Genomic DNA, 57,671 nt, shown 5'->3' with positions numbered 1-57,671 from the left:
GTTGAGTTGAAAAATATTTGTTCATTTTTTAAATTTACGTTGTAGGCAGATTGATTAACCAAATTTGGATAGGTAAAAGCGCGATTAAGCCCTTACCAAACTAATTAATTAAAAATCATCGCTTATAATTGGCTATAACACAACAACAAATTGATTGTGTATAAAGTACACAATTGTAATTATTATAATTAAATAATCAAAGTATTTTTGTAGAATAGCAAAAATGTTGACCAGAGAAGAACTTATTGAGTATAGCGACGAGGCCCGTAAAAACTACCTTGAGCATATTTCTATTGATTGTGTTGTTTTTGGCTTTCACGAAGGCCAGATGAAAGTACTGTTGCTAAAAAATATTGGCGAAGAAAAATGGTACCTACCGGGCGGCTTTGTGCTTAAGCGCGAACCTATTGAAATGGCTGCCAACCGGATATTAAAAGAACGTACCGGTCTCGACCAGATATTTCTGCAACAATTTCACGTTTTTGGCGATCCCGACAGGTCAAAAGTTCATAATGATATGTACGATGGGATGTTGCCCCCTGAAAAAAACTGGTTCTCGGGTCGTTTTTTAACAATAGGTTATTACGCGCTTGTCGATTTTTTTGAAGTAACACCACAGGCCGATCGCTTCTCGGAATTATGCGGCTGGCGGGATATGGATGATATGCCCAAACTTGAACTTGACCACGAACTGATATTTAAAACCGCTTTAGATACCCTGCGTTTGCAATTAAACTATCAGCCTATTGGTTATAACCTGATGCCAAAGGAGTTTACCATGCCCGAGCTGCAAAAACTATACGAAACCATCCTTGATAAAAAGCTGGACCGCCGCAACTTTCAGCGCCGGATTTTGGGCTTTGGTATCCTTAACCGTGCCGAACAGCCCCGTAAGGGAGGTGCCCATAAAGCACCCTACCTATATTCGTTTGATTTAGAAGGTTATAAACACGCGCTTACAGAGGGCTTTAAAGGCGGATGGTAAGTTTTAATTATTGAATTATTGAACTATTGAACTATTGATTTAGTGAATTGTACCTTAAGGAAGAACCTATTCGTAGTCATGCTGAGTGGTAAAATCCGGATACTGTGGAGGAGAGATGGCATTCAAAAATAAAAGACTTTCATCCTTAGTGGTAAAATTTCGCGAAATTCTGAAGGGGGAAATGACAACGACTTAACCCAATGTCATGCCGAACTTGTTTCGGCACCCCACATGCTGAGTGTACTTCATGTGGGGCACCTCTCCTGTGGGATCCCGAAACAAGTTCGGGATGACTTCCGTTTTTTAACTGGGCATGGGTAGGTACGAAGGATGACAGTGAAATTGGAATTGTAAGTTTTTGAAACAAGTTTAACCTCTTGCCGCAATTCGCCCAACAACCTACTCCGCCAGGTACTCCATTTTCACCTGTACATTCAGGCTTTCGTTCATTTTGGCAAACTGGCCCGAGTTACGCGTAAAATCAGGATCAGTATCCATGTACATGTTGGTAATTTTTACAATTTCGGGGTGCTTATCGGTGCCTATATTATAGGTAAGGCCTTCGCCGCTTTCCAAACTTTGTTTTAGCGCCAGGTATTGCTTCCCTGTTATGATAATCATTTTTTCTGCGGTCATGTGTTTATTATAATTGGTACTACTTAAACGGGTGCAAATGGTTTTAAGTTATCTGATATTTATACCTTAAAGCTGCTGCGCCAACCGGTTTATATTCCTGTTTATTATATTTACGTCAAATATAGATATAAACTACCTTCATGATCAACCTCAAAAAATTACTTCCGGTTGCTTTGCTTCTTGGTAGCGCAATGGCATCGGCACAAATAACCTTACCTATCAATACTACGCTGCAAAAAACATACACTAAAGGCACACGTACCCGGAGCGGCGCACCCGGCAAAAATTACTGGCAAAACACAGCCAACTACAGCATAAAAGTAAACTTCGACCCTAAAAGCCTGGAACTTAGCGGCACTGTTGGTATCGAATATATCAACAACAGTCCTGATACGCTTAAAAAACTTGGCTTTAAACTGTACCCCAACCTGTATCAAAAAGGAGCCCAGCGGGATGCTCCCATATCAGCAAATGATGTAAGTGATGGTGTTAAAATAACATCGATCAGTTTGGATAATCAGCCGGTTGATAGCACAAAACTTAACATCAGGGGTACCAATATGTCGTTACGGGTTAAAGCCATCAACCCGAAACAAAAAGTACATTTGGATATTGCTTATGCATTCATGCTCAACAAAACATCGCATATCCGCGGCGGGCAGGTTGATCCGGGAGCGTTTTTTATTGCTTACTTTTTTCCACGGGTGGCTGTTTATGATGATATAGACGGTTGGAATGAATTTCCGTACACTGGTTCGCAGGAGTTTTATAACGATTTTTGCCACTTTAACGCCGAAATTACCGTTCCCGGCGATTACCAGGTATGGGCAACCGGCAATCTGAAAAATGCAGATGAAGTTTACAACCCCAAATATGTAAAACTGATAGCCGCCGCAGCAGCCGCCGATAAAGTGACAGATATTGTTACCGAAGCTGATATAGCCGCAGGCGATATCACCAAAAAGAATGCTACCAACACCTGGAAATTTGAAGCCGACAGTGTTACCGACCTGGCCTTTGCTACCAGTAACCACTATATATGGAAAGCCAGCAGCCTGGTAGTCGATCCGAAAACAAACAGGCGCACACGTGTAGATGCTGTATTTAACCCGGCACATAAGGATTACTTCGCGGTGGTAGATTACGCCCGCAAAACGGTGGAATCCATGAGCTATAAATTCCCGAAATGGCCTTTCCCCTACCCGCACGAAACCGTTTTTGATGGCCTTGCCCAAATGGAGTACCCCATGATGGTGAATGACAACCCGCTGGAAAATAGCGAAGACGCGATAGAATTAACCGACCATGAAATTTTCCATACCATGTTCCCTTTTTACATGGGTATAAACGAAACCAAGTATGCTTTTATGGACGAAGGCTGGGCCACCATTGGCGAATGGCTTATCAGCCCCGATATCGACCCTAAAATAACCGATCTGTATGGCATCACAGCCGTCGAAAACTCGGCAGGCAGCGAGCAGGATGTACCTATCATGACGCTTACCCCGGCGCTTACAGGCATTGCAGGCTTCACCGATAACTACCCTAAACCTGGCTTTGGCTACCTGTACGTAAAGGAAATGCTTGGCGATGCACTTTTTACCAAAGCGCTGCACAACTATATTAACCTGTGGCATGGCAAGCACCCCATGCCTTATGATTTTTTTAATTGCATGAACACCGGCGCGGGCATTAACATGAACTGGTTTTGGAAAAACTGGTTCTTTGATAACGGCATCCCCGACCTGGCCATTAGCAAAGTAGCGCATGTAGCAAAAAAATATACGGTTACCATTACCAGCATCGGGAATAAGGCGGTGCCGGTACACTTAACTATATTTTACACAGACGGCAGCAAACAGGCAGTGGGAACCAGCATAGCCGCATGGGCAAAGGGCAATAAAACAACAACACTTAATTTTATAGCCAAAGGCCCTATAACACAAATTACTTTAGGAACTACCTATGATGTAGATTCGGATAAGAGTAATAATGTTTGGAAACCGTGAGGAAGAGTCAAGAGTTAAGAATCAAGAGTTAAGATTTTTTGATCGTCGATACGAATTGTAAAATACGAAAATGCAGCTATCTTGATTCTTGACTCTTAATTCTTGATTCTAACAAAAAACGATGCGAAAAAAACTACCTATAGATAAAATTACCGAGCCGGCAAGTAAGTTCATACACCAGGAGCATACCAGCGGTATTGTGCTTTTTATAGGTGTTTTGGTAGCTATAATCTGGGTAAACTCGCCGTTTGCTCATTCGTACCATCAACTTTGGGATATTAAAGTATCATTGGGTTTTGGCAATCACGCACTTAATCACCCGCTGCACTTGTGGATTAATGATGGGCTAATGGCCGTGTTCTTTTTTGTGATTGGCCTGGAGTTGAAACGCGAGTTTATGGCCGGCGAGTTATCGACCATAAAAAAAGCTTCCCTGCCCATGGTAGCCGCTTTGGGCGGAATGGTAGTGCCCGCCCTGATATACTTTTTCATCAACAAAGGCTCAGCATCCGAACATGGCTGGGGCATCCCTATGGCTACGGATATAGCGTTCGCGCTGGCATTGTTATCTGTTGCAGGCAAACATATTCCATCATCGGTTAAGGTGTTTTTATCTGCATTGGCAGTGGCCGATGATTTGGGCGCTGTATTGGTGATAGCCATTTTTTACAGCTCGCATATCGATTTTGCACCCTTAACTATTGGTGTATGCCTGTTAACCATACTGCTTATCGGCAATAAGCTGGGTATCCGCAGTATTATATTTTACCTGGTGATAGGTTTTGCGGTATGGGTAGCCTTTTTGCTTTCGGGTGTGCATGCTACCATTGCAGGTGTAATGGTGGCGTTTACCATCCCCGCCCGTACGCGCATTAACGAAAAAAACTATGCTGAAAGCCTGCGCAAACTTTTGGTGGCCTTTGAGGCGCAAATTCCCAATAACAGCACACTTACCACTCCAGAGCAACATCATACCATTGAAAAAATAAAAAAAATGACTACCGATGCCGAAACCCCACTGCAAAAAGTAGAGTATGGGCTGCACCCCTGGGTAGCTTTTGTGGTGATGCCACTGTTCGCGCTGGCAAACGCGGGTATCATTATTGGGGCGGATTTCTTTTCGTCGTTACTCAATCCGGTAAGCCTGGGTGTGATGATTGGCCTGGTAGCAGGCAAATTCATAGGCGTACTATCGGCCACCTGGCTTATGGTAAAGTTTGGCGCCCAGCTCCCGGCAAACTCCACCTGGAAACAAATAACCGGCGTAGCCTTACTGGCCGGTGTTGGTTTTACCATGTCGCTTTTTATATCAGGCCTGGCATTTAGCCATGTTGAGATGGTTGATCAGGCTAAATATGGAATTTTATTGGCTTCGTTATTAGCGGGTGTTTTTGGGGCGGTAGTTTTGAAAAGATCGTAGATCTTAACACGATTTATGGTTTCTACAAGATTGGCACTTAATTTCCCTTACACCTCACTTGTATTTGAGCAACTATTTAGATAGCACGTTAGAGTTTTTCTATTTCTTCGATAGAAAGTTTAGTGATTTTTGCAATAAATTCAATGGCTAAGCCTTCTTTTTTAAGTTCACGTGCAATGGCCATAGCTTCTTCAAGTTTACCTTTTTCTATGCCTTGTGATATACCTTTTTCTATACCTTGTGCTATGCCTTTTTCCATACCTTCTTTCACGGCATAATCCAACACGTTTTTATTATCCCACTTGTATTTTAAGCTACTATCGTACATCTCTTTTTCCTCCTTTGTCAGATTAGTATATTCTGCAATACTGAATAATTTTTCAAATATGGGTTTCCGCAGGTAAGCCGGGATCTTATTCATTTGGCTAAGGTGCTTTAAAACATATAGCCATCTGTCAAGGTCGGTTTCCAGTTCGGCCTCCGTCTTTACAAAATTAATCAATTCAATATAAGTGTAGCCTAATTTATCGTAAAATATTTCACCCGTATGCCTGTTACACAGGCAAATATCATGCAGGTATTCATGTGCAGGGCTTGCTGCCAGCGTAAAATCTTCCAGCAAGGCAACCAGGTACACCTCCGTAAGGTTATAAGCCCATTCGCTGCGCTTTCCTTTGGGTGCCTGGTTGCTTATGAGCCGGCTGGTATAAAACAACGCTCTTTCTTTAAAGTAGCCTTGCCTGCCACGTTGTATTTCTATTATAAAACGCTCGCCTTTATCACCTGTACACAACAAATCGAATATGGCTGACCCTTCATCCCTTAAATCCCCGGGGTGCTCATTTTTGTTATAAACCAAGTCGACAATATGCTTGCGCCCCCTGAACACTTCATTTAAAAAAGCTATCAGCAAATCTTTATTAGGCTCGTTGCCAAATATTTTCTTAAAGGCAAAATCAACTAAAGGATCAATATATTTTCCGGTGACAGGCGGTTTATAATCAGGCATAGCCAAATATAGAGCATTGTTTTGTTTTAAAGAATCCTTTTAAGGTTTAAGCGGAAGCAAGCCATCATCCGTTATTTCTTAATTCGCCGCTACAACAAAATTAGTCAATGCCAGGCTAAAACCAATCGCAACCTGCTAACCGGGCTGATAAAATATAACGTATTACATATATACAATATAGCAATCCCGGATCCAACAATCATCTAAAACGGCGAAACCCTCGACGAAGTTAATCTGCCCATCTACAACTTCGCCAGCCTCACCACAATTACGCTATGACCTGCTAAGGTTTGCTTAAATTCCTTTTTAGTAGTTCCCATATCCTTATTCGCCCAGATATCGTGCAACTTGTATGATGCTTTTGTAAAATCTATATCGATATGATTGGCCTCGTTCTTTACAGCATGGTCATTCCAGTTATAAGTTACCTGCTTTGTAGATGCCGATCTGTTTAAAAAGCAAATAGCAACCTCATTATTAGCCAGCGGCTTTGCCCAAACCTCTAAACTATCGGCCTGGTAAATACGCGATGCGGCAATACCCAATGCATCCTGGTCAATAGCGATGGCTGCTTTATTAGTCAGGATTGACTGTGTTTGGGGCGACATTTTGCGCAGATCGTTACCGGCGGCTAAGGGGGCAGCCAGCATACACCAAAGCGAGAAATGTGCTTTATCCTCGTTAAAACTCATACCGTTGCCTACTTCCAGCATATCGGGGTCATTCCAGTGGTTGGGACCATTATATTTGGCAATGGCGGGTTGTTTATCTACTATAGACATCACGCTAAGTGCCGTCCAGGTGCCGTGGTGTTTATCCGTATCAAAACTGGCGGTAATATCACCGGTGGTACGATAAAGTTCGCCCACGCCGCCTGCCCAAAGCCATGGTTGGTGGTTGCCCCATTCGCAAAGGCTAAACGTAATTTCCCGGCCCGATGCTTTTAGCGCCTGGCTCATGGTGATATAAGCTTCGCGTGCATTCAGGCTATCGGTATTGCACCAATCGTACTTTAAAAAATCAACACCGTACGATGCATATAAACGGGCATCCTGGTATTCATGCCCGCGGCTGCCGGGGTAACCGGCGCAGGTTTTGCTGCCTGCACAATTGTAAATACCAAACTTAAGCCCCCTGGAGTGCACATAATCGGCAAAGGCTTTCATGCCGTTCGGAAACTTTTTAGGGTCGGCCACCAGGTCGCCGTTTTTATCGCGTTCCATGGTCATCCAGCCATCATCCAGCACAAAATACTTATAACCGGCATCGCGCATGCCCGATGATACGTAGGCATCAACCATGCCTTTCAGCAATGGTTCGTCAATATTAGTCTGGAAAGTGTTCCAGGTATTCCAGCCCATAGGCGGCGTTGGCGCCAAATTACCGGCTTTATTTGAGGCATCTTTTGCTATCGCGACAGGGGCCGCGGCATCGGATGTTTGGGCTATCGCGTTTCCGCAAGCTCCAATACTTAGCAGTACAACAGCCGTTAATTGTTTATATATTTTCATATGATAGTACTATGGTTAATTCGTTTAATAATCTGTATACAAGCCCGGCTATTGTGATAGGGGCATTTCCACTGGCCAACTTTATCTTCGCCGGGCATTATACCGCCATCGGCTTTTAGTCCCCAAAACCATTCGCCATTTTGATGATCGAGGATCTTATCTTTTACAAATGCCCAGTTTTTTACAACTATATCGAGGTATTTCTGATCCCGGCTTATCTGCCACGCATTAAAAAAACCTACCATCGCCTCCGCTTGTACCCACCAATGTTTTTCTTTAACCAGGCGATCTTCGGCTGGTTCATATTCGTACCATAAGCCGCCGTCTGTGTCCAAACCTTCAATGGTAGCGTCGGCTACCTGTATGCAAATTTCTTCAATATCTTCTTCCCATTCAATGTCATTTATTATTTCGGCGGCTTCCAGCAAAAGCCAGGTAGCTTCAATATCATGCCCGTATGATACAGTGGCTGATTTTTGGTTCCAGTCTTCATCAAAAAATAACACCAGGTGATTGGTTTCCGGGTTGATAAAATGATCAAAAAAATTGCCTATCAACGTTTGTATTTGAATCCTCAGCTTCTTATCCGGCCAAATGCGGTATAGGTTGGTGTAAGCTTCCAATACATGCAAATGGGTGTTCATGGTCTTTTTTTCGTTGGCATCCTTAGCGCTCAGCCGCAGGTCGGCAATGGGCTGCCAGTCGCGGGTAAAGGCCTCCATATAGCCCGTTTTGTCAGCATGATAGCTTTTTTTAACCAGTAAATGATATAGGCTGATAGCCCGATCCCTGGCTTCCTGTAAGCCCGAAGCCTTATAGTATTCAGTCAGCGCGTAAATGGTAAATGCACTGGCATACACCTGTTTTTTGGTATCCAATTTTTCGCCTTTATAATCAACCAACCAGTATACCCCGCCAAATTCAGGATCGATAAAATACCTGCAGATGTACTCATAAGCCCGGTGCGCCATTTGCAACGCTGCATCATCATGTTGCAGGTTAAAAGCCGCCGAAAAGCTCCACAGTATCCTTGCGTTTAATACGGACCCTTTGGGTGCATGGGCGGTAGCATTATTGTTGTTATCTACCCGACCTAAAAAGCCGCCGTGCGTTTCGTCGGGTGTATATTTTTGCCAGTAGGTAACTATGTTATCCAACTCGGCGATAAGCTCGGCCTGGAGAATAGGCAATAGTATTTCGGGGCCATCCCTGTATATATGTATTTTCATCGGTTGTAATCTACCGCTAAGTTACCGAGGCTAAAGCCCAGGTTTCTAAGCGATCTCTTTATTCCTATCAATAATCCCATAAATTGCATCTACCGAAGTTGACGACTTAAAGCCATCTGCCGGTGTATTCACTACATAGTCAATCAACTTATCAACCGTAGTGGTAGCCACGTGCATACGGGTATCTGACGATGCATAGTAAATATACACCGAACCATCTTCATCGGCAATCCAACCGTTGCAAAAAACCACGTTTGATACATCGCCAATACGTTCCCCACCCTCGGGTGCCAACAAATACCCTCCTGGTTTGTGCAAAACTTTGGTCAGGTCATTTAGGTCGGTCATAAACATGTACAGTACATAACGCAGGCCGGCAGCAGTGTTACGTACACCATGTGCCAGGTGCAGCCAGCCCCTGTCGGTCTTAATGGGTGTTGGGCCTTGCCCGTTTTTGGCTTCGTAAACAGTATGGTAGTTTTTATTATCGATGATGGTTTCCTGGTCTATTACAGCATTTTCCATTGTTTCGGCTAAGCCAAAGCCGATGCCGCCGCCGGTACCCGCGCTGATAAAACCATCCTGCGGACGGGTGTACAGGGCGTATTTTCCATGCACAAACTCGGGGTGCAATACCACGTTGCGTTGCTGGGGCGAGTTGGTTTTCAAATCGGGCAGGCGCTCCCAATTCAACATATCTTTGGTACGGGTTATACCGCAGGCCGCTATGGCCATTGATTGATCATAAGCCGGGGCGGCCGGGTCGCGTCTTTCGGTACAAAACAAGCCGTATATGTAGCCATCCTGGTGCAGGGTAAGGCGCATATCATACACATTGGTATCCGGCTCCCGGGTTTGTGGCAGGTTGATTGGGTAATCCCAAAAAGTAAAATTGCTGACGCCATCAGCGCTTTCGGCTACAGCAAAAAACGATTTACGGTCTGCCCCCTCTACCCTAACCACCATCAGGTATTTGTTATTGAATTTAATAGCCCCGGCATTAAACGCGGCGTTAATGCCAAAGCGCTCCATCAGGTACGGATTGGTTTCGGGATTCAAATCATACCGCCAGTTGATGGGGGTATGTGCGGCGGTAAGCACCGGGTTTTTATAGCGGTTAAAAACACCATTGCCGGTACCGGCTACCTGGTTTGGCTGGTTTATGAGTTGTTGCTGTTCTTGTTGTAGCAGGGCCAGCCTTTGTTTAAATTCAGGGGTCATAGGGGTTAGTTTATCAATATTCTTTTAGTTTATTCCACCAGGTTTTTTTCAGGATCAGCATCGTGATTGCCAGTAAGCCTATGGTAACCGCCAAAGGCAGTTTTTGGTTGAGGATAAGGTACATGGGCAATATAGTGAGGCATAGCTGGGTAATTGTACCTATAACTACGTTGAACATGTTAAGCTTAAAGTTTTTATTGGGTGCAAAACTTTCGTCATCGGCCATTACCAGTTTTTTTACCGGCTCCCAAAAACCCCAGGGACGTACGTTGCTGTAGAAGGCCTTTAACACCACTATATCTGTAGGCTCCGTTGCCAGCGATCCTATAACCGAACCGGCCAGCGAGATAAGGAACAATACCGGGAACCAGTACAATAATTCGTTATTGGATATATACAAAGAGAATACCATTGCCGACAAAATGCCTGAAAGCATTCCCCAGAAAAAGCCGCCGGCATTAAAGCGCCACCAATGCCACTTTAATACGTTTGATGCTACATAGCCCCCATATAGTGCCGAAACGATCCATTGCAGCACCGTATTTACGTTATGTGCAAAAAAGCCAAGGATAACCCCTATAGCTACCACAATGATGCCCACCAGGTAATTCATGGTGATAGTGTTTTTGTTGGATGCAGCCGGGTTAACGTATTTGAGGTATATATCGTTAACTATATATGCCTGTGCCGCGTTCATGGTGCCGCTAAAGGTGCTCATGAAGGCGCCTAATAAACCGGCCAGCAACAGGCCTACAAGACCAGCCGGTAAAAAATTATTGATAACTGCCGGTAATATCCGTTCAAAATCGATATCGCCGGTGGCATCCTTCAGGTTCATTTGGTGATAGTAGATTAAACCTAAAATGGTGAGGCTTACAATGAGCGAATACCTGATGGGCAGCAAAACAATATTGACAAAACCGCTCATTTTACTGGCATCCTCGGGCGAGCGGGTTGACAATATCTTCTGCATATCATAATTGGGTGCAGGCCCCGCCAGGGCCGCGAAAAAGCCCTTGAAGGTCATCATCATAAAAAACAACCCGAAAAGCGAGTAGCCATCGTCTTTTATCTTTTTGTTTACCTCGGTAATAATGCCCGACCAGTTCATATTCAGGTGGGTGCCAAAAAACGGACTAAACCAACCATCGGGTACATTGAGGCTATGGTCGGTCAGTTTATGGGCAGCGATGAACCCTATCCAGATACAGGCAACCGTCATCACGCCATACTTAACCATGTCGCCCAAAACAATGCTATGCATTCCGCCTAAAATGGAATAAAACATGGCAAACAACGTGAATATGATACCATAAACATGCGGTACATATTGCGGGGCCACGTTAAAGGGCACATAGCTTTTCACCAAGTCCCAGGGGATAAATATTTCGATGAATTTACCCAGCCCGATGAACCCGTAAGCCAGGAAACCAAAACAACTTAACAACGCAAAGGCGATGACTACCATTTGTGAGGCCGCCACCCAGGTGCCCGTTTTACCAAAACGGGTGGCCAGCCATTCGGCGCCGGTTGCAGCATTGGAACGGCGCAGCCAGCGCGACAGGTACATCATCAAAAACACCTGGTTAAATACGGGCCATAACCATGGTATCCAGATGCTTTTCATGCCGTATACAAAGCACAGGCTTACCATCCACATGGTGCCGCTGATATCAAACATATCCGAGGCATCGCTTAAACCCAGCTTGTACCAGGGCAGCGACTTGCCGCCAAGCATGTAACTTTCCTTGTTTTCGCGGGCTTTTTTACGGTACCATAAACCAATAAAAATGGTGCTCAGCAGGTACAGAACGATGATGGCGATATCTACTAAGTGTAGCTTCATTTTTTTGTCGGAATCAGAATTTTCAGAATTTAGGAATTTTCAGAATACTGATGATTTGAAAACCTCGATATTTTCAAATTCTATAAATTCTCAAATTCTGCAAATCCTGATCATAATTGGTGTATTCAAAAGTGGGTTTATAAAAGCTATTTTTATAATACTTTTTTAACCTATTATTTTATTTATCGCAAATAATCGTGGTTAAGCAGGCCTGTATCGAGACAGATACATCGGCCAATTGACGCGATGAAGCACAAATGCTGTTTTTCAAAAAAAAGACTATGATAAACCGGCGGAGAACAACCACCTTAGGATATATACAAATATACCAAAATTACAAAATCTATCCAAGTTACTTTCAGGACATTTTCAAATTCTCAAATTAAATAAACACCCTGTTCCCGGTATAAGTTTCCCTGAATTCTTTGGGGATGCACAGCTTTTTGCGTTTAAAAATGCGGTTAAAGTTGGAGATATTGTTGAAACCGCATTTATAAGCAATCTCGGCCACGGTAGCTGTCGAGTCGATCAGCATACGGGAGGCGTGGCCCAGGCGAATCTCGTTCAGGCTGTCAATGAAGGTTTTACCGGTGCGTTTTTTAATAAACCTGCTGAACGATGCCTCGGGCATATTGGCTATTTTAGCTACCTCGGCAAGGGTTACCTGCTTGTTGTAGTTGATGTTCATGTGCTCAAACACTTTCTCAATACGGCGGCTGTTGTAATAAAATTTATCGTTGGCAAAGCTGGGATCTGATAACATTTTCATATTACGGGAGATAGACAGATCATGCAGTATCGACATCAACTCCAGCACCGAATCAAAGCCACTCTTTTTATCAAGTCCCTGGATACGCTCACGTAAAGCAATGATGGTATCGGGCGAAAATACGATGCCCCGCTGCGACCGCTCCAACATGCTTTTTACAAAACTTAACTGGTTGCGTTTCAGTAGTTTTTCATCAAACAAATCCTTATGAAACTGGATGGTTACCTCGGTAATTTCCTCGCTTTGGCATTGATGGGTAAACCAGGCATGGTACAGGTTGGGGCCTATTAATGCAAGCTCCAGCTCGTCTATCATCTCAATATGCCCGCCTACAACACGTTTGGCGCCTTTGGCATTGATAATCAGGTTTAATTCGTACTCGTCGTGGTAATGCAGCGGAAAATCAAACTTCTTTTTAACCCTCGAAAAAATGGTAAAACAATCGCTGGGTGTTAGCGGCGTAATCTCGCGCATTACATTATTGGTGATCATAATTTGAACCGGTTATAAAAAGGCGTTCAATGATACATATTTAACATCACGATATCAAATATTTTACATTTTTATAAGTTTTTGGTAGTTGTTTACTACAAAATTCATCGCCTCAGACACCAGCAAAAGTTTGCTACCGGTTAAAAAATTATTTCAAAACCGACTTAAAAGGCCCGGTATCCATCAAAAACCGCTTACAAATGTTTAATTAATTCATACAAATGCGTAATTAGTTTCTACAAAAGCCATAAAAAAGCGACAAAAAATTACAAAAAAATAACGCTTTTTTTAAACCTAACTTACACAGGTATAAATTTTAACTTTTAGGTTTGCATCCGGGTTAATTTTTAACTTTTAACCTTTTGGGTCAGTTTGTTTAAGGGTTCGGTTTTAAGTCTTGAGTTCTGAGTCTTGAGTCCGAAGTCCCGGGCCGGAAACTTGCAGTGTTTTGATAAATGTTAAGGACTTAGAACTTTTGACTTAAGGCTTAAGACTTAAAACTCAAGACTCAGAACTCACAACTATCAAAACAATTACCGGATATTTGTTGTAGAACACGGTATAAACAAAGATGGATCAAATCATTACATAATTAATGGATACCGCACAAAGCACCAAACCTACCATACGCAAAAGGGTAAACAAGTTTAAGCAAAGCATTACCGACTTCCTGATAAGCCTGTACCGCATAAACCAGTTTATCCTGCGCTTCTTCAGGGAGGCCTTTATGCCCCCTTTTGAGTTTAAAGAGGTTATGCGCCAGTGTTATGAAGTTGGCGTGCGCTCCTTTACCCTTATTACGGTAACCGGCTTTATTGTAGGGCTTATATTTACCAAGCAATCGCGCCCCTCGCTGTCGCAGTTTGGAGCTACATCATGGCTGCCATCGCTGGTATCTATAGCCATTATGCGGGCGCTGGCGCCGTTGGTGACGGCGCTTATTGCATCGGGCAAGGTAGGTTCGGGCATTGGTGCCGAGCTGGGTTCTATGCGGGTAACCGAGCAGATTGATGCCATGGAGGTATCGGGCACCAAACCTTTTAAATACCTGGTGTGCACCCGGGTACTGGCCACTACGCTTACTATCCCTATTCTATCTACCTATACCGGTTTTATTGCCATGTTTGGCGGCTATTTAAATGTTGCCCAAAACGAGGGCACCACCTGGACAACCTTTATACAGGAGTTTTTTGATCCGCTCACGTATACCGATTTTGTGGCCTCGCTTATCAAATCCATTGTATTTGGGTTTACCATAGGCATTGTGGGCTGCTACCAGGGCTATAACAGCAGCAAAGGTACCGAGGGTGTGGGCAAGGCCGCCAACGGCGCTGTGGTTACCGCCATGTTCCTGGTGTTTATTGAAGAAGTAATTATTGTACAGATAACCAGCTGGTTCCGTTAATCGATTTAGCATGGAAAAGAAAATTGTAAAGGCCGACCATAACAACCCTGTTATCACCATCCGGGGGCTTGAAAAAGCCTTTGAAGATTACCACGTGCTGCGCGGTATCGACCTGGACCTGTACCAGGGCGAAAACCTGGTGGTATTGGGCCGCTCGGGTACCGGTAAATCTGTATTAATAAAAATCATATCCGGTTTGCTAACGCCCGATAAAGGCGAAATAAGCGTTTTGGGCCATAACTACGCCAACATCAGCGAAAAGGAATTACAGGAGCTGCGCATCCGCATCGGTTTCTCGTTCCAGAACAGCGCTTTGTACGATAGCATGACGGTGCGCAAAAACCTCGAGTTCCCGCTGGTACGCAACCGCAAGGGCATCAGCCGCCAGGAAATTGATACCGCGGTTGAAACCGTGCTTGATGCCGTCGGCCTGTCGCAAACCATTAACCAGATGCCATCCGAGCTTTCGGGCGGGCAGCGCAAGCGCATAGGCATTGCCCGTACGCTTATCCTGAACCCCGAAATTATGCTGTATGATGAGCCTACCGCCGGCCTTGACCCTATTACCTGCATCGAGATTAACGACCTGATTAACGAGGTACAGCAACGCTTCAACACCTCGTCTATCATTATTACACATGATTTAACCTGCGCCAAACAAACCGGCGACCGCATTGCGATGCTCTTAGACGGTCAGTTTCAGCGCACCGGCAGTTTCGACGAGGTATTTGATACCAACGACAGCCGTGTTAAACCATTTTACGACTATAACTTTATCCAATAACAAAAAAGATATTATACCATTATTATGGACGCATCAGAAAATAAAAGAGCAATCATCGTAGGCCTGTTTTTGGGCCTCGGTCTTATCCTGTTCATCCTCGGCATCTTCACGCTTGGCGGCCAGCAAAAAGCGTTTGTAAAAAACATTCACCTTAGTTCGGTTTTTGGCGATGTGGCCGGGCTTAAAAAAGGCAACAACGTTTGGTTTTCGGGCGTAAAGGTGGGCACCATCAGCGCCGTGCGCTTTGAAGGCCCGTCGCAGGTGCGGGTATCCATGAGTGTTGACCAGGCTACCCAGCAATACATCCACCGCAACGCGCAGGCCAAAATAAGCAGCGACGGACTAATAGGCAACAAGATCATCGTGATTGACGGCGGCAGCCCCCAGGCCCCCGAAGTACAGGATGGCGATGTACTACAAGCCGAAAAACTGCTATCCACAGATGATATCATGAAAACCCTGCAGGATAACAACCAAAACCTGCTGGCCATAACCGGCGACTTTAAAACCCTTAGCCACCAGATTTTACAAGGCAAAGGCACCGTTGGCGCACTCATGGCCGATAATACCATGGCCCTGCAACTGCGCGCCGCCATGAAAAACCTGCAAACAGCCACCCAAAGCGCCGCGCTAATGGCCGCCCAGCTAAACGCATTTAGCAATAAGCTAAACACCAAAGGCGGTTTAGCAGATAAAATACTTACCGATACGGCTACCTTTAACCACATTCGCCAGGCCGTAAACCAGCTGCAGCAAGCAGCCAACAACGCCAGCACCCTCACCAACAACCTGAACAAAGCCAGCGACAAACTCAACCGTACCGACAACGCCCTCGGCGTACTGCTAAACGACCCCAAAGCCGCCGTTAAAGTACAAACCACCCTTGATAACCTGCAACAAAGCTCCATAAAACTCAACGACGACCTGGAAGCCGCCCAACACAACTTTTTCCTGAAAGGCTTTTTTAAGGACAAAGCCAAAAAGGCGAAGGCCGATAGTTTGAAGAAGGCGGGGCAATAGGTATGACATTGTAAAAAAGGGCCGTCATGGTGAGCCCGTAAAATTTCGCGAAATTATGAAGCTGAAATGACAACGACTTATTTCCAATGTCATGGCGAACTTGTTTCGGCATCCCACATGCTAAGTGTACTTCATGTGGGTCACCTGTCCTATGGGATCCCGAAACAAGTTCGGGATGACTTCTGTTTTTTAACTTGTCATGCTGACGAAGGAAGCATCTATTAATGAACCTTTCCACCGGAAAACAAAGGAAATAATTGCATCCTTGCGTACCTAACGCCGGGCAGCAGCTTCTTGATTCTTGATTCTAATCTCTTGACTCTTTCCCGCCGTTGCCTGCGGCCCGCGCTTTACACTCATACGCGCACAAGGCATTAGATGCAGGCCGGTATCCGTTTCAATCGCTAACGGGGATGGGGGAATTGAGGGTTAGGGTTTACGACAAAATCGTGATTTGCTGGTGGGGTGAATATATAACCAGATTATTGTGATTGTAAACTACAGGCATAGAAGTAGAAAGTCGGAGACTTCTAAAAACGGGATTAAAACGAAAATATTTAATAATAGCGTTTATTTATTTGAAAATCAATTATCAAGTTTATTTTTGTTTCTTTACTATTAGCCCGAAATAATAAACCTTATATTCCAATTACATGCTAAAGATATTCTATTCATATTGTCACAGAGATGAATCATTACGAGAACGGTTGGAAATCCATCTTGCGATGTTAAAAAATGCCAAATACATAACAGATTGGCATGATAGAAAAATCTTAGGGGGAGAGAATTGGGATTATAAAATTAATTCTGAACTTGAAAATGCAGATATCATTCTTTTACTTATTAGCCCGGACTTTTTAGCGTCATCTTACTGCCTTGATATCGAAGTTCAACGCGGGCTCGAACTTCATCGTCAAAAAAAATCAATTGTGATTCCGATAATCCTTCGATTTTGTGACTGGCAATTAGCCGAATTTAAATCATTGCAATGTTTACCTAAAGACGCAAAACCAATATGTAGTACTTATTGGGAGAATGAGGATGCCGCATTTTTAAATGTTGTGGATGGCATAAAGAAAGTAATTAATGTTATAAGGGAGCGAAAAAACATTGAAGCTTCTAAACCTTTAATTACGAAATTACGGTTTGACATTGGAGGATATGATTATTATGTTAAGAAATCCCTTTTAAGAAATCATACTTTTATCGGACTTGATTTTGGTACATCAACGACAGTTGTTAGTATTGCAAAACTCGACGAACAAACCCAAGCGTTAAAGATTGAAACTATTTCTTTTTCGTTTTCCACGCCGCCAATCGGTATACAATGGACTGACTTGATACCTTCAGTTGTATATTATGACCTACATGGAAATCAATTATCCATTGGCATGGAAGCTAAAATAAAAAAATTTGCAGGTACGACGTTACCTGGTGTTAATTACTGGTCATCGTTCAAAATGGGGCTCGGCAAAGATGAAGGGGCTATTTACACTAACTCGCTCCTAAAAGGACAAATTTCGGGTTGGAAAATATTGAATGATAAAGACGCTACGCTTGTTTTCTTAAAGAATATAAAAAATTGGATTTTTGAATATATCAAGCAGGAACAGTATTCAATGGATTTGAAACTCTCAGTAAGTATTCCTGCTTCATTTGAAGCTAATCAACGCAGAGAGTTGTTGGAGGTAATCAAAGAAGTGGGGTTTGAAGAGCATGAAGAACTCTTCATCGACGAACCAAATGCTGCCTTTTTAAATTATCTACATGAAAACAACATAGTGGAAGACTTTAGTGGTGGCCAACCAGACCGCCAACATACTCTTGTTTTTGATTTTGGTGCAGGTACTTGCGACATTTCCATTCTCGAATACGGGAAAAAAAATCAAGGTTTTTATTCAAAAAATATCGCTATCTCGAAGTTTGAGCATCTTGGCGGTGATGACATTGATCGTACTATAGCACAAGAATTACTTTTTATTGAATTTTGTGAAAGCCATAACCTTGATCCTGAAATTATTACCGATACTGAATATGAAGATTTCTTTGAAGGTAAATTAAAACCTGCAGCCGAAGCATTAAAGATTAAAGTTTGTGAAAAATTAAAACGATCAAAAGATTATCTAAGAAAAGATGTGACATTATGCTATGATGTGCCGATAGTTCTTACCTATAAAGGTAAATCATATAATTATGAGTCACAATGCATATCAACAAACGAGTTTCAGAATATTATGACGAAATTTCTTGATACGTCAGGTAAAAATGAAAGTTCGATTTATTACGTCATAAATTCTGCATTGCGAAAAGCGAAAATGCAACCCAACGATGTCGATAATATTTTGTTGGTTGGTGGTTCATGTAAAAACCCTCTTATCGAAAAAAGTCTAAGGGAACATTTTCCAATTACGAATTTTCTTATACCTGGAGATATTCAGGTACAAGTTTCTAAGGGCGCTACTATTCATTCGCTTTTGTCGCAAGGATTAAACAAGCGACCAATTGCACCAATAGTGAGCGAATCTATTTCGATAGTTCTACAAGGCAAAAAACACCTAAATTTGATACAACAAGGGGATGAAATTCCTCTGTTCAAATCAATAAAAGATCCATTGGGCGTACAAATAAATGGTCAGCGGATTATAGAAATACCGTTATATGTTTCAGGGGAAGAAAAAATGTTACAAAATGTCATTATCCAATCTCCAAATGGCTTTCAAAGACAGGATATTTTTTCCATCAGTGCAGAAATTAATCAAAATAAAATAGTAACTATTAAAGTACTTTGTAATAATCAGCAAATGGAAGTACGTCATTTTTCACCTTTTGCTAATGAAGTATTATCTCCATATAAACGTGCAGTTAAAGAGGTCGAACGGGAAATCAATAATTTTTTAGCTGCAGGAGCAAAAAAGACTGATAGAAAAATCACTAATTTGGTGGATAGTTTAATATTATATCATACATCAGCAAATAATTACAAAGAGGCTATGGAAACGACTATTAAATATTACCCCAATAAATATTCGGATATTTCATACTTTGCAAATAATGCAGGGTATACAAAAATCGCGCATGATTATGTAGTAAAAGCTTATCAAAACAATCCCAACGACACTAATGCATTTAATGTTGCCCAATCACTGACTCCTGAATCGTCAGAATATTTCTATTATATGCAGATCGCAGCGGACCTCGGTAATACTGCAGCAAAAGTCATCATTTCTGTACATAAAATCGAACTGGGAAATGAGGGAGCAAGAATTGAACTTCTCGGCCCTTTTGATACCTTATATACTACATATCAAAATGATCCGAGTCAATTAAGTGTGAATGATCTTGATGACTTAATATTAACAGCGGAATATCTCGGTTATAATACGTTAATTGAGGATATTCACAGTTACATTGATAATATGCATTCAAAAATAAATTCTGGTAGTGAGTTGTTTCATGAAGCAAATCTTTTGAAAGAACGATAACCATATAGTATTCGGTTGGGCAGATGTCCCTCGCTGTCCGTAGAATTCTTTCCGTTGACTCAAGAGTGCAGCGGGTGCCCCATTTTCCGTACAGTTCCGTTATTCGAATGTCTCTGGCTAATCACTGTGCCTGTAGTTTACAATTACCCGTTTGGCGCAAGGCTTTCGAAATCAAATTGAGCGGGGCTGAGTTGTGACTTGGCAAACGTTGAGATAATCACAAGTCCCATCCCACCGGGCTCTACACAAGACTTGCGTCAAGTTGCAATTTGTAAAAGTGAATTAAAATGAGCAGAAGTTTTTTCACTGGTGAGATTTTCAAAATCTCAGCTTGGGTATCCGTGGCTGCTCAATTCTGTTTCGTTTATGAATTTTAAAAAGCCTTTACCAAAATCGGTTATTGCCATCTTATCAAAGGGCTTCGTATCTAATGCTCCGATACCCTCGTCCACCATTAAACCCTTGCCATACAAATCTTGTATTAGGAACAAGTAATCTCCACTTTCAACCCCATAATATGCTGGCTTCCTCAATATACTATCAAGTTCAATTTCCTTTTCAACATTCTTCAGCTGGTGGTCTGTTGATGTTATTGAACTGGTAATATCAAAATGATCGCCTATTGTGTCTCCATTTAGGTCGCCTAAGGTTTCAAGTTTATTATTTAGCTTTAGCATTTCTTCCCTCAAACCATCACGTTGCCTAAGCAGCAACCGAATATCATTCTCTATCTGGACATGTGCCTTGAGGATTTTTATTTGAGTTCCGTTGATCCGCTCAATGATGTCCAGGTAAGTATCACGGTAGTCAATTTTAACAGGATTGGCTATATAGTCAGTAACAACACTCCGGAACCGACAGATCCTTTCAGCTGAATTAGTTTGTATAACTCTTCTAATAACAGACTCAAATAAATCGCCAAAATCTTCCGATTCTTGAATTTCTGTTGAAATCGCCTCTATATCATTCCTTTTTAAATAATCAATTATTCCTTCAATAAAAGAATTTAAGCGGTCTTGCTTAACCCTACTACGATAGTCAAAAAAGACTTCACTTAACAATTGGCTACCAAAAGGCACCAAACTAAAAAGTGTCTTTGCCCCAGATTCAATTAACGCTTTATTTTTCATGACTAACCGATTACTACGCCTGTATTCCCCTCCTAAGTTAGCAAATATATGAGCCCATATGCTGGCTCATACGTAATTTTCCAATGCCGAATTGCGTCCCCCCGCTGTCGATTCTCTGCCTCAAATTACGATGCCCTTAGTCTCCACGCTAAGATGCCTATTCCCGCTTACATAATTAAGTATCAAAAAGCCGTCATACAATACTTGTTTAAAATCAAGGTAAGGCGCATTCCCCTTATGGAAAAAAGCTAACGTTTTGTACTATCTTTATTTTGATGAAAGAACGGATACAATCGATAGACATTGTGCGCGGATTAATCATGATTATCATGACGCTTGACCATACCCGCGATTTTTTGCACCTGGCCGGGCCGCCCCCGCTTGATGTACAGCGCACCACGGTGATACTGTTTTTTACCCGTTGGATAACACATTTTTGCGCACCCACCTTCGTTTTTTTGAGCGGCGTATCGGCATGCCTTGCCGCGCAACGCCGAACAACCGGCCAGATGACCACTTTTTTACTAAAACGAGGCACCTGGCTCATATTATCCGACCTGCTGATTATCAGCCTCATCTTTAGCTTTGATGTGCATTACCATTTCCCGGTGCTGGAGGTTTTATGGGCCATTGGCTTTGGCATGATTATTTTGGCCTTGCTCATTCGCGCACCTAAAAAATTTATTGCCGTGGTTGCAATACTGATTATTGCCGGCCATAATTTACTTGACAATGTTGATTTGCCTAAGAACGGCATTCCTGGCAACCTTACTACGCTATTACTGAATGGGGTAGGGGCATTGATCCCTATTGGCGCCAACCGGTTTATATTTGCTATTTATGCCGCCATTCCGTGGACAGGGGCTTTGTTGTTAGGCTACGTTTTTGGCCATCTTTATAAAAAGGGCTATAATGCGGCAAAACGACAGAAAATATTAAAGCTTTCGGGCTGCGCCTTGATTGTGCTGTTTGTTACCTTGCGCCTCATCAATCATTACGGCGATCCTGCACCCTGGGCCGTTCAGCAGAATACCGCGCATACCCTGCTTTCGTTCCTGAACGTGAGTAAGCAAACGCCCTCGCTCCTGTTTATGTTGATGACGCTTGGGCCGGTATTGCTATTGTTGTCGGTTACGGAGGGCATAAGCAACCGCGTTACCCGGTTTTGCACTGTATATGGAAATGTGCCTTACTTTTATTTTATCGCACATTTGGTGTTGCTGCGCATAATCAATGTAGCGGGCGTTATACTCGCCCGCATTCCGCTTGACTTTCAGAAGCCTGCACCGGTATGGGCCGCGCCTGGTTTCGGTATTCCGCTTTGGGGGGTGTACCTGTGCTGGATAGCCGTTATTGCGCTGATGTATTACCCCTGCCGTCAGTATGGCCGATATAAGCAAACCCACAGCGGGTGGTGGTTATCGTATATATAGGATTGGGATATCCGGTTGTCGCAAATCAGCAAAAAAACCGTCCATGCAGGCCTGGCCTAACAGTTGCCAACTATAGTAATAAGGGTTGGTCAGAGAATTGGCCAGCAGCGCAATGACAAGGGCAATAAATAAACTACATCAACAACACTTTCCAGGCACCTATTACCCGCCCGTCATCTAACAATTGCCTGGCTTTTAAATGCAGGGGCAAGGTGTGGGTGTCACCCATGGTAGCATCAGCCAGTTCTTTCATCTTATCGGTTTCACTAAAAGCTTTTACTAAACGGGCCTCCAGGTGTATTTTATGCGGATCTATTGTGCCATTGGCATCCAAAATTGCTTCATTGATAGTCCGTTTCAACACGGCAATAACTAAAGCACCTGCCCGTTATTTAGGGAACCCAACATCCCCCTTTACCTCGTTTATTTGTTGGGTATGGCGGTTACTGTGGGCGGCTATCAGCAGGATGAACTGGTAACTATCGTAAGTACCAACAGGCAATACCAGCACGTGGTTGCGCAGGTCGGTTTTAGTGTTTTTTATAAATGCTATCAGCTTTTCGCGATTGGATTTGAATGCGGTGAGCGCTTCGGCAACGGTTTTGTAGGGCGAATTTGCCGGCTCAAGCGCGGCGAAAGTTTTGGATTTATGTGTGCGGTCTTCCACGGCCTTAATCAGGTCGTCGTCGGTAAATTTAATTTCGGCCCTTTTTTCGGAATTGGCCGGTTGCGCTAAGGTTGGTTCGGCCATGGCCCAGAGTTCTTTTTCGGCAGCGGCAATATGTTTAATACAGTCGGCCACGCTCCATTTATCAGCAGCCGGCTTAAAGTTTAGCTGGGCCTCGCTCAAGCCTTTAACGGCATCAAAAACGCCAGATTCGGTTTGGGTGAGCAATTGCATAGCTTTTTCTCTTTCTTGTGAGGTTATCATGTTGCTTGTTTGTTGTTGCGCGCTGCATTGGTATGCTGTAAAGCACAGCAAAGTGAGGATGATGATACGTTTCATGGATTGAAGTATAAAATTTATAATTTTTACCCTAATATAAGGGCATGAGTGATTGCGAAGTATTTACTTGTTTAATTACCTGCTCCAGGTGTCCATAAGCCGCCCTATAAGGAAAAACTGCCATACTGATCCTTTTTACACCGGCCATTTGCAATGCCTCAACCGTAGCCAGATTTGGGTTACCAACAACATTAACAGGGAGGGAAACCGCCATGCTGATTTGTTTAATAACTGCGGCATCGCCTATGCCGGTAACAAAAAGGCCATCGGCGCCGGCATCATGGTAAAGCCCTGCCCTAAGGATAACGGTTTCGAGCGGCGAGGCCAGTTTTTGCAGGTAAACATCGGTGCGGGCATTTATAAATAGCTGCTGGTTGGTTTTGGCAAGGTAGTTTTTGATACTGTCCAGTTTACGCAAATAAATATCCTGGCCCTGGGCATCCTCCAGATTAATGCCAACAACCCCAATATCCAGCAGTTGCTGAATTTGTTGATTGATAACCACGAGATCATTACTATACCCTCTTTCAAAATCGACAGACAGTGGAAGATCTGTTGCGGCTTTGATCCTTTGAACAATGTAGAGCAATTCATTAAAAGGAATTTGCTCGCCATCGGCATAACCCATTGAATCGGCAATTGCGCCACTTGAAGTACCTATCGCCTCAAAACCGGCAAGTTGTATTAGCTTGGCGCTTTTGGCGTTCCAGGCGTTACCTAATAAAAAAGGAACCGGCTGATGATGCAGCTGGTAAAAGGTTTGGTAATGAGTCATACCTTATTTGTTATATATACAAACTTATGTTGTTTCCTGCAATTAAAAGGGTGCAAATTAGACATTATAGCGGGGTGATTTGGACATTAGTAGCTGGCGCAATTACAGCTACTTCAAACTAAAAAAGCCGCCCTGCTAACAGGACGGCTCATACATTATAGTCAACTAAATCAAATTTTTATTACACCAAACACATGCTAAAGTGATAAAGATGTATCAAATACTACAACCACATTGGTGTTATTCGGTGTAATGCAGTTTTGCATTTTCTTATTTGGTAATCCAGATTTTTGTGCTGGTAAGATCACTGCCACCGGTTGCTGCTTTCCAGTTGGCGGTGTTCAGCTGCGCTTCATCAGCCGGGTATTGGTAACGTTGCAGGCTGCCATAATTTTGTTTATAGCCCGCCGGGTTACTGGTATCCATCGGCGTTGCGCCGCCCGTTCTTCTTAGCAGGGTCCATGCTAACCAGGGCTGGCGGAACATGTCAACCCACTCCTGCGCATAGATCAAACTGAGCGCATTTGCGGAGTTAAAAGCAACTTTCGGGTTGGCCAGTATAGCGTTGATTGTTGCTGTAGATGGTGTTTCTGAAGCAGGCTTGTTTACAACCCAAACGGATGAATTGTACGCAACACTATTCCAGAAGGTAAGTGATGCGGTAACGCCTGCATTATATTCAGCTTGTGCCGACGATGTGCTTTGCGCTACACCCGCAATGCCACGTGCGTACACTTCTGCTTTTAAAAAGTGTACCTCGGCCGGGGTAATGAAAATTTCGGGACATGCGCCGGTTGAGCCGGAAACAATGCCATCCCTGCCCCAGTAATAATTATAATCGGAGTACAAATTGCCATCTTTATGAGCTGCCCAACCTTTATTATCAGCATCTCTTTCGACATTATAAGGGTCGCCGCCATCTGTTATAGGGGTAGCCGGGTTTTGCGGGTAAGGCACCCAGTTACCTGCCCCGTTGGCTTCAAAGAATATTTTACACCTTAAGTCAAATATTCCGCTGCCATTGATGTTATTATTGTTGCTGAATAAGTTCCATAGGGTGCTGCCCATTCTTGCGCGGCTTTCCTGGTGGAAGAAGAACCCTCTTCCTGCTCCGTCGATATCAAAGGATATGCCCGGAACATTGGCTTGTTTAAAGCCAACAACATCGGTGAGCGGGTTGCTGGATAGTTTGGCTATGGCATCGGCTATTATCGGCGCCGCATCTGTATTGTCCTTATCATACATGGTAAGCGCGTAACGCAAACGCAGCGAATTGGCAAACGCTTTCCATTGGTCGATATTATTGTTTAAAAGAAACTCCGAACCAAACGAAAACTGGGTGCTACTGTTAGTAAAGTGGTTTGCAGCCCAGGTAAGATCGGCCAGGCAGGATAAATATACAGCCTGCTGTTTATCATACGGCACTTTAAGATCGGCAGTAGAGCCCGAAAATGCCTTTCCTGCTTTAGAATATGGCATATCGCCATAGAGGTTGGATACTTCAAGCGCCTCGTAAGCCCGCAATACTTTTACCATACCTATAGCATTTGTGTATGTTGCCGAATCGGGACTACTGGCCATGGTGGTAAGCATTTGATCCATAGCCGGTAAATTGGAGTAAAACAGGCTCCAGTTTTGCCCTTCTACAAAACCGAAATCAGATACGGCATATACTGCGCCCAGCTGGGTTACGGGGTACAGCCATCTTGCTTCGGCCCAGTTGCCGATGTTAGCCGCACGATCGAGGTTAGCGCCGATACCTGTGTAAAGCTGTTGCAGGGTGGCCGATGCCGGACCGCTATAAGGCGCGTTTTCCTTTTGAAAATTCTTGGTACATGACGCAAGAACTGCAGTAATGAACAATATAGTAGTTACCACCATTGTCCATCGTTTTATATCATGATACTTAATCATAAGTTTCGTTCTTAATTTTTAACAATCCTATTAAAATCCCGCTTTTACCGAAAAACCGTAGGAGCGTACGCCAGGTAAGCCACCAAACTGAATACCCTGAACGTTTCCGGTACCTACAACACTTTCAGGGTTTATCCTGTCGGGTAAGGTATTGAACAAGTAAAACAGGTCGCGGCCGATTAACGATACCGACAGGGTTTGGAGCATTTTTGTTTTTTGTACAAATTCTTTCGGCAGGTTATAAGTGATTGACACTTCACGCAGCTTACCCCATGAATCATTGAATATAGAGTTGGTGCGTACAATAGGATCATTATCCCATGATTGATAATTACCCGCGTATTTCCACCATGCATTTACCACATTGGTGTTTGGTGTATAGGTACCCGCTGTTGAGCCCTGCACCACGCCAGGTAAAATTACACCAACGTTGGCCTTTGTTCCATCGGGATAGGTATAAGCTAAGCCGTGTCCGTCCCTTTCGTAAACAGTTTCGGGAGCCATACCCTGCCCCATCAAGGTAGCATAGTCGCCAGACCAGATCTGTCCGCCCACTTTAAAGTCTGTCAAAACGTATAAGCTAAAGTTTTTGTAACGGAAACTCTGCGAAATACCGCCTGTAAGTTTTGGCGTAGCATCGCCTATTTTAACCATATTGTCTGATGTGGCGTATTGTGAGCCCAGTACGGCGCCATTGCCGGTGTTGGTGCCATCGGCGTATATCAGGTTAACAATCTTTTGGCCATCACGTGTATATTTATAATCTAAGCCATAAATGCTGCCATAATTTTGGCCTACGTCAACTTTCATCAAAACCCCATTGCTGCCAAACCACGAACCTAACTGCAATGAGTTAAGGCCCGGCTCAAGTGCGACAACTTTATTTTGATTATGTGCCGCGTTCAGTGTTACATTCCATGAAAAATCACTTGATTTAATCACTTTCGCATTCACGGTTAATTCAAAACCCCTGTTGCGTAACGCGCCCGAGTTTATTAAAACGTTTGGAACTCCTGACGAACCGGCTACAGGAATGGTTATTTCCTGGTTGTCTGAGTAGGTGTTATAGTAAGTGAAATTTACATCCAACCTGTCATTAAAAAAACCAAGGTCGGGCCCGATTTCAAACGAACGGGAGCGTTGTGGTTGGATGTTGGTAGGGTACGAACCTGGCAAATTCAACCCGGTTGTGAAACCTGGCGTGCCTGAAGTTGGACGGTAGGTAAATCCGTTTTGATAAGGCAAATAGGCATTTGCACTTTTGGCCTCGCTTACACGTATCTTTCCGTAAGTAAGCCAGCTTTTTACCGAACTCATATCAAACGCATCGGTAAACACAAAGCTTAAACTTGCCGATGGGTAAAAATAACTCCAGTTTGTTGGGCGTAAGGTAGATGACCAGTCATTTGTTCCGGCCAGGTCCAAAAACAGGTAATTTTTGTAAGAAAGGTTAAGCAAGCCATAAACTGTATTTATTTGCTGCACATACCTGTTTTCTGACGCATTAAGTGCCGTTGCTGAATTGCCGGCGTAGTTGCTCAGGTTAAATAAAAACGGGTAATTAAATGGCCCGGGATTAGTTTGAGCAATATCATACATGTTACGGTAGTAGTGCCTTGCACCTACCGAAAGACTTGCATTAAAATCGGGAAGTAACCTGTTTTTATGAAATATCAAACGACCGTCGAGGTTGTTGGTGGCATTTTTGGCCAGGTCATATCCGTAGCTGCCAACTAATCCTGCGGCATCTGTAGGATAATTTTTAGTTACGTACTCGTTGGTGTAATAATCCAAACCAACGTTGCCCACTGCCTTTAACCAGGGTGTAACTTCGGCATTTAATGATATGGAGCCCACAAACTGGTTTTGTGTAAGCGTTGTAATATCATTAAAAGTATTCCACCAGTAATATTGCTGCCCATACTCAAACGGCGATTGCTTTAGTATCGGATTTTGTGATCCGTCGGGCAGGGTAGTCAGCCCTCTTTCAATTGGCTTATAATCTGCAGGTAAATTGTACACAGTCATATAGCCCAGGCCTATATTACCTGCGCCGCCGTTTTCACCATATATATTTGGTGGGTTAAATTTGGTCAGGTTAATATAACTGGCTGTAGCATCAACCTTAACTTTAGGGCTGATGTTTATTGATGAGCCAATATTAAATGTGTTAGTGGCGTTATGACTATTGTAAGTAATAGCCTCATTTGTTGAGCGGGTATAGGAAACGCGCAGGGTTCCGAGTTCGCCACCGCCCGAAAGGGCTATGTTATGGGTTTGCGTATTACCGGTTCTGTAAAAGCTTTTAAAAATATTTGAATTGCCGGTATAAGGCCTGGTTGTACCATCCCACCAAACAAGCGGCTGCCCTTCCATTTTGGGCCCCCATGATGCACCATCGCCAGGAAAACCGATATAATTATAAAACGGACCGCCGGCAGCACTGGATACACCAGGGCTAACATAAGCCCCAGGTATATTGCCCAGGGGGCCATACGGGTCGCCGCCTATTTGTTCCTGCCTGTCTTTACCATTGGCATCTTTATAAAAGAAAGGATTTGCCGAGTAAAGGTCTTCTGTCATGCCGTTACCGTATTCACTTTGCGTTTTTATAAAGCGGTAAGGATCATTAGCACGATAGGTGTAACCATAATCAACCCCAAAACCTTTCTTTTTGTTGCCTTTTTTAGTCACGATAAGTATTACGCCATTGGCGCCGCGTGCACCATATAATGCTGCCGCGGTTGGGCCTTTCAACACATCAAGGCTTTCGATGTCGTCGGGGTTCAGGCTGTTTAAAAAAGATCCGTTATCTACGGGCGGTTGCGAAACGTCGGTACCGCCATTACTTAGTGATAAGGCATCATTGAAAGATTGTACTCCTCCTTTGGGCTGTACGGGTTCATTATCAATAATAACATTATCAACCACTATCAGCGCCTGGTTATTCCCGGCCAGGTTGTTATTACCCCTGATAACGATGCGGTTTGAAGAACCTTCCACACCGTTTGGCTGGGTAATATTCAAGCCTGCTATTTTGCCCATTAAGCCGGATGCTATATTTGGCGGGTTAACTTTATTCATATCAGCACCTGATATTGTCTGCGCTGCGTAGCCTAATGACCTTGCTTCGCGTTTTATACCCAAAGCGGTAACAACTACTTCATTTAACGAACCTGCGCTTTTTTTAAGTTCGATAACCAAATTTGTACTGGTGCCTACTTTTATTTCCTTGCCTTCATAGCCAACATACCTTATAATTAAAACATCGCCCGGCGACGCGTTCAAGCTAAAGTTACCATTTACATCGGTTTGCGTGCCATTGGTTGTTCCCTTCAGGCCGACGGAAGCGCCGGGAAGGGGCATCCCGGTTGAATCAACTACTTTTCCGGTAATAGGCGGAGCTTCATCCGCCGCGTCTTTTTTTATTTTTTGCTCGTATCGGATCAATATAGTTTTATCGTCGATACTGTAAGTTAGCGATTGCCCATTCAGCACTTTATCTAAAACATCGGCCAGTGGCGTGTTTATAAAATCTACCGCCTGCGGCTGGATGTTTTTAATTTTATTGGATGCAACAAGAACATTATAGCCAGTTTGCTTCCTTATCTCCTTGAAAATTTGTTCAAGCGATGCGGAGTTATTTTTGTAGGTAATTTTTTGAGCAATGCTCAATGCGCTAACATGTAAGATGGTAACCGTCAAAATAATAGAGGTAAGTCTCATAATCAGCAGGAATTTGCGGATATACCCCTTCCGGGTACAAAAAAATCCGTTGAACTTTTTATACATTTGAATGTCTGTTTTACGTGAAATATTGGTTCAAAGCAATTTTATCGTTTGCCGGCCGGCAAACGGTGTGAGCAGGCTATTAAGCAGGGGCACAGCGAATGCCTCTGCTATTTTTTCCTTTTCACTTTTCTGGAGTTTATAGTTATTGTTTCTTCATATTCCTGCGGGTTTAATTTATAATTAGTTAATAATCAAGTCAGTTATTTTTTCTCTATAAAAATCTTCTTTCCTTCAATCCTGAATTTTACATCGCCGGTTATTTCCAGCATCTTTAAAACCTTAGATACATTGTCGTACCTGGTGATGCTGCCCCAGTATTCAACATTGGTATTCTGATCTTGCGGGTAAACAATTTCAACATCATACCACCGTGAAATCTTCCGCATTATGCTTTCCAGTTTCTCGTTATTAAAAAGGAAGTAGCCATTTTTCCAGGCGGTAACTTCTTCGGTATCTGTTTCTTTTATCCGGATATTGGCTTTATCAGGAGCAGTTATAGCTTGCTGACCCGGCCGTAATGTAGCGGTTGAGTTTCCTCTTGTTATTTTTATACTGCCGCTAATCAATGTAGTTTTTATAGCCGGCTCATCATCGTAAGCGTTGATGTTAAATACGGTACCAATATCTTCAATGGTTTGACCTTTTACATCTACCCTAAAAGGTTTTGAGGCATTGTGCCTTACATCAAAGTACACCTGCCCGGTTACTTCAACCCGCCTTTCTTTAGATTTAGAAAAATCAACCGGAAACCTTACAGATGATTGAGCATCAAGGTATGCTACTGTTCCGTCGGCTAAAGTAATGGACGACTGGCCGCTCCGCGGCGTAGAAAGCGTGTTGTATTTTGCCGGGCCCTGGTTATCGGCATTCCCGGGTTCAATCAAGCTTTTGTTTATGGTGTAGGCAAGAACCCCGTTTTGGTTACGGGTTACCTGTAAGGCACCTTGCCGGTAAATAACTCCTTTTTTTATACCGGTTATGTAAATTTTTTGCCCGTTGGCAAGGGCCAGCACGGCCTTATTTTGCCCCGGCGGAATATCGTGGTGTATAGCTGCACTAAGTTGACTTTTAGCAACATTTTTTCTGAGAAAATAAAAACCACCCAGGCTTAATAATATTAAAACACATGCAGCCGCGCTTATCCGCAGCGGAAGTGATATTAACCTGCCTATCCCGAATTGACGTTTCAGATTTTCACGAACGGCTGCAGCATCCTGAAGGCGCTCGTCAAGTGTATAATCGGGCAATTCCGATTCCTGATGATGTAAATACCAGCTTTCAAGCAGCGATTTCTCATCTTCAGTGGCCGTATTGTTCCCGTATTTATGTAATAGATCCCTGAGCTCCTGATCGTTCATACTACTATTTATTTCCCTTTATTTTAGTGTCATGTCAACAATAAATTGACGGATAGTCTTTAGTTTTAAGTTCCAAGCCCCAAAAACAACTTTAGACTTATGACTTCATGCTATTAACTTAACGACTTAGTACCATTGGCTTAATATTAGTAAGACAAACAACGCGTACCGTACAGGTAAATAAAAATAAAATATTTTATAGGAGATGAAAAAGCATTAATAGATAGATAAAAAAACCGAGGCGAACCCTTAATATTTTTAAGGCGTTAGTAACATGTTTACTTACTGTTTGCTCGGAAATATCCAGTTGCGCTGCAATTTCTTTATGGGAGAGATGCTGTTTGCGGCTAAGTTCAAATACCTGGCGCATTTTTGACGGAAGAGCGGCAATCTCTTTTTCTATAAGCGCCGCAAGTTCGTGTTCACGGATCAGGTGATCTGTGATAATCTGACTGGTTTCGGTTTGAATAAACTGTATTAAAGAGGTGGTGTATTTATCAAGTATTGATTGCCGCGCAATTCTGTTCAAAATGTTGTTACGTAATGACGTATATAAATAACCCGAAAGATTAGATTGAAAATTAATTTGGTCCCGTTTGGCCCACAAGGTTGTGAAAACTTCCTGAACAACATCTTTGGCCTCTTCCCGGTTCCTGGTTTTATTATAGGCATGATTAAATAAGGTGAGCGTGTACCTATCGTATATTTCTACATAAGCGGCCTGATCCCCCGACTTAAACAAGTCAACCAATTCGCTGTCCGAAAAGTGCTTTAGGGTGGTCATTTTAAAGAAGTTGATAACGAATGTATGAAATTTAAGAATATAAATATAAAAACAAGAAAATTATCAGTTGCAGCGTACACCCCACGCTACCGGGACGGTCTGCCCCTTGCGATACGCATGATAAGTATACGCCAGGCATACCGCCCGGAGATTGCTTATTCCTTCTTAAAAACGGACGTATTATCTTATAAAAATCACCTGAACCCCCGTTATCCGTAGCGCCCCGTTTTTCGAAAGCCATGGTAAATAATATTCTTTCCTTTTAAAAGTGCATTCCGTATCTCACTACGGAATGCACCACATTTTGTTCAACTAAATCTCAGGTTTCATATTTATAAACCTAAGTTCTTTTAGCAGCTTACCAGGTCATTCGCTCCTCAGGCTTTTTACCGGGTTGGCCAAAGCACTGCTGATAGCCTGATAGCTTACTGTAAATATGGTTATTATAATGGCCGCCGCCGCCGAAAGCAGGAAGGCTGCCGGGCCAATAACAATGCGGTAATCAAACTTTTGCAACCAGCTATGTAAAAAATAAAAGGCCACAGGCGATGCAATTACACAACTAACAACTACAAGCAATATAAAATCGCCCGATAACAGGAGCCATACCTGCGACACCGATGCACCCAATACTTTCCTGATGCCTATTTCTTTTTTTCGCTGTTCGGCTACGTAGGCTGCAAGGCCAAACAAACCAAGGCATGAAATAAAAATAGCCAGGCCTGCAAAAATACCGGCCAGTGTACCTACCAGTACTTCTACATTAAATGTCATATTAAAGGCCTCGTCGGCAAAGCGGTAATCGTACGGGAATGATGGGTTATACTTGTTAAATATCGTGGCTATTTTTGCAATGGCCGGCTGTATAGGTACGTTTGGCTTCAACCGGTACATAATACTGCCCGCCCAGCCCGGGTTATAAACATAAATAGCCGGTCTGGCTGCATAAAACGGCGACCCGACAACAGCGTTTTCCACTACACCAATAACCCGCATGGGGTTTTTAGAATATTCAAACGTAATTAGCTGGTTTAACGGATCCTTTAACCGCAGCCTTTGGGCGGCGGCTTCGTTCAAAACAATGTTTAATGTGTCTGCGCTGGTGTTGCCTTCAAAATCGTTGCCGTATTTCAACTCCATTCCAACCGTTTTAAAATAATCCTGCGAAATGGCATTAACATTCATCTCAAGTGATTCTTCCTGTCTTTTACCTGGCCAGTTCAAAATAGTGAACGAAGCGGGGTAAGATAACATCCCGCTTCCTGCGGTGGTAACGCTTACCACCTGGCCGCTTTGTAAAAGATCATTTTTTAGCGCTGTATAATTTTTTCGGAGGTCGTCGCTATTATTGTTCATTACCAGGCCATAAGCATTATATCCCTTGGGCCTATCCTTAGCATATTTTATTTGCTGATAAATAATTAGTGTGCTGATAATAAGGGCAATTGAACAAGTGAATTGCACTGCAACCAATATTTTTCGCGGAAGCGCTGCGCCTTTGCCTAACTGAATGGCGCCCTTTAATACTTTTGCAGGATTAAAAGAAGACAGATAAAATGCCGGCCGGCTCCCGGCCAATAACCCGGTGACGAGCACGTAGCCCATCATCACACACCAAAATAACCAATTGGTATAAGGCACGCTGATTTTGCTATACGTAGTGCTATTGAAATATGGCAGCGCCAACTGAACTATCAGTATGGATACCACAAAAGCTACAAAAGTAAGTAACAACGATTCGCTCAAAAACTGAATAATGAGGTCTTTGCGTGTTGAGCCGATTGATTTGCGCACACCAACTTCGCGTGCGCGCTTTTCGGCCCGCGCGGTCGATAAATTAACAAAGTTGATGCACGCGATCACCAATACCAGTATGCCGATTATACCGAAAATGCGCACATACTGGATAAAACCGTCCGTTGCCTTGCCATTTTTAAATTCCGTAAGCAAACGCCAGTTTTTTGCAGGCTGCAAAACCACTTCAATCTTGCTGCCTGGATCATGTTTTGCAATGATATTTTTTATTTTACTTTCAAAAGCATCAGCATTTGTACCCGGTTGTAGTTCCACATATTCGGGATACGAATGGTTTCTCCAATTTGTGCGCTCCTTTTTAGTATCGGGATAGGTTTGCTCAAGGTAGCTGTATGGCAAAAGATAGCTGAACTGTAAAGTTGAATTAGCTGTTACATCTTTCATTACACCTGTAACTACAACATTATTTTTATTATCAATCCGGATAAGTTTACCAACAGCATCCTGGTTACCGAACAGCGCCTTTGCAACTGATTCGGTTAAAATGATAGAACTCGGCTCCTTAAAAACAGTATTAACATTTCCCCGGACTAATGGATAAGGGAACATCTTCAAAAAATCCTCGCCTACCGTTAATCCCTGCGGATTAAGCTTTTTATCGTCAACAACCAGGCTATGCTGCGATCCCCAGTCGGTTTCGGATGCGTATTTTACTTCCGGGTAGCTCTTGCGAAATTCTTCGACCAGGGGTAATGACGAGCCGGTTTGTGTTTGTATTGCACCGTTATAATTAAAATTCAGTTTTACCAGGTACAATTGGTTGTAGCCCGGCAAAAACCGGTCATAATCATACTGGCTATATATCCACAAGCCAATAAGCAAGGCAACGGCCATGCCGGTAGCAAGGCCAACAATATTAAGCGCGCTGTAAACTTTGTTGTGCAGCATAGTGCGCCAGGCAATTTTCAAATAGTTTTTAAACATATAACTTCGGTTTAATTTATCAGACGACCACATAGGCATGGCTTCATGATCCGAAATTACAGCGGCACGGCGGTAGTAAGGTCTCAAATGATAATTTGGGCGCTCTTTTTTTAGCTGGTTCTTATACTCGGCGGGGCTCATGCCCGTCATTTGCCTGAAAGTTCTGTTAAAGGTTGATTTGGAACTGAACCCTGCATCAAGGGCAATGCCCAACAGGGTTAAACGATCATAAGCCGGCTCCTGCATTTTGCGGGTCACCTCCCTGATGCGGTACTCATTGATAAAATCATTAAAGTTTTTTTTGAGCACTGTATTAATTATCCGGGATAATTCATGAGGGTGCAAATCAACTTTTTTAGCCAGCGAGCCCAACGTGAGGTCGGCATCCTGATAGAGCAGGCCGGCTTCAATCGTTTTACGCAGCCACACTGCTTTTTGCTTCAGTTCGGCAGGCAATAATGGTTTTGATACAGCAGGCAGCGGTACCGCCACTTCTGATCTTAAGAAAGATACAGCCGAAATCCGGATAAAAAGCGCTGCTAAAAGGAGGAACAGGGGGTAATAAGCATCTATCTTCAACTGGTTATGGTAATAAAAATAATCTGTTGCCACATACGGAACCCATAGCAACCATAACATGCCGAAACCGGTTAGTAAGCGATACAGCCACCGGAATTCATACCGGTACCTGTCGCTCATATCATTAAATTTTAACCGTTGGTAAAAGTGCGCTATCAACTTAACCGACCAACCCAGGTACGTGATAACCGAAATAAATGCAGCAAGGCGTAGTATCGGGCTGATATGATGATAAATTTGCGTGTCATAAGTAGCTGCGCCCGTCCTGATGCCCTCCTTAATTTCGAGCAGAAAAACAACCTGCTCAACCAACAATGGGCCCAAATGTAACAGGTCCTTCCAGCGGTATTTATATTCAGGCCTGGTTATTTTAAGCACGTAAAAAAATATAAAAGGGCCAAATGCAAGCGAAAACTGCAATGGCAGGCAACTCCAGTACGGGAAATAGACTGCTAACCGGATGTCGGTCCCTAATAGCCAAACCATCCATAAAACAATTACCAGCAGGGCAAGCGAGAGAAAGCGGTTTGCGACCCGGTTGATTTTTTGGGCAAACCATAACAACAGCATAAAAGTAAGCCCGGTAAAAATTATTCCCAGGAAGGCCAGGTCATAAGGGGTGATATGGAAAGTATATGCGCTCAAACAGGTTGATTACCTCAACGCTTGTTCCAAATTTATAACTAATTAATATAAAGCGAATTGAATTTTATTTACTTCAATTGAATGTAACAATAACGGACACTGTACGTTCGGTTTTGAATTGCAAAAAGAAAGTCAGGGTATCGAACAGCAGGGAAATGAAAGGTCAATGAATAAACTACATCAACAACACCTTCCAGGCATCCATTACCCGGCCGTCATCTAACAATTGCCTGGCTTTTAAATGCAGCTGTAGGGTGCGGGTGTGGCTGTCAGCGATGGAGGCATCAGCCAGTTCTTTCATTTCATCGGTTTCACTAAAAGCTTTTACCTCCTCATCGGATGGTAGCGTTTCAACAAGTCCCAATAATCCCAGGTTATTCCCGGTTAATACTTTGGAGTATTTAACCTCTTCAGGAAAAGCATCCACACCAATACCCATTCCGGCACTGCCTGTTGGTTTAGCAATCTTAAATAAGTTATCGCTGGTTACCCTGCAATACCAATCGCCGCCTAAACGGGCCACCAGGTCTATTTTATGCGGGTCTATTGTGCCATTGGCATCCAAAATCGCTTCGTTGATATGCATCCGTTTCACCTCGGCAATAACCAGGTTACCCGCTCCCCCGTTTTTCCCTAAGGATATCACATCATTCACTATACATTCCAGTTGAACGGTCGATTCTGCTACCCTTGGTGGTTTTATCGTCTCCGAAGCCAATTCAGTAAACCCCGCTTTCGAAAATTCATTTACGCCTTTTTTGTAATCCATACTGGTTAAATACGTCTGTTGCACCATATCGTAGTTCACAACATTAATTACGCATTCAGGCACTTCCAAAACGTTTTCAAGCGTGTGTTTAGTGGTATTATCCCGCGCCCTGCTTGTTGGCGAAAAAACACATATCGGTGGATTGATACTAAAAACATTAAAAAAACTAAACGGACTTAAATTAACCTGGCCGTTTTTGTCAATAGTGGATACAAAGCATATTGGCCGGGGTGCAATGGCATAGTGCAAATAAACCTGCATTTCGGCCGGTGTCAGTGATGATGCATCAATAGTTTTTAACTTCATTCCAATTTTTATTTAAAGCTTAACCAGCCTAACAGCTGGCAAAATTGCTGTCCTCAATTCCGAAATCAATCTTCCGACCATTATCTGCTTCCCGAAACCCTCAGGGCCCCTTTTGCAAAAAGCCCCCAACAGGACGTAATTACCCTCACCACCCCACGCCTTCAATTAATCACCCTGTTCAATTCTTCAACCATAGCGGGGCGGCGGGGATATTTTTGCTTCAGTTTTTTTGCAAGCTCAATTACTTGCTCTTTTCCGAAGGCGAGGGCTTTCATGATCTTTTTCATATTTCCGGCTAACTGTGCGTAATGGCTCCGATTGTCGGCTTTATCAGCCTGCCGTTCCAGGGCCGGGATATAAAGCTGTAATAACTCGTGGGCATATGAAAACACCAGGTGTTCATGGTATACCATAAGCCGGTCAATATCTTTTTCATTTTTTACCAGTTCAAACAACCGGTCGGTAAACCTTTCTTCAATATAAATTGGTGATAGTGCCGAAAGCAAATAGCTGTCAAACGGGTGCCAGGTTCTTTTACCATGCTTTTTTGTGGTTTCGGTTTTAATGCCGGCGATAATATCCTCAACTATTTTCCCCCATTCCTCCGCATCATAAGTTGCTTTTAACGCCCGGTAATACTTAACATCAAACTGACGGTCGAAAGCAAATGCTCTGTAATATTTACGCGTTAAGGGCACATCATTTTCTAACAATGCTATGCGCAACAGTTGTTTCTGCCACTGCGAAACGGTACCCGGATGCCTTTTATCTTCTGCTATTTTTATACCATCGTTTATCAGTTTTTTTGCCCGCTCATAGTCCTGGCTGCTTATTACTTTATCAACCTCGGCCTGCCTCACTTCCACAATTTCCATATTTAGCTCAATCAGCGCTTCGGCTTCAGTGTGCCTTCCTATAGCTTCCAAAAACTCAATTTTGGTTGTCTTAAAATGCTCAAGCCGGTAACTGCCATAATCCCCTGTTAACCGGGGCAACCAGGCATCAATCCAGGCTAAAAACTCCTGGTGCAGGTTTAGCTCAATTGCTAAAGTTTGAAAAATATCCATCAACTCATATCCAAAATCGCCATAATCAAAGTATACCGCATCGCTGAGCTCCGCTTGTAAAAACTTAAACACGCGCGTTTTCATATCCATAACGGCATCAACAGATAAAGCTATTTGGTCTATAAGTTGGATGGTGCCAAAAATAGCATCGCCTAAAGCACCGCTTGAATCGTCGCCATAAGTTATTACCTGCATCATTTCCTTTAACACAACGCCGGCTATTACAAAAGCTTCTACAAAGTTACGCTTGTTGGCAAAATCAAACCCCTTATCAATTAGCTGGTTTACTTCTTTGGCTAAACCGGCGGCAGAACGGTAGTCCATATAACCTTTGGCCATATGTTTTTTAATGAGCTTTTTAATTGAATCGGCATATAGTTTACCGGTATCAATGCGGCCGTCTTTTTCGGCAAAAAACAACTCAAGTGCCCTTTTAAAATCTTTATTGCTTAACGCGTAATCTTTAATAAAAACCCGGTATTCATCGGCACTAATCTTCAACAGTAAATCTTCAAACTGATTTTTCTTTGCGCCCTTATTTGGTACTATTATACGTGTTGCTAATTCGTCTCTTATTTCAAAAAGAACCGCTATTACGTGCTTACAAATGGCGCCATCATAGGGGCAATCACAATGGTAGGCTACAATTTCCTTATCGTTTTTCAGCATTACCGATATGTTGTATGTTTCAGTCCCTTCAACTTCCGCGGCCCAGCGGCCTGCGTTTTCTTCCAGCTCGGCAACTGCTCCTTCTTCATGATACTGCTTTCCTCTTTGCAGCATTACGGCATTTAGTTGTTTCTCAAAATTTTGCAGTGTAAACATATTTCAGCCTGACTTTATCGCGGTTGACGGGTTTATTATATAGACTTTTATTTTTGTATTGCTTATGATAGCTATACAACTTATTTAAAACACTAAACTTATGCATTTAGTAAAAGAAATAACACCCGAAATTATAAAAGATATTGCCGAGATGCTGGATATGGGTATGATTTGTTTTTATCATAAACCCACAGGTACTATGGATTATTACCCGGATGAAATGAAGAATCCGGGCTATGACGAAGAGCCCTTGGCAGAGATTATTGATAAAATTGACGAAAACTATGGCGAGTACCAACGATTTGAGGGAATGAGCAGCCGTGAGTCATTTAAAGTTATGGAAGATTTTATTGCCGGTATTAATCACATACCTACACACAACAAGTTTATTGATGCTATATCGCGCAAAAAGCCGTTTGCCAATTTCAATCACCTGCTGCAATACCATCCTGGTTTGCGCGAGGAATGGTTTAAATATAAGTTGGCGCGAGGTATTGAATATGTAAAAGACCAAATAGGATAGAAATTAACAGCTGTTCGAAGAATCGCTGTCTGATTTACTTTACTCATTGTCTCCAGGCAATTGTTCGCCTCACCCACCCTCCTGGTTAATAATATTCACCGTCACGTTACTATCGATAAAGTGGTTAATGATGTAGGAGGCAAGGTTAAACCAGGCGTAGCAACCGTTAAGCACCCAGGCATCTGAACTTACGATGAGCCGATTTTCGGCAATTAAAAATTTATCTGGGGCGTTGTCTAAATAAACGTCCCATAAAAAGCCCTGTTGCGCCGCTATTTCATAACAAAGAGTTTTAAGCCGGCCGCTGTTAGATACCGGCGCGTCAAATATCCAGTTCACCCGTTCGGCACCAAGTTCATGCAATGCTTTACCCAGCATAATAAGTACTTCTTCGGTTTGCCTTACCCGTTTATATGATCCGTGTACCGACGAAATATCGCGGTAGCAGCCGTCTAACCCCTTAAAAACATATCCGCCCGATAAAAGAGATTCCAGTATAATAACAATATTGAATCCATCTACATAAACGGTTTTATTCCGTATACCGGTAGCTGCTACTTCTTTATTTTTACGGTTTTGGATATCTTTTGCCGAACAAGCCATACCCTGCAGTGCCAGTATCTGCCGCTGCCTTAACCGGTACCTGTTGCCTACCAATGCCAGCGTTGCCCGTGGAGGGTAATCTTTATTGAGCAAATAATGCATATCCTGCAAAGCCTGCAACAGTTTTTCAAGCTCTTTTGGCCTGCCAAAAAGCGCTTCGTCGTGCGGGTCTTTGCCCCGGTTTCGGCGGGTTTCGGATTGTTGGTCGCTCATCTATGAAAACAAAAGTGTTTTGCAATATACTTGTTTTGCCGGTTGCTGCAATAGCGGCCACGGGTGCCCACCATGCAGGCGCACAAGCAATTCTTTTGCTGATGCAAGCGTACTGAACAGCTATTCAAATGTTAAGCCAGTCCGGGTATCAGAACTTCCACTATTTCGCGCTCAGCGCATCACCTTCAAAAACAACACCATCCCATCCATGAGCCATAAACTGCCTTATATTTTGGTGGTCTGTTGCATCCGGGTTAGCCAATACCGACTGGTAATGTTCGGCAAATAACCATAGGGTGTCTGCCGCGCTGATGTTATTCAGTTGGGCACAGTAAAAAACTTTTGCACTCCCCTGGTTTTGCGTGGCCTGGTTATACGCGTCGCCATTTTTAAAGGCAGTTGGCTGATGATTATAATAAGTTTCTATCAAATTTATAACTTCGTTAAACAGCAGTGATCCTTGTTTGGATGAGTTAATTAATGTAAGCAATTGCTCTTTCATTCAGATTAATTTGGGGCGAAAATAAAAAAGAAAAATCAATTCCGGTTGTTTTGGCAGGCTGGCCCAAACACCTCAGGCTTCACTTCAAATTAATACAAATCATCTACTGCTAAATTTAGTATTTTTGTATTCCACTTGTTGAACCATACTCATAAACTTAATAGCCGGCATGCCCAGTTCTGACTTTAAAAAACACCAATTGAACGGCCCGGCCCGGAATGAGCCATTGCTTTCTTTTGGCGAACCAGGATTTGAGTTTATTACCCGGCTGGCTGCACTCACCTGCGAGGCGCCGATAGCAATGGTTTCCCTGCTTGATGAAAATAATGCCTGGACGCATGCTAAAACATTCCCCGAAGCGCCGGAAAGCCCCGGATACTCGGACTTTTGCGACTATGCCGTAAAAGAACAAACACTGTTTGAAGTACCCGACACCCAGAACGATGAGCGTTTTAAGCTAAACCCGCTGGCCGCCAGGCTGCACCCGGTAAAATTTTACGCTGGCCTGCCGTTAATCAATAATGAAGGGAATACGCTTGGCATTTTAAGTGTGATGGGATATGAACCGGGCCAGCTATCAGCAGCGCAGCATGAATCGATGCAACTGTTGGCGCAGGAGGCAACAACATTAATTACAGAACGCCGGCAAAAACAGGAGTTTCAAAATTTCGAAAAGCTGTTTAATTTATCGGCCGACCTGATTTGCATTGCGGGGACAGATGGATATTTTAAAAGAGTTAACCCCGCGTTTAAATCAACTTTTGGATGGGATGATACCTATATTTTGGCTATCCCCTACCTGGAACTGGTACACCCAGACGACCTGAAAGCCGCCCAGGAGGATGTTACCGGGATGATATCGGATAAAAAAGTACGGCAGGTAACCTACCGCACCAGGACTAAATCCGGAAGATACAAGGCCATTCGCTGGGAAACCACACCCGACCCTAATACCGGCAACCTGTTTTGCATAGGACGCGATGTAACCGACGAGAAATTAAAAGAACAGCAACTGGCCGTAAGCGAGGAAAGGCTGCGTGTTTTTTTTGAGAATTCGCAAGGGCTCATGTGCACCCATGACCTGTCTGGCCGTTTCCTGTCGGTAAATATGGCCGGGGCTTCGCTTTTGGGTTATACCCTTGCCGAAATTTTAACTTTAAGTTTGTTTGATATCGTACCGGCCAATCGTCATGCGCAGTTAACCGGGTACTTAAAAGAGATAAGGGACAAAGGGGGCGCCAGGGGCCAGATGGTTACCCGGCACAAGGATGGCAGCCCCCGGATATGGATGTTTAACAACATCCTTGAGCAACAGGGAGACCAGGCCTACGTAATAGGTAATGCCATTGATATTACCGAAAAACACTTCCTGGAAAGAAACCTGGAGCGCACCCGGCAAATGCTGGAAGAAACCGGCAAAGTAGCCCGAATAGGCGGCTGGGAATATAATGTACAGCGCCAAAAAATTGAATGGACAACAGTTACTAAACAGATATATGGCGTGCCCGCCGATTACGAGCCTGATTTGAGTGGTATCATCAATTTTTATAAAGCCGGCGAAAGCCGCGATAAAATTTCGGCTGCTGCTAACCTTGCCATGGCAGATGGCCCCCCCTGGGACCTGGAGATACAAATTGTAACCCCCGCCGGCGAAGAGCTTTGGGTAAGGAGTTTAGGCCAGGCCGAATTTGCAAACGGTGTTTGCCAACGGCTGTTTGGTACCATCCAGGATATTGAACAACAAAAAAGAGCAGAAACCGAATTACTGAACGAAAAAGCCATTTTATCGGCCTTTGTTGAACATTCGCCTTCACCTATTGCTATGGCCGATACAAATATGCGGTTTATAGCGGTAAGCAGGCAATATTTGCAGGATTATGGTTTAGGCGACCGGAACATTATAGGCTTAACACCCTATGAAGTATTTGGCCCTGCCAGCGAAACCAACCGGGCAACACATCAACGGGTTTTAAACGGCGACATAATAAGACGCGAGGAAGTGCTGGTTAAATTGCCGGGCATGGAGGAAGAACAATACCTGAACATTGAAATGCGGCCCTGGTACCGGTTTGATGGCACAATAGGCGGTATCATGACCTCCTCCGAGATTATAACCTCCATTGTAAAACAACGGGACGAACTACAGGACGCCAAACAACTGGCAGACCAGGCCAGTATTGCCAAATCGGAATTCCTGGCCAATATGAGCCATGAAATCCGGACGCCGCTGAACGGTGTTATCGGATTTACCGACCTGGTTTTAAAAACACAGCTCAACGAAACCCAGCACCAGTATCTTTCTATTGTCAATCAATCGGCCAACGCGCTGTTAAGCATTATCAATGATATCCTGGATTTTTCAAAAATAGAGGCAGGGAAACTGGAACTGGATATTGAAAAATGCGACCTATACGATATCGGTTCGCAGGCAACAGATATTATTACCTACCAGGTTCAGAAAAAAGGGCTGGAAATGCTCCTGAACATCCCCTACAATTTACCAAGGTTTATTTGGGTCGACTCCGTTCGGCTAAAACAAATCCTGATCAACCTGCTCAGCAACGCTGCCAAGTTTACTGCAGCCGGCGAGATTGAGTTAAAAATAGAAGAAATTGCAGCGTCGGCTCCCCTGCCCGGAACCATGTTCCGCTTTAGCGTAAGGGACACGGGTATCGGGATAAAACCCGAAAAACAGGACAAAATATTTGAGGCCTTTTCGCAGGAAGATGGGTCGACTACAAAAAAATATGGCGGCACCGGCCTTGGCCTTACCATTTCCAATAAACTGCTTGGGTTAATGGATAGCAAACTGCAACTGGAAAGCTGGCCGGGCAAGGGCAGCACCTTTTATTTTGATATCCAATTGCGGGCAGAGCAAGGCGAGCCCATTAGCTGGGAAAATATCGGCATGGTAAAAAGGGTGCTCGTTGTTGACGATAACGATAACAACCGGCTAATTATAAAGCAAATGCTGTTGCTAAGGCAAATTGCAACTACCGAGGCAAAAAACGGTTTCGAAGCCCTGCAACTGCTGGCCGCAGGCGAGCATTACGATGTAATTGTGATAGACTACCACATGCCGTATATGGACGGGCTGGAAACTATTAAAAAGATCAGGGAAAGCTTTAACGATTCTGCTACCGGCCAGCCCATCATTTTATTACACAGCTCATCCGACGACGAAAAGGTGATCAGGTCATGCGAAGAATTGAAGGTGAACCACCGGATGGTTAAACCCATCAAAACCGAGGATATATACAACGCCTTATCCCGGTTGCATCAGAAAACTACCATCGAAACTAAGCCCGATGAACCCGCTGCAACTGTTGCCGAAATAATGGGCAACCTAACCATACTGGTTGCCGAGGATAACGCTGTAAACATGTTACTGGCTAAAACTATCATTCGGCGGATTGCGCCGAATGCCCGGATCCAGGAAGCGGGTAATGGCCTGGAAGCCCTGGCCTGTTGCCGGTTACATTGGCCCGATTTGATTTTAATGGATGTGCAGATGCCGGAGATGAATGGGTACGAAGCTACGCGGCAAATCCGTGCAATACAGCAGGGCCGCCAGGTACCTATTATTGCCTTAACGGCAGGTAATGTAAAAAGCGAAAGGGAAAAATGCCTGGAAGCCGGTATGGACGATTTTATTGTTAAACCGGTTGTTGAAGAAACTATATTGGATGTATTTCATAAATGGCTGGGCTCTTTTGATTCTCCGGAAACACCAAAACAAGGTCAGGATTTCCAGGTAAGCACACCTGTACATTTTGATATACAACAGGTAAAAAGTTATTTTGATGAGGATGAAGACGCTATAAAAGAGTTGCTCAGCCTTACAAAAACAGAATTAACCGAATCACTTTCCCTGTTACAGGGAAACATCGGGCCGGCAGATCTGAAAAAATTAAACTTGCATGGCCACAAACTTTATGGCACCGCGGTAACCGCTGGTTTAAACCAACTGGCCCAACTGGCAAGGGAGCTGGAGTATGCGCCTGTTTTTGTAAAGGCAGATATCGAGATCCTCTTAAAGCAAATCGTCACCGAAATCAACATGGTAGTCAGCTTGTTACAGAAGGAAATAGTTAGTTAGTTAATTAACTCTTCAACCGCTGCCCGCTTATACTCTCACTGTTTAAAAACTACATTTTCAGCATAGTTATTTATTTTATCAATTAACTATTGCTAATTACGTAATTAGTTACGTAATTTGTTATTAATGGAAAATTCATTCTTTAATTCAGTTGGAAAAGCGGGCATTGGCAGCAGGCTGCGGATGCTCCAGGAAAAGATTACAGACGATGCCGCAAACATTTACCGGATGTTCGGAATTGACATGCAGCCTAAGTGGTTTCCCGTTTTTTATACTTTATCACAAGGCAACTTTACCATAACCGAAATTGCCCAGCACATTGGGCACTCCCACCCTTCTGTTAGCAAAATTGTATCCGAGATGGTGAAGAAGGGGCTAGTAACCGAAGGTAAAGACGCCAATGACGGGCGCAGGAATGTACTGTCGTTATCAGGCAAGGGAAAACAGGTTAATGAAAAGCTGCAATACCAGTTGGTTGATGTTAAAAACGCGGTAGAAAGCATTTTGGATAATACGCGGCACAACCTGTGGGAAGCCATCGGCGAGTGGGAATTTATGCTCGAACAAAAATCGCTGTTAAAGAGGGTTCAGGATGAGAAAAAATTAAGAGAGAGCCGCGACGTTACCATTGTGCCCTTTGAAGAGCAATATAGTAAGGCATTCCGCGAGCTTAATGTGGAGTGGATAAGCACCTACTTTAAAATGGAAGAAAAGGACTATCAATCGCTCGACCATCCACAGGAATACATTTTAAATAAGGGCGGCGAAATACTGATTGCCCTGTACAAAGGCGAACCCGTGGGCGTATGTGCATTGCTTAAAATGGACGATCCCGAATATGATTATGAATTGGCAAAAATGGCCGTTTCGCCCAAAGCACACGGCAAAGGCATAGGTTGGCTGTTGGGCAAGGCAATTGCAGAGCGCGCCAAAGCCCGGGGCGGCAACACACTGTACCTGGAAAGTAATACCATGCTTAAACAAGCCATCAGCCTGTATCAAAAGTTAGGATTTAAAAAAGTGGTTGGCCGGTTTACGCCTTACGAGCGTTGCAATATCCAGATGGAATTGCAGCTCAATAACTAATGAGGATGATCTGTTAAAACTATACAAATTAAAACGCTATGGAATCAGTATCTGACCAAACCATAAAGGTTAATACAAACATATACATTATAGGCAATGGCGTTATTGCCAAGGCTTTGGCCGTGGCCCTAACCCTAAGGGGTAAACAGGTTACCATCCTGCGCGGCAGTGTTGATGATCAGCCGACCAGCCGCGAATTGCTGGAGATAGAAACGGATAATAATACCCTGCAGGCCGAAGTAACCATCAGCACCCTAAATAATCATACCCGGCTTGATGGGCTTATTTTGTTAACCAACAAATCATTCGGCAACCGGGAACTGGCCGAAAAGCTCAAATTCAAAGCCAAACATTCACCTATCGTATTCCTTCAAAACGGCCTTCATATTGAAGATAGTTTTATCGGTGCGGGCTTTACCGAATTATACCGGTGTGTACTATTTGTAACCAGCCAATCGGTATCAACTAATAAAGTAAGGTTCAGGCCGGTTGCATCATCACCCATAGGGGTTATTATAAGCTCATTTGATAACCTGGATGCTATTGTTGATGAGCTGAATACCGATGTGTTTTCGTTTAGGGCCGAGCCGAATATCCAGACGGTGATCTGGAAAAAAGCGATCAGTAATTGCGTGTTTAATTCCATATGCCCACTGCTTGAGATTGATAATGGAGTATTTCACCGTAATGGGGCGGCCTTACAGATAGCCAAAACTGTAATTGCTGAATGCGTTGCGGTAGCCAACCAAAACAACATCCGGCTAACGGAGCATGATGTGCTGGAAAATGTGCTTACAATAAGTAACATGTCCGACGGGCAAAAGATATCTACCTACCAGGATATACTCAACAAACGGGAAACGGAGATTGAAACGCTGAATTTTGCAGTAGCCAAAGTAGCGCAGCTGTCTGGCAGCATTAAAGTTCCGGTTACTACTTTATTAGGGCAAATGACAAAACTTAAGTCGGAGCTGTTCAGGATGTAGGGCCTGCCCTATCAACCGGCAAATAGCCGATATCGCTTTGGTTTGAATTTCATAAATTAGTCAATAGCTTTACATCATGAGCAAAACTAAAATTACAACCCAGCCCTTTAGTGATTTTATCCCCGCTTTAAAAATAACCGACCAGTTTACCGTATATGAACGTAAAGAATTTGCGCGCAAAACGGTACCGTATAACCGCAGGGATTTTTATAAGGTATCGCTCACGTTAAGTACCGGCAAATTGTACTATGCAGACAAAGCCGTTAACATAGACAGGCCTGCCTTAATATTTTCTAACCCGAGGGTGCCTTATGCCTGGGAAGGCATTTGCGAATCTCAGGAGGGTTTCTTTTGTTTATTTAGCGAAGATTTTTTAAGAGGAAATAACCGCGATTTAAACCTGCAGGATACGCCGCTGTTTAAAATTGGTACCGACCCGGTTTTCTTTGTCGACCATGCACAGCTTGTTTATATCAGCGGGATATTTCAAAATATGCTCCGGGAGTTTAACTCAGACTATGTTTATAAATTAGACCTGTTACGTAACCATCTGAATTTGTTACTGCACGAGGCCCTTAAAATGCAGCCATCGGTTAACTATTTTAAGCCGCAAAATGCATTAGTGCGTGTAGCATCCCTTTTTTTGGAATTATTAGAGCGGCAATTCCCGGTTGATACGCCGCAGTACCAGTTAAAATTGCGTACCGCTAATGATTACGCCCTGCATTTATCCGTACACGTCAATTACCTGAATCGCGCTGTAAAAGAAGTAACCGGCAAAACAACAACGGAGCATTTAACAGAACGGATGGTGATGGAAGCCAAAGCGCTGTTACTGCATACCGATTGGAGCATTAATGACATTGCTTACAGCCTGGGTTACGAGTACCCTACTTATTTCAATAATTTTTTCAAAAAGCAAACCGGGGTAACGCCAAGCTCATTAAGGCAGCCAAATTTGGTTTGAATTTCTTAGTTTCCGGTTTGATAACCTTTAACACTCGCCCTTAATAAGTGGCGACCTTTGTATGATCAAAACAAAAAATAATGGATCATATTAAAGGAAAAGTAATTGTAATTACCGGCGCAAGCAGCGGCATAGGGCATGCAACCGCCCTGTTGCTTGCCCAAAAAGGCGCCATTGTTGTACTTGGCGCACGCAACGTTGATAAGCTTGAGCAACTGGCCAGCCAAATAAAAGCCGAAGGAGGCCAGGCCATGTATGCAGCTATTGATGTAACCCAACGGCAACACCTGGAAAAACTTGTAGCGCTGGCACTTGCCACCTACGGCAAGCTGGATGTGCTTATAAACAATGCAGGCATTGCGCCCATCTCGCTGCTGGATGAATTACAGGTTGAGGATTGGGATATGATGATAGACGTTAACATTAAAGGCGTGTTATACGGTATAGCGGCGGCGCTGCCTGTTTTTCGTAAACAAGGCTTTGGCCATATTATAAATACAGCCTCCACAGCCGCGCTAAAAGTTACGCCTGCGGCGGCTGTTTACTCCGGGACAAAATTTGCCGTGCGCGCCATCTCGGAGGGATTACGCCAGGAAGCCGGCCCCAATTTGCGTGTCACCATAATTACGCCGGGCATCATAAAAACCAATCTTGTTGATTCGATAGCCAGCCCCGGCATCAAAGCGCAAATAGCCGAAGCGATGGATAACATCGCCATCTCGCCGGATGCCATTGCGCGGGCCATGGCCTACGCCATAGAGCAGCCTGCCGATGTTGATGTAAGCGAGATTGTGGTGCGTCCTACTGCACAGGTTTAAGATGTTTGTAGCAACTGCTGAAAATTAAAGCATGTTATGAAAAGGGTGGTTTACAAAACCATCCCTTTTTATTACCTTCCATTGTGAAAACTTTACCTAAGCTAAAGCCCCACCTTTTTATCGCAGGTAGATTACTGATAGTAGTAAGCACCGCGCTGATGGTTAACGCCTGCGGAAGCAGATCACCAAAAGATGCTGTTAGTGCCGATACAACAGGGGTAAGAAAAACCCTCGACTCCTTATACATGGCGTTTGGTTTCCCGCCTGGAGGCCAGCCGGCCTGGGATGTTATGCGCAGGCTTTCGTTACCGGGGGCTGTTTTTGTATCTGCGCCAGCTACCGGGATTATACGCGGCGGCACAGGTATCGAATCATTTATAGCCGATTATAAATCGTATATCTCTAACTCGCCTATTCAAAAAACCGGCTATACCGAACAAATTTTGAACACGGCCATTATAAGGGTTAATACCGTAGCGTATGCAACTGTTACTTTTAAGGCCCGCGTGCCCAACGAAGGTCATAAACGTAAGCCGGGTATAGATAACATTCAGCTTTTGCTGAATAATGGCCGGTGGCAAATAGTAGCTTTTACCACGCAGGCCGAATCGGAGATTGAAAAATAATTGCCTGGATGCCTTTGATGCCTTTTCTGTTTCAGCGTCGCCTCAAATAAATCAAACTATTACCTATCTTCCGTGTTGAAAAGCCGAGGGTTAAGCAATGAAATTTAAACACATCCACTTTATTATCAACCCGGCATCAGGTAAGGAAGAGCCTATACTCACCTACATTAACCAGGTTTTTGATGGCAGTGCTACCAAATGGGACGTATCTGTTACCCAGCGCCACAAAAATCCCGGTGATATTGCAAAAAAACTTATCGGCAAAACCGAATTAATTGTGGTGTATGGCGGCGATGGATCTGTAACAGATACGGCCCGCACTTTACACGGAACGGATACACCTATGGCCATTATTCCTGGCGGCACGGCCAACGTTATGGCCAAACAGCTGCAAATTCCGTTGGATAGCATTTCTGCTCTTGAACTCATAAAAAGCCACCACAAATTAAAAGCTGTTGATATGGGGCTGGTAAACGACCATCCTTTTTTATTAAGAGTTAACCTGGGTATTATGGCCGATATGATTTTGCAGGCCGACCGGGGGCTGAAAGATACCATTGGCCAGCTGGCATACGGTTATACTGCTATTAAAACCCTGGTAAATGCCAACCCGGTAAAATACAAGCTGAAAATAGATGGTAAGGAGATAGAAGAAACGGCCGTTTCGCTTACAATAACCAATTCGGGCAATATTGGCGTTGCCGGTTTAGATATGCTGCCCGGCATCAGCATAACTGATGGCTTGCTGGATGTAATACTGATGGGCGATAACGATTTAAGCTCGGTATTAAAAATAGCAGGCAACACCTTACTGCAAAACCAAACCGAAGTTTTAAAGCATTGGCGGTGCAAAAACATAGTTATACAAATGGATGCCGAACAGGCTTTTATACGTGATGATTGCGAACAACAGGCAAAAAAGTTAACCATTAAAGTTGTACCGGCAGCTATCAATATAGTTGTGCCGCGTTAAAAACAGCAAAACAATATGCTTGCAAAAATTAAAAGTATTTTAAAAGTGGTTTATTTATCGGCCCAAATGGCTTATGATAATGCATACCGCATAATAACCGGCCTTCCTCAGCTTAAGCGCTGCCAGATAACTGCCAACCTGTACTTAGGCAGCCAATATAATTTGGTGGGTTTGCGCAAACTAAAATCTTTGGGGGTTACAGCAATTATAAACATGCGGATGCATTCTATTTACACCGGCGCCCAATACAAGGGCTTCCATTACCTGCATTTGCCCACGCCCGATAATACCCCACCGCCGCTTGATGTGTTAAAAGAAGGAGCCAACTTTGCCGATGCAGCCATAAAAAACGGCGGCAAGGTATACATCCATTGCCGCCAGGGCCTTGGCCGCGGCCCAACCATGACTATTGCCTATTTGCTTAAAACAGGTTTAACTTTTGATGATGCCCTTGCGATGGTGAAAAAGGTGCGCACATTTATTAACCCACGCAAAAGCCAGGTTGAAGTACTGAAGCAACTGGAACAATTTTACCAGGAGCACCCGGCAGAACAAAGCATTATTTAGATACCACAGCCCAGCGAGACTGTCATTGTGAGTATACCTCAGGTAAAATCGTTGACGAGCATTTGAGGTAAACGAATGTTCTAACCTACCGTCATTGCGAGTAACTACCAGGATAATCCTGGAAAAAACAGTATTGACATCGCTGCAAATGGGGCTGTTGTAGAGAAGCATAATTGCGTCTCCTGCAGGATATTCAGGATTTGCAAGGCCGATTGCAAGATCAATTTGCATATGTGATTTGCACACGGGAGACGCAATTATGCGTCTCTACGTTGAAATTTTAAAAAAGCATTGTTGATAATCAACAACTTACATTCATGTCGTTATAAGGTACAAAGCAATCCCGAACTATGTGAGACTTAGCATGTAGAGGATTGCTTCGCACCTCGCAATGACGACTATTTAATATTGGCAATCAGATACTTGCAAACAAACTCTCACAGCTCAAGACTCCCGACTCCAAACTATCTTTACTTATCCGCATTAATAACTATTTTCTTTTCTTTTAACCCTGCCGAAGTTGCTGTTAGAGTGATTAGCCCGGCATGGCTTCCGTCTGATTGGATGATAACCTGGGCCAGGCCATTGAACAGCTTTCTTTTCCAGGCTGCAGCCGGGGCTTTAAACTGAATTACGCCGGGGTCCTGGTTAGGGTTATCCCAGGGGTGTATTTTTTTGATGGGCAAGGCAACAATAACAATGCTGTTTTTTCCCGCCTTTAAAAAGGCCTTGCTGATGTTAAACACATCCTGGTCTTTATGATAATCAACATTGGCAGCCAGCAAATGACCATTAAAATATATCGATTGCTTACGACCGATACTTTTGTAAAAAAAGGAGAGAGGACTCTGTGTTAAATCATCGGTTAAATTAATACTGCCGCGATAAACCCAGGCTTTTACGCTGGTATCGCTGATATTGGTAAACGCTTTTTTCCAACTGCTATCATCAAAGTTTTCGGCTGTCTCGCTTTTGCGAATGGTATCTGGTACCGGCAACTCTTTCAATGCTTCTATGGGCATATTTACTATAGTTTCCAGGTACTTATCGGGCTCAAGCGAAGTTGGGTTGCCGTTGCCTACGCCGATGATCCTGCCGGGGCCTTCAATTTTAAAACTTATTTCATTGCCGGCATCGGGTACAGCCAGTCCTTTTTTATCAAGCAGGCTAACCTTAATTACAGCTACATCCTGCGCATCCGCTTTCAGTGTATTTTTATGGGCTTCAAGGGAGATGGCTTGCGGGGTACCGGTAGTTTGCACGGTTTCGGTCAATACCTGTTTGCCGCCGGTATAGCCAATGGCCTTTAGCGTTCCGGGGCTGTACGGAATCGTCCATTCCAGGTGCCCGTTTTTGGCCATTGCTTTTTTGCCCTGGGTTTTGCCGTTTAAAAACAGTTCTACTTCATCGCAATTACTGTATGCCCAAACATTTATGGGCTGGCCCTCTTTACCTTTCCAGTTCCAGTGCGGCAACAGGTGCAGCACCGGTTTATTGCCCCACCAGGCCTGCAGGTACCAGGCATCATCCTTAGCAAAACCGCACTGATCGAGCATCCCAAAGTACGACCCGATTGATGGCCATCCATAAGGCGTAGGCTCGCCCCGGTAATCAAATCCCGTCCAGATAAACATACCTGCCAAAAATGGTCGTTTGGCATAATAATTCCAACCCTCTTCAATGCTGTAGGCATTGGGCCTTGGCTTGGCATCGTAAGCAGATTTATAATGGAGCGAATCGTTGGTGAAGTAAATCCCACGGGTAGCAAAGGTCGACCCTTCCTCGGTACCCCAACCCTTTTGCTGCGGAAATTTCTGGTGTTGCGCGTCGGGGTTTTCCTGTGCTATGTAGTTAAAGCCTATTAAATCCATCACACCCGATAAACCCTGGCCCCAGCCACCGCTAAACGCCGCCGTAACCGCACGGGTGGTATCCAGGCTTTTTACAAAGGACTGCATGGTGGTTGCAATGCGTGCACCTGTCTCCGAGTTTTCTATCCCCCACTCCTCGTTCCCTACCGACCAACTGATCACGCTTGGATGATTGCGGTCGCGGTCAATCATTTTTTTCAGGTTACCCAGGTGGTACTCATCTATGCCCATCAGCCGGTTTTCGTCAATCACCAGCATGCCCAAGCTATCGCAGGCATCCAGCAATTGGGGCGTAGGCGGGTTGTGCGAGCAGCGGTAAGCGTTACTGCCCATCTGCTTCAAGCTGGCAATCCTGAAATATTGCAGTTCGTCGGGTATGGCTGTACCCACTCCCGCATGCTCCTGGTGGTTATTGGTACCTTTTATCTCCAGCCGCTTACCATTCAGGTAAAAGCCGGTGTTGGCATCAAAACGCAGGGTACGTATGCCAAAGCGTGTTACATATTCATCAACAGGCACATCATTTACCAAAATGGTGGTAACCAAACGGTGCAGGTACGGCGTATCAACCGACCATAATTTAGGATGCGCTATGTCCAGCTGGCTGCTATACTCCCCCGTTTTAAAAGGTTGCAGGGCATGGCCGTCAGTTTGTTTGGTGGCCAGTAAATGGCCTTGGCGGTCGTAAACTTTTTGTACAATGGCAAAATTATCTGCCCCGATATCGTAATTGCTTATATCGGTTTTAATGGTTAATTGCGCCTTGCCGTTACCAACGGTGCTGCTCACAAATGTACCGTTGGCAGCAATATGCAGTGGCGATGTTTTATTGAGCCACACATGCCTGTAAATGCCGGCCCCTTCATAAAACCAGCCCTCTTCCATGGTGGCATCTACCCTTACCGCTATAGTATTATCGCCGCCGTAATTTAAAAGCTGCGTGATATCATATTCAAAACCATTATAGCCGCTTAACTCGGTACCCAGGTAATGCCCGTTTACCCAAACGGTGGAGTTGCGGAAAACGCCATCAAATGCAATGGTGATATGGCGGCCATAGTCCTGCTGTGGAATGGTAAACTTTTTACGATACCAGCCCACGCTGCTTTCCGGAAAATTCCGGCCCAGGGCTTTAAAACCATGACTATAGCTTCCTTTTTCGCTAAAACCAAGTTCGGCGGCCCAATCGTGCGGCAAATCAAGCTTGCGCCAGGGTCTGTCGTCAAAATCAGCGGCGGCAGCACCATCGCCATAGCCAGCTTTGGCAAAATAAGAGAAATAGCCGGTGCCGTTGTTAAAATCTTTAGCGGCATCAAACGGATGGCCATAGGCAAACCGCCAGCCTGTATCTATACAAATATGGGCCCTCGATTTTTGCCCGCTACCAGCCGTTTGTGCTGATACAATTAAAGGGCAAACAAATAACAATAACAAAAGGCGCAACGTTTTCATATATATTGGATAAGCACTGATTTTAATTGGGATTATAATATGCCCCTAAAAATAAATGTTAAAAACACAGCTATCTAAAAAAACAGCTCCTGTGAAAGTATTTGAGCACATTTTGGTAAAATAGTATCGATAGGAAACCTAAATGCTAAAGCTTAAAGCTGCAATATTAATTTAATGCGCAGCCTCAGGGGTTTAAGATTGTTGAATACTGTAAACCGGTGGCCTGGCTGTATTCCGTTTTATGATATCGCGTGCTTCAAGGTCAAGCTTCACGGTTTCGCCGTACCAGTGGGCGTTGCCCGCAAAGGTGACATGCACCTTATCATGCAGCGCCTGCATCAGCTGTGTATGAGTTAGGCTTTGCTCCTGTAAAATTTGCAATATGGCCGCTTTAATCACTTCATACTTTTCGGTCGAGATAATTTTGTTTTGTTTTTCCTTATCGGGGTGTAGGGTTTGTATCCTGGCTTCTTTCATATTATCTGGTGATGTGATAGTTGTGCTATAATGAATTCCATGACGATTAAAGTTAAAAAAATACAGCATAACCTTAAGTTCGCCGCGTAAATTACCTGGTTACAGGGAAACTACAACGCAGGCGGTTATCAGCCATTACTCAGTTAGCCATCAATAAGCGTGCAGTATTTCATAATCCAACATAAAACCTATATTTGACTACAGCACCGTACTTATAGCCTTAACACCATGAAACAAAAAAATACTTTTTATTTAGCAACTGCTCTTGTTATAGGGTTATTTGCCTTTAAAATAGCCGACAGTACCCTGTTTGAATTTGCCTACCCCAAAAGAAACGGCACCACGTTTACCCTGGCAAGCAGCCGGTTTAAAAAATTCAAAAAAGAATGGCGCGGTACCGATTACTACTATTACGCCGAACAGGACGGTTTTATTTGTTCGGTTTTGTATTACAAACTTAATGACGATGAAAAATTGCAACTGGTTGATGCGCTAAAAGTGGCCATTGGCGGCCCTGATATCAGCTCGGCTTATCCGTTTGCTTATTTTTCAAACTACTCCAAACTAAAAGCCATGGAGCGCAATAATGAGGACTGGGGCGCCCCAACCGACGATTTCATGTACCGGCAAAATAATGTGGTGATGGATGGCGCCAACTTTGCACAAAAAAATATGTATGGCTATGCCATGTTAGGTAAAGATCTGTTTGTAAATGTACACCTGTCAAAAGTAGCCTGCAGCAGTGCCGATTCGGTAGAGATGAGGGCGATTTTAACATCGCTTACCGTAAAGAAATAAACTACATGAACGTATAACCCGCCGACAATCTTAACTATTAAAGTTTAATGAAATATCTGTTAGCGATATTCTTCGTCTTCGTTTTTGTCAACTTTTGTGTTGGCCAGCAATTGGGTACAAAAGCCGAAAACACCTTAAAACAAGCCAGGTTTATTGATTTATATAAAATGGAGCGCGATACGCATGACTGCCTCGATTCAAAAGATCCACCAATTATTGCCAACAATAAGGTTGATTCTTGTTTTCATAAGGTAAAGGCATTAAGCGTTGCGGACATAAACACGCTAAGGGAAATTTTACTGAACAAGAACTCTTATCAAAGGCCCCGCTTTGAAGATTGCTTTGCCTCGGAATTTGGCGTAGTTATATTTAATGAAAAACATGTAATAACAGGTTTTATAACGTTTAGTTTAGGCTGCAACAACATGGATATGAGCGACGCTAATAAAATGTTGACTATAACAAATAAAGCAAAAAGAAGATTACGAAAAATAATCCATTGATTGAATTAACGGGACAGTTAACTCTATTATCAACTTAAAGAAGGGCAAAACCGGGTAGCCGCCTTGCTTAACCTCATATAAACAAATTACCCGGTTAATGGCAATCATCAGCCACAGATCAATAGCCTGTACTAAAGGCATTTTTGGTACTTTATTTCACCTCAGGTGTTAAAAACTGATAACGAATTTATCGCTAACAATTCACCTGCACAACTGCATACTTAGCCTTCTGTAAAAACACGCAGCTACCAATCCCCCTTTCCAAGCTACTTTCCCAAACATCTTTTTACCACTATACGGAGTACTCTAATTTAAAGTAGGTTATTTATCGACATCTGAAAACCACGGGAATTAAAGCGCCGTATTTCATAATAGAAATGTAAAATTTCGCTATAAATCATATTCAAGATACTTAAAATCAAAAGCCCATCCTCATGAAAAAAAGCACCGTAAAAAAAATTGTCATATATGGTTTATCAACCTTCGTGTTCCTGTTTTTTGTACTGGCCATCCACATTTACTTTGTTTACCGGCCGGCGCCCGATGCCTTTACCAAAGTTATGGCCCGCATTGATATTAAACAGCCAATAACACCCGGTGATGCCAATAACATTGCCGGCTGGATGTACAAGCAAAAGGGAATTGACCATGTAATGGTTAACCCGGAATCGAACACGGTTATTTTTACTTTTTTCCCGGTTAAAACCAACGGTACGCAGGTAGTTGATAACCTTAAAAAAGCATTTAACCTGAAAGCCGACCGCTACATGCCCGATGCTCAGAGCTTAAAAAGCGGCTGCCCGGTAGCCAAATCATCATACACCTATAAAATTTACAAGCTAATAACCCAGGTAATCTAATCTTTAAAAAACATGAAAAAACTAAACTCATCTATGTTAATCGCGCTATTTGTTAGTGCAATGTTCACGCTGCAGGCTTGCAGCAGTAATTCGTCGGTAACACCGGTAAAAGCAACTTTATATGATTCGTTAGGCGGGTCGGTAATGGTATCTGACCCGGCAAAACCAGGTACCACCATCGAAAAAGGCCGCTTAGGCATCCGCTCGGTTATTGATAGTACCATATTTGTTATTGCCGGTGATAGCAGGATAAACGGCCATTTTACTGTGCTGCTATCAGAAGTAACTAAAGGCAACCTATCGGGTTTTACCGAGCTGAGCGGTAACCTCACTACTTTTGTAGCTGTTGCCACAGGCGCAAAAAACTTCACTTACACTGGTGACAACATGGTTGACGCCCACGACCCGGCAAAAAATCCGCGCATGAATGGTAAAGCTACCGCTGCCGATTTCGACGCCTTTGTTGACGATGTTGTTAAAGGTGCTAATAAAAATAAACTGCCATCAAACCTAATAGGTTCACTGGGCAAAATTATTGTGAGCCTGAAAGCACAAGTGGTACAAAAATAATTTTTTTTGATCAGGGAGGGTGAAGGTCCGCAGGGTAACTTGCGGGCCTTGTTTATTTAAACTGGCCCATTTTATCATCAAAAATAGATTGGCCAACTTTACACGTCGCGGTGTTAGTTTCTATACAATGAGTTTAATTAGTCCTTTTTAATGTAGCCGCCAAATGTTGGCCTTCGTACACAAAATGCAGTGCTATGCTATCGGCATACAGTTTGCCGGTGTGCGGGGCGTTGCCAT

At 43.5% G+C, this 57,671-nt stretch carries 45 protein-coding genes (2 of these 45 cut by a window edge); 21 read left to right on the top strand and 24 right to left on the bottom strand.

From position 1 onward, the window contains the following. On the bottom strand, positions 1-25 hold the start of the coding sequence (gene bglX, locus FSB76_RS21790) for a beta-glucosidase BglX (protein WP_147057092.1). Its footprint begins 2,282 nt before the window's first position; the window shows 25 of its 2,307 coding nt (coding positions 1-25); its start codon is at positions 23-25; its stop codon lies beyond the left edge, outside the window. Between the two features lie 198 nt (positions 26-223). Here bglX and FSB76_RS21785 point away from each other — a divergent pair, with 198 nt between their 5' ends. After that, on the top strand, positions 224-985 hold the full coding sequence (locus FSB76_RS21785) for an NUDIX hydrolase (protein ID WP_147057090.1): 762 nt from the start codon (positions 224-226) through the stop codon (positions 983-985). 399 nt (positions 986-1,384) lie between these two features. Here FSB76_RS21785 and FSB76_RS21780 read toward each other — a convergent pair whose 3' ends face one another. Then, positions 1,385-1,621 (bottom strand): hypothetical protein, encoded by a 237-nt coding sequence (locus tag FSB76_RS21780; protein WP_147057088.1) that lies wholly within the window; start codon positions 1,619-1,621, stop codon positions 1,385-1,387. Positions 1,622-1,761: 140 nt separating this feature from the next. On the opposite strand from FSB76_RS21780, the gene FSB76_RS21775 reads away from it, so the two are divergent. Further along, complete coding sequence (locus tag FSB76_RS21775; RefSeq protein ID WP_147057086.1) at positions 1,762-3,630, top strand: M1 family metallopeptidase; 1,869 nt, start codon at positions 1,762-1,764, stop codon at positions 3,628-3,630. A 121-nt stretch (positions 3,631-3,751) separates the two neighbouring features. Then, complete coding sequence (gene nhaA / locus FSB76_RS21770) at positions 3,752-5,050, top strand: Na+/H+ antiporter NhaA (protein ID WP_147057084.1); 1,299 nt, start codon at positions 3,752-3,754, stop codon at positions 5,048-5,050. Between the two features lie 88 nt (positions 5,051-5,138). Here the strand turns inward: nhaA and FSB76_RS21765 are convergent, their stop codons facing one another. The 6 genes from FSB76_RS21765 to FSB76_RS21740 all read right to left on the bottom strand — a co-directional run bounded on the left by FSB76_RS21765 (position 5,139) and on the right by FSB76_RS21740 (position 13,127). Further along, positions 5,139-6,059, bottom strand: a complete 921-nt coding sequence (locus FSB76_RS21765; protein ID WP_147057082.1) for an Rpn family recombination-promoting nuclease/putative transposase — start codon at positions 6,057-6,059, stop codon at positions 5,139-5,141. A gap of 242 nt (positions 6,060-6,301) precedes the next feature. After that, positions 6,302-7,570: a glycoside hydrolase family 27 protein gene (locus FSB76_RS21760; RefSeq protein WP_147057080.1), complete on the bottom strand. Its 1,269-nt coding sequence runs from the start codon at positions 7,568-7,570 to the stop codon at positions 6,302-6,304. After that, positions 7,567-8,799, bottom strand: coding sequence for an AGE family epimerase/isomerase (locus FSB76_RS21755; RefSeq protein ID WP_147057078.1), 1,233 nt, complete (start codon positions 8,797-8,799; stop codon positions 7,567-7,569). The genes FSB76_RS21760 and FSB76_RS21755 overlap by 4 nt, the downstream gene beginning before the upstream one ends. Before the next feature lie 45 nt (positions 8,800-8,844). Next, the gene (locus FSB76_RS21750; RefSeq protein WP_147057076.1) at positions 8,845-10,020 is read right to left on the bottom strand and encodes a glycoside hydrolase family 130 protein; all 1,176 of its coding nucleotides are present in this window, start codon (positions 10,018-10,020) and stop codon (positions 8,845-8,847) included. 13 nt (positions 10,021-10,033) lie between these two features. Further along, a complete protein-coding gene (locus tag FSB76_RS21745) occupies positions 10,034-11,866 on the bottom strand; it encodes a sodium:solute symporter family protein (RefSeq protein ID WP_147057074.1) in 1,833 nt (610 codons plus the stop codon). A 382-nt stretch (positions 11,867-12,248) separates the two neighbouring features. Further along, entirely contained in the window at positions 12,249-13,127 is an 879-nt protein-coding gene (locus tag FSB76_RS21740; RefSeq protein WP_147057071.1) for an AraC family transcriptional regulator, read from the bottom strand. Between the two features lie 595 nt (positions 13,128-13,722). On the opposite strand from FSB76_RS21740, the gene FSB76_RS21735 reads away from it, so the two are divergent. The 4 genes from FSB76_RS21735 (at position 13,723) to FSB76_RS21720 (ending at position 19,818) form a co-directional block, all read left to right on the top strand. Then, positions 13,723-14,532 carry an MlaE family ABC transporter permease gene (locus tag FSB76_RS21735; RefSeq protein WP_090645494.1) on the top strand — a complete coding sequence of 270 codons (810 nt, stop codon included), beginning with the start codon at positions 13,723-13,725 and terminating at the stop codon, positions 14,530-14,532. A gap of 10 nt (positions 14,533-14,542) precedes the next feature. Next, complete coding sequence (locus tag FSB76_RS21730) at positions 14,543-15,316, top strand: ABC transporter ATP-binding protein (protein WP_147057069.1); 774 nt, start codon at positions 14,543-14,545, stop codon at positions 15,314-15,316. Between the two features lie 24 nt (positions 15,317-15,340). Next, a complete protein-coding gene (locus FSB76_RS21725) occupies positions 15,341-16,336 on the top strand; it encodes an MlaD family protein (protein ID WP_147057067.1) in 996 nt (331 codons plus the stop codon). 653 nt (positions 16,337-16,989) lie between these two features. Beyond that, positions 16,990-19,818 carry an Hsp70 family protein gene (locus FSB76_RS21720; RefSeq protein WP_147057065.1) on the top strand — a complete coding sequence of 943 codons (2,829 nt, stop codon included), beginning with the start codon at positions 16,990-16,992 and terminating at the stop codon, positions 19,816-19,818. 326 nt (positions 19,819-20,144) lie between these two features. Here the strand turns inward: FSB76_RS21720 and FSB76_RS21715 are convergent, their stop codons facing one another. Then, positions 20,145-20,948, bottom strand: coding sequence for a hypothetical protein (locus FSB76_RS21715; RefSeq protein WP_147057063.1), 804 nt, complete (start codon positions 20,946-20,948; stop codon positions 20,145-20,147). 275 nt (positions 20,949-21,223) lie between these two features. Between FSB76_RS21715 and FSB76_RS21710 the strand changes: the two genes are divergently transcribed. Beyond that, complete coding sequence (locus FSB76_RS21710; protein WP_147057061.1) at positions 21,224-22,381, top strand: DUF1624 domain-containing protein; 1,158 nt, start codon at positions 21,224-21,226, stop codon at positions 22,379-22,381. Between the two features lie 133 nt (positions 22,382-22,514). Here FSB76_RS21710 and FSB76_RS21705 read toward each other — a convergent pair whose 3' ends face one another. The 10 genes from FSB76_RS21705 to FSB76_RS21660 form a co-directional block, all read right to left on the bottom strand. Next, positions 22,515-22,742, bottom strand: coding sequence for a hypothetical protein (locus FSB76_RS21705; protein ID WP_192910093.1), 228 nt, complete (start codon positions 22,740-22,742; stop codon positions 22,515-22,517). Positions 22,743-22,769: 27 nt separating this feature from the next. Further along, positions 22,770-23,387, bottom strand: a complete 618-nt coding sequence (locus FSB76_RS21700; RefSeq protein WP_147057059.1) for a DinB family protein — start codon at positions 23,385-23,387, stop codon at positions 22,770-22,772. A gap of 31 nt (positions 23,388-23,418) precedes the next feature. Then, the gene (locus FSB76_RS21695; RefSeq protein ID WP_147057057.1) at positions 23,419-24,162 is read right to left on the bottom strand and encodes an isocitrate lyase/PEP mutase family protein; all 744 of its coding nucleotides are present in this window, start codon (positions 24,160-24,162) and stop codon (positions 23,419-23,421) included. Positions 24,163-24,432: 270 nt separating this feature from the next. Continuing rightward, a complete protein-coding gene (locus FSB76_RS21690; RefSeq protein ID WP_147057055.1) occupies positions 24,433-26,076 on the bottom strand; it encodes a SusD/RagB family nutrient-binding outer membrane lipoprotein in 1,644 nt (547 codons plus the stop codon). Positions 26,077-26,106: 30 nt separating this feature from the next. Then, positions 26,107-29,868 carry a SusC/RagA family TonB-linked outer membrane protein gene (locus FSB76_RS21685; protein ID WP_147057053.1) on the bottom strand — a complete coding sequence of 1,254 codons (3,762 nt, stop codon included), beginning with the start codon at positions 29,866-29,868 and terminating at the stop codon, positions 26,107-26,109. Positions 29,869-30,068: 200 nt separating this feature from the next. After that, positions 30,069-31,226: a FecR family protein gene (locus FSB76_RS21680; protein ID WP_147057051.1), complete on the bottom strand. Its 1,158-nt coding sequence runs from the start codon at positions 31,224-31,226 to the stop codon at positions 30,069-30,071. Positions 31,227-31,422: 196 nt separating this feature from the next. Beyond that, positions 31,423-32,010 carry an RNA polymerase sigma factor gene (locus FSB76_RS21675; protein ID WP_147057049.1) on the bottom strand — a complete coding sequence of 196 codons (588 nt, stop codon included), beginning with the start codon at positions 32,008-32,010 and terminating at the stop codon, positions 31,423-31,425. A gap of 366 nt (positions 32,011-32,376) precedes the next feature. After that, the gene (locus FSB76_RS21670) at positions 32,377-35,973 is read right to left on the bottom strand and encodes an ABC transporter permease (protein ID WP_147057047.1); all 3,597 of its coding nucleotides are present in this window, start codon (positions 35,971-35,973) and stop codon (positions 32,377-32,379) included. Positions 35,974-36,148: 175 nt separating this feature from the next. After that, entirely contained in the window at positions 36,149-37,048 is a 900-nt protein-coding gene (locus tag FSB76_RS21665) for a flavin reductase family protein (protein WP_147057045.1), read from the bottom strand. A gap of 161 nt (positions 37,049-37,209) precedes the next feature. Then, entirely contained in the window at positions 37,210-38,940 is a 1,731-nt protein-coding gene (locus FSB76_RS21660; protein WP_147057043.1) for an SWIM zinc finger family protein, read from the bottom strand. Positions 38,941-39,040: 100 nt separating this feature from the next. On the opposite strand from FSB76_RS21660, the gene FSB76_RS21655 reads away from it, so the two are divergent. Continuing rightward, the gene (locus FSB76_RS21655; RefSeq protein WP_147057041.1) at positions 39,041-39,463 is read left to right on the top strand and encodes a UPF0158 family protein; all 423 of its coding nucleotides are present in this window, start codon (positions 39,041-39,043) and stop codon (positions 39,461-39,463) included. Positions 39,464-39,532: 69 nt separating this feature from the next. Here the strand turns inward: FSB76_RS21655 and FSB76_RS21650 are convergent, their stop codons facing one another. After that, complete coding sequence (locus tag FSB76_RS21650; protein ID WP_147057038.1) at positions 39,533-40,279, bottom strand: DUF434 domain-containing protein; 747 nt, start codon at positions 40,277-40,279, stop codon at positions 39,533-39,535. 160 nt (positions 40,280-40,439) lie between these two features. Beyond that, positions 40,440-40,781 carry a HopJ type III effector protein gene (locus FSB76_RS21645; RefSeq protein WP_147057036.1) on the bottom strand — a complete coding sequence of 114 codons (342 nt, stop codon included), beginning with the start codon at positions 40,779-40,781 and terminating at the stop codon, positions 40,440-40,442. Between the two features lie 169 nt (positions 40,782-40,950). On the opposite strand from FSB76_RS21645, the gene FSB76_RS21640 reads away from it, so the two are divergent. From FSB76_RS21640 to FSB76_RS21605, 8 genes are all read left to right on the top strand, one after another. Further along, positions 40,951-44,880 (top strand): response regulator, encoded by a 3,930-nt coding sequence (locus tag FSB76_RS21640; RefSeq protein ID WP_147057034.1) that lies wholly within the window; start codon positions 40,951-40,953, stop codon positions 44,878-44,880. A 126-nt stretch (positions 44,881-45,006) separates the two neighbouring features. Then, entirely contained in the window at positions 45,007-45,966 is a 960-nt protein-coding gene (locus FSB76_RS21635; protein ID WP_147057032.1) for a bifunctional helix-turn-helix transcriptional regulator/GNAT family N-acetyltransferase, read from the top strand. A gap of 38 nt (positions 45,967-46,004) precedes the next feature. Then, the gene (locus FSB76_RS21630) at positions 46,005-46,952 is read left to right on the top strand and encodes a ketopantoate reductase family protein (RefSeq protein WP_147057030.1); all 948 of its coding nucleotides are present in this window, start codon (positions 46,005-46,007) and stop codon (positions 46,950-46,952) included. Between the two features lie 76 nt (positions 46,953-47,028). Then, positions 47,029-47,919, top strand: coding sequence for a helix-turn-helix domain-containing protein (locus FSB76_RS21625; protein WP_147057028.1), 891 nt, complete (start codon positions 47,029-47,031; stop codon positions 47,917-47,919). An 80-nt stretch (positions 47,920-47,999) separates the two neighbouring features. Next, complete coding sequence (locus tag FSB76_RS21620) at positions 48,000-48,737, top strand: SDR family oxidoreductase (protein ID WP_147057025.1); 738 nt, start codon at positions 48,000-48,002, stop codon at positions 48,735-48,737. Positions 48,738-48,820: 83 nt separating this feature from the next. Further along, positions 48,821-49,363 (top strand): hypothetical protein, encoded by a 543-nt coding sequence (locus tag FSB76_RS21615; RefSeq protein ID WP_147057023.1) that lies wholly within the window; start codon positions 48,821-48,823, stop codon positions 49,361-49,363. Positions 49,364-49,460: 97 nt separating this feature from the next. Then, positions 49,461-50,336: a diacylglycerol/lipid kinase family protein gene (locus FSB76_RS21610; protein WP_147057021.1), complete on the top strand. Its 876-nt coding sequence runs from the start codon at positions 49,461-49,463 to the stop codon at positions 50,334-50,336. Positions 50,337-50,351: 15 nt separating this feature from the next. After that, entirely contained in the window at positions 50,352-50,903 is a 552-nt protein-coding gene (locus FSB76_RS21605; RefSeq protein ID WP_147057020.1) for a dual specificity protein phosphatase family protein, read from the top strand. Positions 50,904-51,373: 470 nt separating this feature from the next. Here the strand turns inward: FSB76_RS21605 and galA are convergent, their stop codons facing one another. Then, on the bottom strand, positions 51,374-54,226 hold the full coding sequence (gene galA / locus FSB76_RS21600) for a beta-galactosidase GalA (protein WP_147057017.1): 2,853 nt from the start codon (positions 54,224-54,226) through the stop codon (positions 51,374-51,376). Positions 54,227-54,418: 192 nt separating this feature from the next. Then, positions 54,419-54,703, bottom strand: a complete 285-nt coding sequence (locus FSB76_RS21595; RefSeq protein ID WP_147057015.1) for a DUF6958 family protein — start codon at positions 54,701-54,703, stop codon at positions 54,419-54,421. A 228-nt stretch (positions 54,704-54,931) separates the two neighbouring features. Here FSB76_RS21595 and FSB76_RS21590 point away from each other — a divergent pair, with 228 nt between their 5' ends. The 4 genes from FSB76_RS21590 to FSB76_RS21575 all read left to right on the top strand — a co-directional run bounded on the left by FSB76_RS21590 (position 54,932) and on the right by FSB76_RS21575 (position 57,434). After that, positions 54,932-55,501 carry a hypothetical protein gene (locus tag FSB76_RS21590; protein WP_147057013.1) on the top strand — a complete coding sequence of 190 codons (570 nt, stop codon included), beginning with the start codon at positions 54,932-54,934 and terminating at the stop codon, positions 55,499-55,501. A gap of 47 nt (positions 55,502-55,548) precedes the next feature. Further along, positions 55,549-56,004, top strand: coding sequence for a hypothetical protein (locus tag FSB76_RS21585; RefSeq protein WP_147057011.1), 456 nt, complete (start codon positions 55,549-55,551; stop codon positions 56,002-56,004). Between the two features lie 434 nt (positions 56,005-56,438). Continuing rightward, entirely contained in the window at positions 56,439-56,864 is a 426-nt protein-coding gene (locus FSB76_RS21580) for a hypothetical protein (protein ID WP_147057010.1), read from the top strand. A 12-nt stretch (positions 56,865-56,876) separates the two neighbouring features. Continuing rightward, positions 56,877-57,434, top strand: coding sequence for a globin family protein (locus tag FSB76_RS21575; protein WP_147057008.1), 558 nt, complete (start codon positions 56,877-56,879; stop codon positions 57,432-57,434). A 133-nt stretch (positions 57,435-57,567) separates the two neighbouring features. Here the strand turns inward: FSB76_RS21575 and FSB76_RS21570 are convergent, their stop codons facing one another. Beyond that, on the bottom strand, positions 57,568-57,671 hold the 3' end of the coding sequence (locus FSB76_RS21570; protein WP_147057006.1) for a glycoside hydrolase. It continues 253 nt past the right edge of the window; only the last 104 of its 357 coding nucleotides appear in the window; its start codon lies off the right edge, out of view; the stop codon is at positions 57,568-57,570.

Origin of the sequence: Mucilaginibacter ginsenosidivorax (assembly GCF_007971525.1) — a bacterium.
Lineage (GTDB): Bacteria > Bacteroidota > Bacteroidia > Sphingobacteriales > Sphingobacteriaceae > Mucilaginibacter > Mucilaginibacter ginsenosidivorax.
This window is presented reverse-complemented; position numbering and strand designations above follow the sequence as displayed.

Coding starts and splice junctions, on each gene's coding strand:
- FSB76_RS21655 (WP_147057041.1), top strand. CDS start 39,041: ATGCATTTAGTAAAAGAAATAACACCCGAAATTATAAAAGATATTGCC.
- FSB76_RS21760 (WP_147057080.1), bottom strand. CDS start 7,570: ATGAAAATATATAAACAATTAACGGCTGTTGTACTGCTAAGTATTGGA.
- FSB76_RS21595 (WP_147057015.1), bottom strand. CDS start 54,703: ATGAAAGAAGCCAGGATACAAACCCTACACCCCGATAAGGAAAAACAA.
- FSB76_RS21735 (WP_090645494.1), top strand. CDS start 13,723: ATGGATACCGCACAAAGCACCAAACCTACCATACGCAAAAGGGTAAAC.
- FSB76_RS21635 (WP_147057032.1), top strand. CDS start 45,007: ATGGAAAATTCATTCTTTAATTCAGTTGGAAAAGCGGGCATTGGCAGC.
- FSB76_RS21665 (WP_147057045.1), bottom strand. CDS start 37,048: ATGAAGTTAAAAACTATTGATGCATCATCACTGACACCGGCCGAAATG.
- FSB76_RS21700 (WP_147057059.1), bottom strand. CDS start 23,387: ATGAAACGTATCATCATCCTCACTTTGCTGTGCTTTACAGCATACCAA.
- FSB76_RS21695 (WP_147057057.1), bottom strand. CDS start 24,162: ATGACTCATTACCAAACCTTTTACCAGCTGCATCATCAGCCGGTTCCT.
- FSB76_RS21745 (WP_147057074.1), bottom strand. CDS start 11,866: ATGAAGCTACACTTAGTAGATATCGCCATCATCGTTCTGTACCTGCTG.
- FSB76_RS21730 (WP_147057069.1), top strand. CDS start 14,543: ATGGAAAAGAAAATTGTAAAGGCCGACCATAACAACCCTGTTATCACC.
- FSB76_RS21775 (WP_147057086.1), top strand. CDS start 1,762: ATGATCAACCTCAAAAAATTACTTCCGGTTGCTTTGCTTCTTGGTAGC.
- FSB76_RS21755 (WP_147057078.1), bottom strand. CDS start 8,799: ATGAAAATACATATATACAGGGATGGCCCCGAAATACTATTGCCTATT.
- FSB76_RS21720 (WP_147057065.1), top strand. CDS start 16,990: ATGCTAAAGATATTCTATTCATATTGTCACAGAGATGAATCATTACGA.
- FSB76_RS21605 (WP_147057020.1), top strand. CDS start 50,352: ATGCTTGCAAAAATTAAAAGTATTTTAAAAGTGGTTTATTTATCGGCC.
- FSB76_RS21680 (WP_147057051.1), bottom strand. CDS start 31,226: ATGAACGATCAGGAGCTCAGGGATCTATTACATAAATACGGGAACAAT.
- galA (WP_147057017.1), bottom strand. CDS start 54,226: ATGAAAACGTTGCGCCTTTTGTTATTGTTATTTGTTTGCCCTTTAATT.
- FSB76_RS21750 (WP_147057076.1), bottom strand. CDS start 10,020: ATGACCCCTGAATTTAAACAAAGGCTGGCCCTGCTACAACAAGAACAG.
- FSB76_RS21785 (WP_147057090.1), top strand. CDS start 224: ATGTTGACCAGAGAAGAACTTATTGAGTATAGCGACGAGGCCCGTAAA.
- FSB76_RS21620 (WP_147057025.1), top strand. CDS start 48,000: ATGGATCATATTAAAGGAAAAGTAATTGTAATTACCGGCGCAAGCAGC.
- FSB76_RS21710 (WP_147057061.1), top strand. CDS start 21,224: ATGAAAGAACGGATACAATCGATAGACATTGTGCGCGGATTAATCATG.
- FSB76_RS21590 (WP_147057013.1), top strand. CDS start 54,932: ATGAAACAAAAAAATACTTTTTATTTAGCAACTGCTCTTGTTATAGGG.
- FSB76_RS21625 (WP_147057028.1), top strand. CDS start 47,029: ATGAGCAAAACTAAAATTACAACCCAGCCCTTTAGTGATTTTATCCCC.
- FSB76_RS21765 (WP_147057082.1), bottom strand. CDS start 6,059: ATGCCTGATTATAAACCGCCTGTCACCGGAAAATATATTGATCCTTTA.
- FSB76_RS21725 (WP_147057067.1), top strand. CDS start 15,341: ATGGACGCATCAGAAAATAAAAGAGCAATCATCGTAGGCCTGTTTTTG.
- FSB76_RS21640 (WP_147057034.1), top strand. CDS start 40,951: ATGCCCAGTTCTGACTTTAAAAAACACCAATTGAACGGCCCGGCCCGG.
- FSB76_RS21575 (WP_147057008.1), top strand. CDS start 56,877: ATGAAAAAACTAAACTCATCTATGTTAATCGCGCTATTTGTTAGTGCA.
- FSB76_RS21660 (WP_147057043.1), bottom strand. CDS start 38,940: ATGTTTACACTGCAAAATTTTGAGAAACAACTAAATGCCGTAATGCTG.
- FSB76_RS21630 (WP_147057030.1), top strand. CDS start 46,005: ATGGAATCAGTATCTGACCAAACCATAAAGGTTAATACAAACATATAC.
- FSB76_RS21780 (WP_147057088.1), bottom strand. CDS start 1,621: ATGACCGCAGAAAAAATGATTATCATAACAGGGAAGCAATACCTGGCG.
- FSB76_RS21645 (WP_147057036.1), bottom strand. CDS start 40,781: ATGAAAGAGCAATTGCTTACATTAATTAACTCATCCAAACAAGGATCA.
- FSB76_RS21690 (WP_147057055.1), bottom strand. CDS start 26,076: ATGATTAAGTATCATGATATAAAACGATGGACAATGGTGGTAACTACT.
- FSB76_RS21580 (WP_147057010.1), top strand. CDS start 56,439: ATGAAAAAAAGCACCGTAAAAAAAATTGTCATATATGGTTTATCAACC.
- nhaA (WP_147057084.1), top strand. CDS start 3,752: ATGCGAAAAAAACTACCTATAGATAAAATTACCGAGCCGGCAAGTAAG.
- FSB76_RS21585 (WP_147057011.1), top strand. CDS start 55,549: ATGAAATATCTGTTAGCGATATTCTTCGTCTTCGTTTTTGTCAACTTT.
- FSB76_RS21740 (WP_147057071.1), bottom strand. CDS start 13,127: ATGATCACCAATAATGTAATGCGCGAGATTACGCCGCTAACACCCAGC.
- FSB76_RS21675 (WP_147057049.1), bottom strand. CDS start 32,010: ATGACCACCCTAAAGCACTTTTCGGACAGCGAATTGGTTGACTTGTTT.
- FSB76_RS21650 (WP_147057038.1), bottom strand. CDS start 40,279: ATGAGCGACCAACAATCCGAAACCCGCCGAAACCGGGGCAAAGACCCG.
- FSB76_RS21610 (WP_147057021.1), top strand. CDS start 49,461: ATGAAATTTAAACACATCCACTTTATTATCAACCCGGCATCAGGTAAG.
- FSB76_RS21715 (WP_147057063.1), bottom strand. CDS start 20,948: ATGAAAAATAAAGCGTTAATTGAATCTGGGGCAAAGACACTTTTTAGT.
- FSB76_RS21685 (WP_147057053.1), bottom strand. CDS start 29,868: ATGTATAAAAAGTTCAACGGATTTTTTTGTACCCGGAAGGGGTATATC.